The organism is Dyadobacter sp. SG02 (assembly GCF_900109045.1).
GTDB lineage: Bacteria > Bacteroidota > Bacteroidia > Cytophagales > Spirosomataceae > Dyadobacter.
The window spans coordinates 807400-857198 of the sequence record NZ_FNYL01000002.1 but is presented as its reverse complement, the minus strand read 5'-3'; the positions used below and the strand labels follow the sequence as shown (position 1 = coordinate 857198).

The 49799-nt window shown below is 53.6% G+C and carries 23 protein-coding genes (1 of these 23 running past the window's edge); 7 read left to right on the top strand and 16 right to left on the bottom strand.

Translation table 11 applies throughout. From position 1 onward, the window contains the following. Positions 1-123 precede the first annotated feature (123 nt). Positions 124-3681 (top strand): VCBS repeat-containing protein, encoded by a 3558-nt coding sequence (locus tag BMW93_RS06960; protein WP_177194034.1) that lies wholly within the window; start codon positions 124-126, stop codon positions 3679-3681. Positions 3682-3844: 163 nt separating this feature from the next. Here the strand turns inward: BMW93_RS06960 and BMW93_RS06955 are convergent, their stop codons facing one another. From BMW93_RS06955 to BMW93_RS06880, 16 genes are all read right to left on the bottom strand, one after another. Then, entirely contained in the window at positions 3845-6730 is a 2886-nt protein-coding gene (locus BMW93_RS06955; RefSeq protein WP_229240234.1) for a PQQ-dependent sugar dehydrogenase, read from the bottom strand. A 101-nt stretch (positions 6731-6831) separates the two neighbouring features. Further along, positions 6832-7179 (bottom strand): RNA polymerase sigma factor, encoded by a 348-nt coding sequence (locus tag BMW93_RS06950; protein WP_090374456.1) that lies wholly within the window; start codon positions 7177-7179, stop codon positions 6832-6834. A gap of 219 nt (positions 7180-7398) precedes the next feature. Further along, positions 7399-8001, bottom strand: coding sequence for a DinB family protein (locus BMW93_RS06945; RefSeq protein ID WP_090374455.1), 603 nt, complete (start codon positions 7999-8001; stop codon positions 7399-7401). A gap of 105 nt (positions 8002-8106) precedes the next feature. Then, positions 8107-9417 (bottom strand): hypothetical protein, encoded by a 1311-nt coding sequence (locus tag BMW93_RS06940; RefSeq protein ID WP_090374454.1) that lies wholly within the window; start codon positions 9415-9417, stop codon positions 8107-8109. 52 nt (positions 9418-9469) lie between these two features. Then, positions 9470-11413, bottom strand: coding sequence for a T9SS type A sorting domain-containing protein (locus BMW93_RS06935; protein ID WP_090374453.1), 1944 nt, complete (start codon positions 11411-11413; stop codon positions 9470-9472). Between the two features lie 214 nt (positions 11414-11627). Continuing rightward, entirely contained in the window at positions 11628-14840 is a 3213-nt protein-coding gene (locus BMW93_RS06930) for an FG-GAP-like repeat-containing protein (RefSeq protein ID WP_090374452.1), read from the bottom strand. Positions 14841-14953: 113 nt separating this feature from the next. Next, entirely contained in the window at positions 14954-16516 is a 1563-nt protein-coding gene (locus BMW93_RS06925) for a glycoside hydrolase family 30 protein (protein WP_090374535.1), read from the bottom strand. Between the two features lie 69 nt (positions 16517-16585). Then, positions 16586-18265 (bottom strand): RagB/SusD family nutrient uptake outer membrane protein, encoded by a 1680-nt coding sequence (locus BMW93_RS06920; protein ID WP_177194032.1) that lies wholly within the window; start codon positions 18263-18265, stop codon positions 16586-16588. Positions 18266-18282: 17 nt separating this feature from the next. Next, a complete protein-coding gene (locus tag BMW93_RS06915) occupies positions 18283-21477 on the bottom strand; it encodes a TonB-dependent receptor (protein ID WP_090374450.1) in 3195 nt (1064 codons plus the stop codon). Between the two features lie 247 nt (positions 21478-21724). After that, the gene (locus BMW93_RS06910; RefSeq protein WP_229240232.1) at positions 21725-25942 is read right to left on the bottom strand and encodes a two-component regulator propeller domain-containing protein; all 4218 of its coding nucleotides are present in this window, start codon (positions 25940-25942) and stop codon (positions 21725-21727) included. 164 nt (positions 25943-26106) lie between these two features. Further along, positions 26107-28632 carry a glycosyl hydrolase family 95 catalytic domain-containing protein gene (locus tag BMW93_RS06905; RefSeq protein WP_090374448.1) on the bottom strand — a complete coding sequence of 842 codons (2526 nt, stop codon included), beginning with the start codon at positions 28630-28632 and terminating at the stop codon, positions 26107-26109. A gap of 12 nt (positions 28633-28644) precedes the next feature. Then, complete coding sequence (locus tag BMW93_RS06900) at positions 28645-30951, bottom strand: PDZ domain-containing protein (protein ID WP_090374447.1); 2307 nt, start codon at positions 30949-30951, stop codon at positions 28645-28647. A 113-nt stretch (positions 30952-31064) separates the two neighbouring features. Next, positions 31065-34193, bottom strand: coding sequence for a PVC-type heme-binding CxxCH protein (locus tag BMW93_RS06895; RefSeq protein WP_090374446.1), 3129 nt, complete (start codon positions 34191-34193; stop codon positions 31065-31067). Positions 34194-34819: 626 nt separating this feature from the next. Beyond that, positions 34820-36580 carry an FAD-dependent oxidoreductase gene (locus tag BMW93_RS06890; protein ID WP_090374445.1) on the bottom strand — a complete coding sequence of 587 codons (1761 nt, stop codon included), beginning with the start codon at positions 36578-36580 and terminating at the stop codon, positions 34820-34822. Positions 36581-36591: 11 nt separating this feature from the next. Continuing rightward, complete coding sequence (locus BMW93_RS06885) at positions 36592-37788, bottom strand: FAD-dependent oxidoreductase (RefSeq protein WP_090374444.1); 1197 nt, start codon at positions 37786-37788, stop codon at positions 36592-36594. A 34-nt stretch (positions 37789-37822) separates the two neighbouring features. After that, positions 37823-38668 carry a heme-binding protein gene (locus tag BMW93_RS06880; protein WP_229240230.1) on the bottom strand — a complete coding sequence of 282 codons (846 nt, stop codon included), beginning with the start codon at positions 38666-38668 and terminating at the stop codon, positions 37823-37825. A 404-nt stretch (positions 38669-39072) separates the two neighbouring features. Here BMW93_RS06880 and BMW93_RS06875 point away from each other — a divergent pair, with 404 nt between their 5' ends. The 6 genes from BMW93_RS06875 to BMW93_RS06850 form a co-directional block, all read left to right on the top strand. After that, on the top strand, positions 39073-39771 hold the full coding sequence (locus tag BMW93_RS06875; RefSeq protein ID WP_090374442.1) for a FadR/GntR family transcriptional regulator: 699 nt from the start codon (positions 39073-39075) through the stop codon (positions 39769-39771). A gap of 774 nt (positions 39772-40545) precedes the next feature. Further along, positions 40546-43890 (top strand): SusC/RagA family TonB-linked outer membrane protein, encoded by a 3345-nt coding sequence (locus tag BMW93_RS06870; RefSeq protein WP_090374441.1) that lies wholly within the window; start codon positions 40546-40548, stop codon positions 43888-43890. A gap of 11 nt (positions 43891-43901) precedes the next feature. After that, complete coding sequence (locus BMW93_RS06865) at positions 43902-45374, top strand: RagB/SusD family nutrient uptake outer membrane protein (RefSeq protein WP_090374440.1); 1473 nt, start codon at positions 43902-43904, stop codon at positions 45372-45374. A 22-nt stretch (positions 45375-45396) separates the two neighbouring features. After that, positions 45397-46548: an exo-alpha-sialidase gene (locus BMW93_RS06860; protein WP_090374439.1), complete on the top strand. Its 1152-nt coding sequence runs from the start codon at positions 45397-45399 to the stop codon at positions 46546-46548. 25 nt (positions 46549-46573) lie between these two features. Next, positions 46574-47521, top strand: a complete 948-nt coding sequence (locus BMW93_RS06855; RefSeq protein ID WP_090374438.1) for a dihydrodipicolinate synthase family protein — start codon at positions 46574-46576, stop codon at positions 47519-47521. A gap of 96 nt (positions 47522-47617) precedes the next feature. Further along, a protein-coding gene (locus BMW93_RS06850) for a sodium:solute symporter family transporter (protein WP_090374437.1) crosses the window boundary here: on the top strand, positions 47618-49799 show its 5' portion. It continues 338 nt past the right edge of the window; only the first 2182 of its 2520 coding nucleotides appear in the window; the start codon lies at positions 47618-47620; its stop codon lies off the right edge, out of view.

The following is a 49799-nucleotide window of genomic DNA, read 5'->3' as shown; positions in this document are numbered from 1 at the left end:
AGATTTGTAGGTGCAGAGCACCGCGAGATTTGTAGGTGCAGAGCACCGTAAGATATGTAGGTGCAGAGCACCGCAAGATTTGTAGTGCGGCGCACCGCAAGATTTTTAAAACCAATGCGAAATATGCGTTTAATTCTGTTCCCTGCCGCAATGCTAATGTTGTCGCTCTGCGGTTGCGACGATCATGGCCCGGCATTGTTCAAAAAACTATCGCCGGGCCGCACGGGCATTCATTTCAACAATACCATCACCGAAAACGACTCGGTGAACATTCTTAGCTATTACTATTGCTACAATGGCGGCGGGGTTGGTGCGGCGGATTTTAACAATGACGGGTTGCAGGATGTGTTTTTTACGGGGAATATGGTTTCGTCCAAATTGTACCTCAACAAGGGCGGTATGCAGTTCGAGGACATTACCGAGAAAGCCGGGGTTACGACCAAAGACTGGATTATGGGCGTGTCCGTCGTGGATATTAACCACGACGGCTTCATGGATATTTACCTTAATGTAGCCGGGCCCGAATTGGGAGCCAAACACCATAACCTCCTCTTTATCAACCAGAAAAACCTAACATTCCGCGAAGAAGCCGCAGCGTACGGCCTGAACGACAGCGCCTATTGCGTGCAATCGGCCTTCCTGGATTACGACCGCGACGGCGACCTGGATATGTACCTGCTCACGAATGACGTCGATAATGTGGAGAAAACGTTTATCCAGCCCGCTACCTACCCGATCACGCGTGGCCGGACGGCCGATAAGTTGTACGAAAATGTCGGCGATACGCTCGGGCATCCCTATTACCGGGACGTGTCGGCAGCCGCGGGCATTGCACAGGAAGGTTACGGTCTCGGGCTCGCGGTAGACGACCTTAACGGCGACGGTTGGCCGGATATTTACGCTGCCAACGATTTCATGCCCAATGACCAGCTGCTGATCAACCAGCGGAATAAAACTTTCCGCGAAGCCGCGCACGAAAGCATGCCACATCAGACTTACAACGGAATGGGCGTCGATATTGCCGACATTAACAACGACGCCCGGCCCGACATCATGGTGATGGACATGCTACCCGAAACCTATGAACGCCGCAAAACGATGATCGCCAAGGCCGATTATGAAAAGCATTTCCTGCGCCAGCGTGCAGGTTACGTGGACGAGTTTATGCGTAATACCCTGCAACTCAACCAGGGAACTGATCGGGCGGGCACCACGCATTTCTCCGATATCGCCCAGCTTACCGGTATGCATGCTACCGATTGGAGCTGGGGCGTACTGCTGGCGGATTACGACAACGACGGCCTCCGCGATGCTTACATTACCAATGGTTTTGTGAAAAACATCACCAACCTCGATTTCCTGGCCTACAATACCGACGCCAACATGTTCGGCACCGATGCCGTACGTGCCAACCGTACCAAAGACCTGCTAGCCGTGCTGAAAGGTGTAAAACTGTCCAATTATATGTACCGGAACAGTGGTAACCTGGCATTCGAAAACATCACCCGGAACTGGGGCCTGGAACACAATTCATACTCGAATGGCGCTGCCTACGCGGACCTGGACAACGACGGCGACCTCGACCTGGTAGTGAACAATATCAATGAGGAAGCATTTGTATTTGAAAACACTTCCCATGCCGCCAAAATGCGTAACAATCATTTGCAGGTCATTTTGAAAGGAAATGGCCGCAACCCGAACGGCATCGGCGCTGCGGTAACGACCTATTGCGGGAAGAAGCAGATTTACAACTATTGCTCGCCTGTGAAGGGCTACCTGTCGAGCATGAGCGGGCCGCTGCATATCGGATTGGGGCAATGCGGAACTGTTGATTCGCTGATTATCAGGTGGCCGGACGGTAAAACGCAAACTTTGAAAAATGTAAAACCCAACCAGAAACTGGTGTTGGACTATGCCAAAGCAATAACCGGTCCGCCACAAGCACCGCGGCTTGTCGAAGCCCTTTTTCAGTCTGCCAATAAGGCCCGCAACATCCGTTGGAAGCACGCGGAAAACGATTTCAACGACTTTATCGACGAACCGCTGCTGCTGAATATGTATTCGAGAAAAGGCCCGGGCATTGCCGTGGGCGACGCCGATGGTCGGAACGGCTCCGATTTCTTCCTGGGCGGCGCTGCGGGCTATCCGGGGACATTATTTAGCCAAACATCCAAAGGAACTTTCGAACCGCAATCCATTAATGCTGAGGACAATCGGTTCGAGGACACGGGCGCATTGTTCCTGGATGCGGACGGAGACGGCGATCAGGACCTGTACGTAGTGAGCGGCGGCAGCGATTTCAAGCAGGATAGCACCGGTTATGCCGACCGATTGTATTTCAATGATGGAAAGGGCCATTTCAAAAAGCAAGCGGAGGCATTACCACTTACTACTTCCAGCGGGAGCTGTGTAGTCGCCGCCGATTTCGACCGGGATGGCGACCTCGACATTTTCCGCGCCGGGGCCGTCGTACCGGGCAATTTCCCCGCTTCGCCGAAGAGTTATTTGTTCAGGAATGATGGTGGCAGGTTTACGGATGTGACGAAAGAAATCGCACCCGGGCTCGCCTCGGCGGGCATGATCAATGCTGCAACGTGGTCGGATTTCGATAAGGACGGCTGGCCTGACCTGATTCTTACCGGTGAATGGATACCGCCTGTTTTCTTCCAAAACGGAAACGGCAAGCTTGTCAACATTACTTCCAGCACAGGTTTACAAAATATGAACGGCTGGTGGAGCAGCATTTACCCCGCGGACCTGGACAGCGACGGCGATACCGATTACATCCTCGGTAACATGGGCGATAATGTTGATTACCGGCCTTCCAAAACGCAGCCACTGGAACTCTATCATGGCGATTTCGTAGGTAATGGCCGTCAAAAGCCACTTGCTACCCAGTATGTCCTGGATGAATCGGGTGAGAAAAAGGCTTATCCAATGGCCTACCGCGACGACTTGTTCCGCTCGATGCCGGTGCTGAAAAAGCGATTCAATACCTACGAACCTTTCAGCCGCGCCAAAATGGGCGACCTTTTTGAAAGCAAGCTCATCAGCAATGCCAGACACCTCACCACCGAAACTTTCCGGAGCTGTATTCTGGAAAACAAAGGCAATGGCCGGTTTGCCGTGCGCGACCTGCCCGTGGAAGCACAGTTCTCGTGCGTGTACGGCATTCTGGTAACGGATGCCGACGGCGACGGGCATGCGGATATTTTGCTGACGGGTAATTCTTTTTCCAACGAAGTAGTGTTCGGTTCGATGGACGCCTCGCTAGGATTACTCCTCAAAGGCGATGGCAAGCTGCATTTCAGCGCATTACCTGCCAATCGGAGCGGCCTGTTCCTCACGGGCGCGACCCGCGGCCTGGGAATGCTCTACGATGCTCAAAACCATCCGCTCGTTATAGCTCCGACAAATTCAGGTGATTTAAGAATGCTTAACCCGCAACGCCAGCCAACCCGCATTATCCGTGCATTACCCAATGAAGTTTACGCGGAAATCACATTCCAAAACGGCAGTATCGCCCGGAAGGAGTTCCAATATGGTGCCGGGTACTTGTCGCAGCAGGAAAATGTAGTGGAAATGGGTGACGGTATCCGCGAGGTAAGGCTGTTTGATATACACCAAAAAAGCACACGCCTGATCCGGAATGACGCCCTGCTTACCATCAATGGCAAGTAGGGCGCTTCGGAAAGACGTATGCTTTTGAATCCTGGTCTGGACCGTCAGGCCAGGATTTTTTGCAGGTTTTTATAACAAGTCTCCACGGTTTCGATGCCCGGCGCGAGGTCGTATTCTACAAAAAAGTATTTCAACCCGGCGATTTGCGCCGCTTCGAAATGGATTAAGGTTTGTTTTTAAACTTGATTCTCGAAAACGACATCAGCGGCTCGATGGGCTTGGCTTCCGCGTTCCGGAATACGAGGTAAATATCCTGCTTGCCGCTGGTCGGTTGCAAGCCAATGCGGACCGGAGGCTGGACGAAACGGGTTCTGGGTGCCGGGGCTGGCTTAGGCGCTTGTGCTGCCGGCGCGGCCGCAGCTCCGGCTGCGCCTGAACCTTCTTTCTTTGCGCCATTCTCCAATTCGGCCATCATTTTGGCCACATCCACCGGTTTGGCGACGGCCAATTTCTGCTGGCCGATCAGGGTGCCGGTCGGTGAGCCGAGGCGGATTTCGATGGTACCTCCCACGCTGCCTTCCCGTTGCTGGGCGGCGGCATTGAGTTCGAGGGAATCGATGCCGGTGAGGTCGATGGACGGGAATGCGATGTAGCTGTTTTCAAATGCGACCACGGCAAATCCCTGCCCGGCCACACCCAATGCTTTTGTTTCGACACCCTTGGTTACGGGCGCTTCCGCTGCATTCAGCTCGGGGCTGCGGAGAACGATCATTTCCTCGGTAGTTTGGGCCGGAACTGCTTTCGTGGTGCCCACAGGACGGTCGGTGTAGGCGGCGCGGATGATGACCGAGCCTTTGCCATTGTCGGCCTTCGGGATTTGCGGGGTATACTTCCCTTCCAGCGGCAATGTCGACAGCGTTTTTTCGGTGCTGTTCAGAATGTATTTCACAATAACCTCCGCATCGGCCACGGGTAATGCCGGGTGCGCGGCCATCGCTACTTCGCCCCACACGCCGGAGCCGCCTTCGAGTACCTTTTTCACGAGCTTGTCCAATGCGCCCGGATCGGCTTTGTATTTGTTCGAAACATCGGCAAATGAAGGCCCTACCGACTTGGTATCGGGCTGGTGACATACTTTACAATCGCTTTTGCCCATCAATGTCTGCGCTACCGCGAACTGCGTTGTCGCATCGACGCTGCGTTGGCTTTGAGCAACTTCGGCGTAGTCGAAGCCCTCGGCCGTGTAATCGATGCTCACAGCCACCTGATTGGCCTTGATCTTACCATCGGCAGTGCTGCCATCCTCCTTATCCGAAATGGTTACGTCATAACCAATCGTTTTTTTGGGAAAGAAAAATGTGCTGTTACCGTCCAGCCTGATCGCCACTTTCGGCGGCTCATTGCCTGCGATAATGCGCACGGACTGGCTGTTGCTCGCACCTTTGGCGTCGGTTACCGTCAGCGTGGCGGTGTAAACGCCCGCTTTATCGAACTTCACCGAAGGGTTTTCAGTACCAAATACCTTTGGCACCACGCCGGGGCTGGTTACTTTCCAGCTGTATTTCAATGCGTCGTTATCGAAATCCTTCGTTCCTTTGGAAGACAAAATCGTTTCAAATGGCACTGTACCGCCCTTTTTCTCAGCACTCGCCGCTACCACCGGCTTGCGGTTGCCGCCATTGTACTCGATGCGCACGAGGCGTGAATTATCGCTTTTGCGGAACCAATTGCTACCGTATTCGAGAATGTACAGATCACCGTCCGGTCCGAATTTGATATCGATCGGCTGCACAGGGTGATAACCGGGCAGTACGCGCTCCATCGATTCGTAATCGCCGTTTGCATTCATGGTGATGGCCATGATCCAACCGCGGGAGAAATCGGCGGCGATCCATTTGTTTTCGTAGTAAGCGGGCCACGGTCTTTTGGGTGCCTTGAAATCGGTACGGTGGTAAATGGGGCCGCCCGTCGCGCTGCGCGAGCCTGAACCTACGGCCGGGAATTTTTCGGAAACGCCGTAAGGATAGTAAATGAAGCTCGGCGCCGTCGGGAACAACTCTTTCAAACCGGTATTGTTCGGCGAAGTATTGACCAGGTTTTTGGGATCTTTTTTCTCTCCCGGCTTATTGTTGCCATAGTCAAAAACCGGAAATGCCTGATCATTACCCACAAACCAAGGCCAGCCGAAATTACCAGGCTTGCGCGCCTGGTTCAACTCGTCATAACCTCTTGGCCCGATCTCGGAATCCTCGTTGGCATCCGGCCCCACCTCACCCCAGTAAATGTAGCCGGTCTTGCTATCGACGGAAATGCGCCACGGGTTGCGGTGGCCCATCGAGTAAATTTCGGGGCGGGTTTTGGCGGTGCCTTTGGGATAGAGATTACCCTCGGGAATCGTGTACGAGCCATCCGGCTCGGGATGAATGCGCAGGATTTTACCTCTCAAATCGTTGGTATTACCCGCATGGCCCTGGTCGTCCCAGCTTTCCCGGCCGGGGCGTTCGTCCGTCTGCGCGGCGCGGTCGTTGCCGGTATTGTTGCCGACGGTCAGGAACAGGTTACCGTTTTTGTCCCAGGTCATGCCGCCGCCGGTGTGGCAGCATACTTCGCGCTGGGTAGTCACTTCGAGGACGACTTTCTTCGAAGTTTCGACCAACTGGTCGTCCACCATATCCCAGCGTGCAAGAATGTGTTTTTTCTCGGTCGGGTGGGCGTAATAGAGGTAAATCCAATGGTTTTTGGCAAAATTCGGATCAAGGGTCATGCCCATTAAGCCTTCCTCCGCCTCGCGCGATACGCCTTCCTTGCTTACATACTTGGTGTTAACAGGAATCGTCGCGATCAGCTCGGTCGTTTTGGTCGACGGGTTGTATTTCTTCAAAGCACCCTTGCGCTCGACGATGTAGGAACTACCATCCGGCAACACTTCGAATGCCATCGGTTCATCGAGGTTATCGGCGAGGACTACCGGTGTGAAACGGCTTTCATCGGGCTTCGTGACGGTGTCCTGCATGGTAAATGCGGCCAGGGCGGCCACCGTGATCAGTTTGGCGGACCAGCGGAAGGATGAGACGAGGCTTTTGCGCGGAATCGGAAAAGGTTTAAGCATAGATATGTACATCAAAGTGAACCATTTAATATATGACTTTCATCGAATGCGCATCCAAAGCGGAAAGCAGGGTACTCCCTGCCTCCTTTCATCCATCAGTATTAAAACTCGTAAGACAACGAGAGCCAGAAACTCCTCGGGAGAATCGTGCGTCCGACAGCCGGCCGTGAAATTCCCATGACCTGGGCAATGGCCTCATTATCCATACTTTCGAAAAAACGGGGGTATATGATCTCCTGCGGGCGGCGGGTGAGTTGGTTGATCTGCTGATTGAGCGTTTCCTGGATGCAATCTTTGACAAACTCGCGATCACGCGAAAACTTGCTTCCGTAGCTGAAAAGGCTTTTGTAGTAATGCCTTGCGATTTGCCCGAACGCCTCATCATCCCCCGTACGAAACGACTTCCACAAGTCGGCGTCATCAGGGTTGTGTTCGGGATGGGATTGCATTCAGGAGAGGTACGTCAGTGTATCGGGAATGCAATCCTACGGGTTTTTATATAATTAAACAATTTTTATTTTGGGAGAAAGGAAGAAGATGCGCGGCTGATTGCGGTTTGGGGGACAATTTGGGTGGCGACGATAGACCATCGACCATATTTCGCACTTTCGTGGTCGATATGGTCGATGGTCCATGGTCAGATAAAGAGAGCAGTCGGCCGTCCCCGGTCATTTCGGGTACGACTCGTGGCTCTTCACTTTCAGTATTTGCCGCAAATGGCGGTCCGTATGCCCCCACACGTAGATGAGCACCTGGTGCATGTTGCGGGGGTCGGGTGTGGCGGTGAGTTCGAAAATGGCCCGCATATCGGCTTCGCTGTTGCGTACAAAATTGAGGTTTTGCTCTCTGCCACGGAGAAAGAACGTCAGATTGTCTTTTCCTTTGATAAACCCTGTCGGTGCGGAGATATCTGCGGCTTTGTGAGGATTGGGCTCCATGATGAATTCGTGGTAGTAGCTGTCCGGCCGGGTGGTTTTGAGCAATTCAGGCTGCGGCTTGTTGCGGGTGCCGATGCTGAGCTCCCTCGACCAGACGATTTCCCAAAGCGCGAGGTGCTCCACAATCTGCCCGATCGACCAGCGGTCGGGCGACTCGCGGAAGGCCCATTGCTCGGGTGTGAGGTTTTCTGTTTCCTTCACCACCGCGTCGCGGGTGCGGATCAGATTGTCGATGGTGTACTGCTTGTCGGCCGCCGTCCAGAGTTTCTCCTGGCTGAAGCATTGCGTGGCTGCGCAGAGGCAAACCAAAGTAAAAAGTGTCGTGATTTTCATAGCTTTTGTTTAATTAGGCCGCAAGTCTACCCCTTTTTACATGGTTGAGCAATTATCGTTATCCTACGTGTTTTTCTGTTATTTAACGGCGTGCACGCAGAAATGCTAGCGGCTTAGGTACGGCGGCAGAATGGGCCGGAGCGTCGGGTTATCGAGCAGGCTTCGCAGGCGAACGGAGTCCGGAAAAGGTATTTCAAACAGGGGCTGTACCAATGCCGACGGGTCGCCGGTTTTCAGGTATTTACGCACATTCATCTCTTGTTTTTTCGACAAATCATAAGTACGGTAAACGGCACGCATATCGCGGTTGCGACGGGTAATGTGCGCCAGGGTGAAAACAACGAAAAAGACGGCGCCGAGCCAGACCAGGCGCCAGTTTTTGTTGGTGAGCTCGATAAAGCGAACCGCAAACCACGCATTGCCGATCAATCCGAGCGTGAACAGCTCGGTATAGCGCGAAGAAACATTGTCCATCGACTGTCCGCGCCCGTACGCGATCGCGAGCGTCTGTGCGAGCGACCACATGACGCACCCGGCCATGAACAGGTCCGCGCGGGTGAGCGAGCGGCCACGCAGAAGCCAGGGAACCATTCCGAGGGCAGGGCTCCACAACGCAATCGCCGCAGGCCAGCTTTTCGAAACCGGCCACGCCAGAATGTACCGCAATGCGCCGAACAGTTCCGAAATGTTGCGGGCACGTAAAGTTTGGTTGCCTTCGATCTGCGGCATCAGGGAATATCCGGCTGCCGAAACACCTGCAAGCACAAGCCCGAAAGCCATATGCTTCCAATTGACCTCCCGGTTTCGGAATCCATGCAGCGCATATACACCGACCGCCGTGAGCGGCGTAAGGATGCCCGAAGCCATCGTCAGCACACTAAGCCAAGAGAGGATCAGTACACCGGCCATCGCCACGAGGCTATCCGGGTAAACCGAGGCCAAAATAATGGTTAAAAGCGTGAAAATGATCAGAAAATAGAACTGGCTCTGGAAGCCGACCAGCAGGTTTTCGAACGAGAATGGTAGTGCAAACTGGGCGATAATCACAATCAATATGAGCCAGCGAAGGCCGTACAATGCCTTTTGACGCATTAGAAATAGCAGGATAATGGCCGGAATGCAGGCTGCCACAAGGATATTCACCCGCGCCTCGACGAGGTTGTCCCACACGCCCGTAAAGCTAAAAATCAGCAGCGACAACAGCCGCGTAGGCAAAATGCGGTGCTCGTTGTGTGGCTGCCAGAGATGCTCAAAACGCAGGCGCCCTTCCAGCAACGGCCGCAGCAGGTAGTCGCCCTCGGCATCCCACTGGTCCCAGAACGGCAGCGGGATGGCGAAGGTCTCGACGAAATATAAACGGGCTGCGGCGATCACCAGCAGCGTTGCAAGCAGTGCAAGGATATTTCTTGTAGGCATAAATGGTTTGTGGACTGTCTGCGATACCGGAAAATCCGTGCCAGCCAGCCGCTTATCTGCTAATAGTTATCTTCCTGGTAACCAATGTCCCATTGGTGTTCCGGATTTGAACAATGTAATTCCCCGGTGCAAATTTGTCTGTCGCAATGCCCTCACCGTCCATTTTGGCGGTTTCGAACACCAGCAAGCCGGTAGTATTACGGATTTCGACGGATTCAATTTGGTTGGAATCGGTCGCTTTGATAAAAATCCGGTCGGTTGCCGGGTTCGGAAAGGCGACGAGCTCTGCCCCATTCTCCCCCAACAAGTTACGGATGCTACTGTACGCAAAAGTACCATCCTGATCCACCATTTTAAGCCTGTAATAAATGTTGCCCGCCGTCAGTTGGTTATCCCAATGCGTATAATCGATCAGCGCTTTACTTTCCTTCGCCGCCTCACACGTCCCGATTGCCGTCCAGTCTTTTGCATTCAGGCTCTTTTGTATTTCAAAATGAGAAGTATTGGTTTCAGCCGAAGTAGTCCATTGCAGAAATGCCTGGTTTTCGACTCTGGAGACGTTGAAATTCGCGAGGGTTACGGGTAGTGGGTCGTCTTGCCGGAAGACGTAGACAGCGCCGGGATTCGTAGCCGAGGTGTTGTCCGCAGGTTCCAGATAGCGACCCATAGAGGTGCCGAACAGGTATCTCCCGTTTATTGCCACCGCCGTGCCAAACTGATCTTGTGAGACTCTTACAGGTGGAACGAATTTCGCTAATTGTGCCCAGTTGCCCGTGCCCCCGTTGTTTTCTTCAAACAAAAATACAGCGCCCGCCTCGTATGTCTGATTTGCGCCGTTTGCGTCCCGCTCATCTCTTCTGCTTCCCACAGCCGCAAAATTGCCCGAAATTGCAACGCGTTGACCGAAATAGGCTTCAAACTGGCGCTGACTTGCGGTAATTTTCTTCGCGAGGCCCCAGTTCTCATTTCCTCCCGAATCCCGCGAAAAGATGTATGCCGAACCGGCATAGCCAAGGGTATTAAGCTCGTTTGCATCCTCATCTTCGAAAGGCGCACCAGCAATGATGTTGTTGCCGGAAATATCAACCTGATTACCAAAATTGTCATCGGCCGCACGCACAGGCGCCGTGAGTTTCTTCACCTGCCCCCAATTGTTGCTGCCGCCGTAATCTTTTCGGAAAACATAAGCTGCCCCGGCATATCCCAGGGGGTTCAATTCGGCTGCGTCGCGTCTCTCGCCTCCCGCGCCTACGACTATCTGATCGGCATCGATCGCAATCGAGGTCCCGAAGTTATGATCGGCCCTTCTGACGGAAGCGGTGATTTTTTTCACCAACCCCCAGTTATCGGCCCCACCCAAGTTCTTCTCGTAAATAAACGCGGCACCGGCGTCACTCAAAGCGTTTTGGTCATTCGCATCAAGGTCATACCAATGGCTCGAAACGACGATATGATCGCCGCTGATGTCTACGGCCCATCCGAAGTTGTCGCCCGTATTGCGTACATTGGCCTGAATTCGTTTCAGCAATCCCCAGTTCCCCGCGCCCCCCTGGTCTTTCTTGAAGATATACACGGAGCCTTTCGCAGAACCATCGAGTCTCTCGCCGGGTTCTCCGATCACGATGTAATCCCCGTCTATGGAAACCGAAGTCCCGAATTGCGCAGACTGGCTCCGCACAGGTGCTACGAGCTTTTTCACAGGCTTCCAAACTCCGCCGTCGTTGTACAAAATGAACGCGCTTCCGGCCCATTGCATCGAATTAAGTCCCGAAGCATCGTAATAATCTGAATTCGCGCCTATCACAGCGAAGTTGCCCGAGATACTTATGGCATATCCATAACTCATGGAAGAACTCGCCGCCGAATTACCGTTGGGATATTTGGCCATCAACTTGGTCACATGCTCCCAGTCCTGCGCCAGGGATATTAAAGGCAATGCAAAAAAAATTGCGCAGGCGAGCAGGCCTGAACGCAGAGAATGTAAAAAATCAATCATAGTACGAAAACTGAATAGAGTTGGTGAGCGTAAAATCAAAATTAGTTTGTAACTATTACATTACAAAAGGCTATACAAATGAAAGCGGGCCGGTCCCAAAGAACCGGCCCGCAAAGAACAAATTGATAACTTCTGACTATAACTTGACAACTATCCGACCATACGCAGCAACTACCTGACCACAAACTGACCACTACCTGACTACGTCCAACCACTACCTGACAATCACAAACCTCCTGACCTCCTCCTGCCCATCGATTCCCTGCACGCGCAACTGATATACGCCCGCAGGCAGACTCTGCACATTCATGCGACCATGATCCAGGTTGCCACGCAAGCGCAGTCGGCCCGCAGCGTCCCAGACTTCCGCCGACGAGCCGGATTTTCCTTTGATATACAACTCATTCTGAACCGGATTAGGGTATAACACCAACTGCTCCTTCGCGCCAAATGCGGCTTCACGAATGCGGCTGTATGCAAAGGTTTCGTCAAAATCGACCATTTTGAGGCGGTAGTAATTCATGCCGGCGGCCGGTTCGGCGTCGTCAAAGCGGTAATCGACGACCTGCTTGCTTTCGCCGCTGGCTGCTACCCTGCCGAGCGTCACCCAGTTTTTTCCGTCGTTGCTGCGGTTAATTTCAAAATGACTGCTGTTGCTTTCCTCTGAAGTGCTCCAAACGAGTTTGACGGCTCCGCTTTCTTTCACCGCTTCAAAATGCACGAGCGTTACCGGCATGGGATCGTTAACAACTTTCAATTTCAATGTTCCGTTGCTCGCATCGTAGGTCGTTTCCCAGATCTTGGGCGCCACGGATGGCAGGTTGATCGTCGGGAAAGTTCCTGAAAGTGCGCCGGCATCGATGATCGTGAATTCATCCCCTAATGCCGGCGCAAAACCGTTGATCAGCGATACGTTGATCGTCCCGCCGGCCGTTAAAGTGCCGGTTACGAATAGTTGGTCGTAACCTGTTATCGTCGCTGTGCCGCCTAATTCGATATTAATGGCACCTGTATTCGAAAAGTCGCCGGTAAAGGTCAGTATACCCGGCGAGTTGCCCGGAGATACGGTCCCGGTGTTTGTGAAATTGGCGTAAAGAATATTGCCATTTCCTTTCACCTCACCATTGCCGGTAAATGTACCGGTCGTGAAAAGCAAGCCGGTGCCGGTATCCAGTATCCCGGCGTTATTCACGTTGTTCGCGCTGGTGATCCCGCCCGGCAGGGTGACGGTAGCACCCGCAGCGATTTTCGTTTCAGTCGCGCCGCTTCCCGGGGCACTGGTAGCATCAATCCAGAACGAGTTATCCTGCGATGACTGCCATCCCGATGCCACATGCCAGTCTGTGGAAGCATTTTTGTTGCGGTAATAATCCGATGGCTGGCTTAGTTTATACACCGTGTAGGACTCCGCGGTCGTAAATGCCGCCTCCGCATTGGGTGTAACGCCTGCCGGCGAGGTGAAATCGAGCCGAACCGCGCCATTGCCGCTACCCGTATTGACTGTCACAATGTAAGTCGTGCCCGAGCCGGAAATGGCGCTCACAGCTGCCCCCGTAATCCCGCCGGTCACTAATGTGAAGCTAGTAGCATTCACTCCCGTCACAGCCTGGGCGAAAACCACCTCATATTGCACGGTAGCCGCATTTGTAGGGCTCGATACCTGTCTGGTAATGGACGTGACATTTGTTTTGGTATAAAAATCCACCTCATTACCGTAAGAAGTCCCTTTTGGATTGATCGCGTATGCACGTACATATATGTGCGTGCCCGCCGGCAGGCTGGTAATATTTTGTGAAAAAGAGCCTGTACCCGATCCTATGCCTACCTTGTTGCTCAATACGGTGGGCGTAGGCGACGTGCTCCATACGATTCCGCGATCCGATACACCCGCACCGCCATCGGAAATTACAGAACCACCCAGTACGGCCGAAGTCAATGCGTAGTTGGTCACCGCATTGGTGGTGACGGTAGGCGCCACAGCCACCGCGCCGGTGGTAAACGCCAGTTGGTTGCTGGCATTAATGCCGCCATAAGCACGTCCTTGCCCATCTTTGAATGCACCCTCGTCGATGACAATGTAATAGCCGGTCGTTCCGTCGAGATCGGACGATGGATCGATGGTAATGGTCGATGTACCGCCGCCCTGCACGTTCGTCGCAGCGATGGTGGCAAATGTAGCGTTGTTACCAGTACGTTTGATCGTAATATTTTTCCCCGAAACCGGTGTGACCACTGCGCTGAAATTCAGTACAATATTACCGTCTACCGCGAAGCCCGTAGCGCCATTGGCCGGCGTAGAGCTTTGCAGTTTCGGCGCCGATCCGCTCTGGACATAGAGCAGGTTCTGCCCCTCGGCAGTACGATTACTCGTAAAAACGTCGTCGTCGCCGTCATTGTCCCAGTCCGCCACGTGCGCGTAGGTGGCACTATTGAAGAACGTGGCCTTGCCGGCCAGGTTTTCGAACGGGTTCGTATTCAGGTTGGTAACATTGGCAAACGTGCCGCTGCCATTGTTCAGCCAGGTCTGGATGGGGTTGGACATATCCCACGTTTGAAGGTCGATGTCGCCGTCGGAATCGAAATCGCCATAGGTGAACTGAGTCTCCTGGGCGATGCTCATTGCGGAAAAAGGGCTTGCCGCACCGGTAACCAGCACAAACTTGCCGTTGTCGTTACGGCAAAAAACCTTGTCGCCGTTAGCCTGACGCCGCACCACGAACACATCGTCGTCACCGTCGTTGTCCCAGTCGGCCACGTAGGCGTCCTGAGCCTTTAGATAAAAAGCCGCTTTATCGGGCAGGTTGTCGAAAGGGTTGGCAGTGCCGGTAACGTTCGTGAAAGTGCCGTTTCCATTGTTACTCCAAAAATCATTTACGGCTGCATTGGTCACATACGTGTGCAGGTCGATGTCCCCATCGCTGTCGAAGTCACCATAAATCAGCTGAGTTTCATTGGCAATCGTAATTCCGTTGAACGGACTTGCCGCGCCTTCCAGTTCCTGGAAAACCCCGCTGTTGTTTTTGTAAAAAATATTCTTCCTCGGGTTGTTTTCCCCCCTTCCGGTTACGAGGATATCGTCGTCGCCATCGTTATCCCAGTCGGCCACGAAAGCATATTGGGCGTTGTCGAAAGCGGCTTTCGCAGGAAGGTTGTTGAAAGGATTTTGGGAACCGGTAACCTTGGAAAAATTGCCGCTGCCGTCGTTTCTGAAAAAGTCGTTTTCCAGGGCATCTTTCTTGTAAGCGTGGATGTCCACGTCGCCGTCGGAATCAAAATCGCCGTAGATAAATTCGGTATCTCCTGAAATGGACAGGCCTGGAAACCTTCCGGAGACCTCCTGGAATTTGGGCACAATGTCTACAAAAATGGCTGAACCAAGGGTGAAGAAACAGAGAGCAGTGAGGATGAGAATAGAGCTTTTCTTCATAAGTAGGGATAGATGGATAAAAACTGATCGCGGGTAGTGTGGCAATAATTAACCAAAAGTATACTAGCTATCATGTTTCTACTCATCTATCCCTGCATCAGGCCATCATCCGGTTACATTTTGCTATTAAGCGTTACGATACTGCGGGCTTTAATTAACATTTTCGTAGAATCAGGCACATTAATGGGCATCAAATCGCCCTGTGCCGACGTTTCGTAAGCCCTTACCGCAACCGGGGCTTTGCCCGATGCCAGCGTAAGGCTAACCTGCCGGTCCTGGCTATCGCTGTTGACGATCACCGTCACCAGTTCGTTGTTGGTATTTAAATAAGAAGAAACCAGCAATCCATCGGTACCGAGGCTGTGCGAGGCCTCTACCCGCTTTGCGCCCGGACGCACGAACCGGCTGAAATTGCCCAGCGCCCAGAGCATTTTGGAAGACTGGAAACTGCCGTCGGTTTTGTTTTTATCAATATAAACCAAACCATCCTTGTAGTCGTAAGGCGAAACGGAAATCCACCAATGCCAGGCCGAAGCATTCGCATTCACGAGGTCGTTGTGGATCACCCTGGCAATGTACAAGCCGGAATTAATGCCCAAATCGCGGCCCTCGCCTTTAATCTCGCCTTCATTATCGCCCAATATGCAATACTCCGACTGCCAGTATTCCAGCCCGGGCACCGTCGCCACTGCATTCGCAAGCTGCTTCCGCTTCTCAACGGCGGTTTTATAAGGGGATGTGGTAAAATAGCTGTGGCCGGAAATCGCCGGGAACACATTGGGCAGGTTACCAATATAGTCCGTACCGTTTTTATCAAAAAAACCGGAAATCTGGCTGGCCCGACCCGGGCGGTTATGCTCCGAATAGAGGTACTCGATCTGCCCCGCTTCCGCGACATTGATCTGGGTCGCAAGGTTTTTCTTCAAAAGCGCCGCACTCAGCGAGCGGGTAATGGCCGCAACCTGGTTGTTGAAATAGGGCGTCCCCTCCTGCCCTCCGTCGCTCCAATCCCACTGCGGCTCGTTCACCGGGCTTACGTATTGAAATGTAATGCCCGTTTTCTTGCGCACACCGTCGATCACATCGGCCAGGTAACCGGCGAACTTGTCGAACTGCTGCGCGGGCAGGTTCGGCTGACCATTGGACGCATATCCTTTTCCATTAGTCGTGAACTGCACCGGCGGGGTATTGGGAAAGATCAGGAACTCTTTCACGCCCCGTTCTTTGGCCGCATTCAAAAACCACATTTGCCCGGCTTGCTTGTTCCAGTCGTAGCCGCCGTCGGCTGCGAAAAAAGATTCGGCACGGCGCCATTCGTCGCGGATACCGCTGGCGTCGCCCTGCTCGGCGGTGCCTCCGCCCGCATTAAACCGCCAAAGCGATAGCCCGATGCCTTTCAGGCGGCCGTCGGCGAGGGTATCTGTGCTGAAAAGCAGGTCGGCGATACCGTTTTTCTTGGCCAGCGGCCAGTTGCCGGCAAACTGGCAGGCCCAGGCATCGGACCCGCCGAAGTTTCGGATCGTCTGGTAGGTTTTGGATGGGTCGATGCGGATCGTAACGGTCTGGTCGGTGGCAGGGCCGATGGTTTCGGTAGCGGGCTCGCTGCCGTGGCAGTTCATGGACGTAGCCATAACGAGCCCGAGGAACAGCGTTCCCAGGTTTTGAGCAATTGGCATGAAAAAGTCTGTCAGGGAATGGATAAAAAGAACTCCCGGCGACGGATGCACCGGGAGTGAAGATTTGCATTAATAGCCCGGGTTTTGTTCGAGCTTATTGTTGGAAGCCTGAATTTCGGTGCGTGGGATCGGCAGCCAGTATTGCTTGTCGGCAAAACTGCGGCCGGTAAGCGCCTCCTTCCGGGTGTAGGTAAACGCGCTACCGCTCTTGCCGATTTCAATACCATAAGCAGGTACATTCTCGGTCGTGGTCGCGATTTTCCAGCGGCGCACGTCATAGAACCGGTGCTCCTCGAATGCCAGCTCAACCCTGCGCTCGTTGCGGATACGCTCGCGCATCTGCGCCTGTGTGAGGCCCGCAGGCAATGCGGGCATACCCACGCCCGTGCGCTGGCGGATCGCATTCACGGCCGCGTACACGCTCGCATCCGGACCGGAAGCTTCGTTTTGCGCTTCGGCATAGTTCAGCAATATTTCAGCATAGCGGAAGTAAATCCAGGTTTGCGTACCAGCCACATCCCATGGGTTGTCGATGGGCAGGTTATCATTCATGAATTTTTTGAGATAATAACCCGTCTTCGATGTATTCCAGTTGGAAGGACCGTCTTTGCTATCCTTGCCGCCCGGCGTGAACGTCTCCACGGTACTGCCACGGTAGGCTGCGCCATTGTAAAGAATGGTGGCGTAAAAACGTGGATCGCGGTTTTTGTACGGGTTCTTCGCGTCGTAGCTGGTGTTGGTATCGGTAATGCGCGTACCGTCCATCATTTCGTAATCGTCCACGAGGTTTTGCGTCGGCACGTTACCGCCCCATGCATTGTAGCCGTTCGGGCCGTTCGAAATTTCCAGGCACACGTGGCGGGCGCCTACCGCGTACAGGCGGCCGAAAATGATCTCCTGGTTGTCGGTAGTAGTGAAAAGGCTGCCGTAACCGCCGGTGTAGAGGTTGTATTTATTCAAATCCATCACCGCTTTCGCAGCCGCCGCGGCTTGCTGCCAGGTGCCAGCATTGTAAAGCGGACTGGCCGCGTACAATGCCAGGCGTGACTTCAATGCCAATGCAGCACCCTTGGTAGCACGGCCGAGTTTCCAGGTATTATTGTCATTTGAAGCCGGCAGCAATGTAGCCGCTTCGTCCAATTGCGCGATTGCGTAGTCGAGACCTGCTTTGATTTCGGCCCGCTGGAAAAGTTCGGGGCTTGTCAGATCATCGCTTACTTCATAAACTTTATCACCCAGCAACACCACTTTACCATAGTTACGCAGCAAATCATGGTAGCGGAATGCGCGGATGAACTGCAATTCTCCTTTCAAGCGGCTGCGGCGGCCGGCGCTCATCGGCACGGCGTCGATATTGGCCAATGCATAATTGATCTCGCGAATGCTCCGGTAGCTCCGGCCCCAGAATGTACCCGCGATACCGGTATTCTCCGGTGCGATTTGCCCCCGCTGGATCAGCCAAGTATTATCATCGTTGTTGTAAATGGATTCATCGGTAACCGACGACCACAATGCATATTCGAAACCACGGCCAAAGCCCGGCAATGTGCCCTCCGCTTCCTTGTCGGTCAGGCGTACGCCCATGTAGCGGTTGGTAACATATGCTTCGAAAAGTACGGAATCGGAGAGGATGGAAGCATCGGATACCCGGTCGGTGGGAACGACGTCCAGGAGGTCCTGGTCGCAGGCAGACAGCGAAAGCATCATTGCCGCGGCCAGGGCTGGTAATGTGAAGCTCTTTATTTTCATGTTAATCATGATTTCCATTAAAATTTGATATTGAGGCCCAGGTTCAGAATGCGCTGCTGCGGATAGAACTGGCCGCTGGTGCTGTTACCTTCCGGATCGTAATCCTTCACGCCGGTAATGGTAAACAGGTTGAATGCGCTTGCGTAAATGCGGAGCGACGAAATTTTCAGCCTCGTCAATGCGTCCTTAGGCAGCGTGTAACCCAGCTCCACGTTTTTCAAACGAACGAACGACGAGTTGTTCAACCAGAAATTATTGGCATACAAACCACCGTTGATCGAAGAGGAAGCACGGGTATCCACACGCGGGAACGAACCATCGGTATTGCCCGGGCTCCAACGGTTGTCGGCCCAGCTGCTGTAAAAGTTACCCACCTGGCCCGATTCAGGCAGTACATACTGGCTCACCATGCCTTGTCCGGAGAACACCAATGCCAGATCGAATGCATCGTAACCCGCATTGAATGTCAGACCGTAGGTCAGCAAAGGCACATTGCCATATTTGCTCCTTACCTGGTCGTCGGCGGTGATCTTGCCGTCCTTGTTATAATCTTCGAGGATCAGGTCGCCCGGCTGCGCGCCTTGTACGTGCGGGTACGCGTCCAGATCCGCCTGCGAGCGGAAAATCCCGAGCGTGTTGTACAAGAGGTTGGTATACAACGGCCCGCCGGTCTGGCGCTGGTAATCCAACGCTCCCGGTGCTTCGTCGATGAAAATCACCTTGCTTTTGGCATAGGTAATGTTTCCTGAAATGTTGTAACGGAACTTGCCATTGTGGTTGTAGCCCAATGTCGCTTCCACCCCGGTGTTGTTCACTTTTCCAAGGTTTTCGTCCGGTACCAACGGAGTGTTGTCATTAGTTTTGTAAGGGTTCACGATACCGGAAGTATTTGGAATAGAAGCATTTCTCGAAGCAAGGATATCCGATCTTTTCTGATTGAAATAGATCACTTCGATATTGAAGTTTTTCAGGAATACCGCATTCAAACCGATATCCAGTTTCTTGGAAGTTTCCCAGGTAATGTTCGGGTTGGCGAGCTTGGTAAGGTCGATGCCGGACGATATCACGTTGTTGCCCAGCACATACTGGTTCACGAACGAATAGTTGTTGTAGAACTGGAATTGACCTACATTATCATTACCCAATGTTCCATAGGAAGCTCTGAATTTCAGGTCGTCGATGAAATTGACGCTGTTTTTAAACCACTCTTCCTCCGAAATACGGTAACCTGCTGAAACCGAGGGGAAGAAGCCGTATTGCTTGCCTTTCGGGAACACCGACGAACCGTCCACACGCGCCTGTACTTCGGCGAGGTATTTCTCATTGTAGTTGTATGCCAAACGGCCGATGTAGCTCCGGCGGGTGAAATTATAGCTGCTACCCGAGTTGTTCTTGTCGGTCGCCGCCGCGCCGCCCTGCGAAAGTTCCGGTGTGGAAGTAGTCGGGAAATTGATCCGTGATGCACCGAAAGTGGCCTCGTTACGCTTGTTCTGCTCGTAGGCAACGAATGCATTCACATTGTGTTTGCCAAACGTTTTGAGGTAGTTCAGACGAAGGTTTTGCGTGATATTGGTGATATTCACCTGCGATTGGTTCAGCGAAGCCGCACCAGCCGAACCACCTGTCACTACGCCTGTATACGCACCGGAATTCTTGTCGTAATTGTAAAGCGTGTAAGGCGTGCTGAACGACTTCGAGAAGTTGAACGATTTATCCACCGAATAGAACCCATCTACCGAAAGGCCATCCACAAACGGCAGATTGTAGCTCGCGCGCAGGATTCCGTTGAATACCGACGTCGGGTTACTGGTTGTTCCGCCCATGTTCGTGCCTAGCACCACCGGGTTCTGGTTCTCTACGCCGGTCGAATAGTAGCCGTTCGGATATTGCGCGATCACCGTTGGATAAGCCCGGTAAATCGAACGGAAGGTATTTCCTGCCGACGAAATAGGGAACGCGCGGTTCTCCTGGCGGCCCGAAAGTCCCAGGCTCACTTTGAAATCCTTCGTCACATTGGCGTCGATATTAGAGCGGAAATTGTACTGCTTGTATTTCGTAGCGCCGTTTTTGTACAACCCATCCTGGTAAATCGTCCCCAGCGACACGTAATATTTAACATTATCCGTACCGCCGTTGATCGCCAGGTTATGCTGGTTCTGCAATGCGAAATTTTTGAGGGTTTCCTTTTGCCAATTGGTGTTCGGGTAGTTCAATGGGTCGGAACCGTTGCGGAACTTCTCGATTTCTTCCGCCGAATAATGCTGGTTCATCCCGCCCGACGGATTGTTATAATAATCGATCTCGTTCATGATCGTCGCATACGTAGGCGCATCGGCGAGCTTGGGCAGGCGTGTAGGCGACGAAAACCCCTGGTTGAAGCTGTAAGAAATGACCGGCTTGCCCGTGGTACCGCGTTTGGTCGTCACGAGGATCACCCCGTTTGCTGCCCGGCTTCCGTAAACCGCCGCCGAAGCGTCTTTCAGGATCGAAATGCTCTCGATATCGTTCGGGTCGAGGCGGTCGAGGCCCCCTACCTGGCCGGGAATACCGTCCACGACGATCAGCACGTCGTTGTTACCGGTCGTGGCGAAGCCGCGCACCGTGTAGCTCGAACCGTCGTAACCCGGCTCACCGCCCCGGTTGTTGGCCACGAAGCCCGAAAAACGGCCTGCGAGCGAGTTGGAGAGGTTAGGCTGCGGACTTTTCACAATGTCGGCACCTTTCACTTCCGAAACCGAGCCGGTCAACGTGGCCTTTTTCTGCGTACCATAACCCACAACTACGATTTCGTCCAGCGTTTTATCGTTCGGAGCCAGCTTCACGTCCAGTTGAGAACGGTTACCGATCACGATTTCCTGGTTCACATAACCGATGTAGGTAAACACCAGCGTCCCGCTGCCGTCCGGCAGATTCAACGAATACTTGCCGTCCACGTCGGTCGTCGTACCGGTGGAAGTACCTTTCAGGATCACGCTCGCGCCGGGGAGGCCTTCGCCCGTTTCGGCAGTGACGGTTCCTTTTACGTTAAAAGAGGTTTGTGCGAACGCTGAAAGCGCGGTCAGTACAATGAGCAACGCCATACAGGTCGTGCGCAAAGTCGCCCGGAGTGCCATGCCAAGATGTGCGCCGGTAGCCAGGCTAACAGTTTGCATGGCCGCCCGGAGAGCTGGCCTATTGGTCGGCCGGGCGTCCTGGTAAAAAGTTTTTTTCATACAGCAGTAAAAGTTGAATAATTGGATGCGGATCAGTTCACGGGAGCGGCCGGCAGATAATCTTGATTTAATCATAAACCCAAGAACCCGGCGCCGCTTTTATAAATTGATCAATCAAAAGTAGGACTATTTCAACCCGGCCATAGGGGGACATTTTCGCATTAAAGAGGGGGTGAATTCACAAAAAATGCCCGATTCTGTTGGAATCAGGCATGAAAAGCTGGGGATACTCCAATAAACCGGCGGGTTACACGGATTTTTTGCGGAAAAGGTCCTTGTCGATCGTGCGCTGCTCGTGGAAGGGCTTTCTGAATTTCTTCACATAATCCGAAGGCTTCATGCCGAACAGTTTCTGGAAATGCTCGCGGAAATAGCGGATGTCGTTAATGCCGACACTGAATGCCGTTTCGCTGATCGTGATGTCGGTCGTGATGAGCAACTGGGCCGCCTTGCGCAGACGGATGAACCGCACAAAGCTCGTCGCCGACTGCCCCGAAATGGATTTGATGCGGTTGTAAAGCGTAGAATGGCTCATGCCGATCTCCGAAGCCAGTACTTTGACATTGAAACCGGGATCGGTAATGTGGTTTTCGACAATGCGGATACATTCCGTGAGAAACTCCTTGTATTCGGCCGAAATCTTGAAATCGCTCGTTTGGAGGGTGATTTCGTTGTAGAAATACCGCTGCAAATCGTTTCGGTTACGGAGGATCGATGCTACCCGCGCCACGAGAATGTCTTTATCGAACGGCTTGCCGATATAATCGTCGGCCCCGCCCTCGATCCCTTTCAGGCGCACATCCTGCGAGGTACTCGCCGTCAGCAGGATCACCGGAATGTGGCTGAGTGCCATATCGAGCTTCATTTGGCGGCACAATTCGATGCCGGAAGTACCGCCCATCATCACATCGCTGACCACAATGTCGGGCAAATGCTTCCGCACCAGTTCCAGCCCCTCCTCCCCGCTTCCGGCTTCGAACATTTTGTACTTTCCCGCGAAAATAGTCCCGAGATAATGCCTGATCTCCGGATCATCGTCCACCACCAGCATGGTATGGCTCTCGGTCGAAGGCTCCTTCATATCCAGCAGCTCGCTCTGCCAATCAGGCAATGCGGGGGCTTTCATAGGCATTGCCCCGTCCGATAGCTCTTCCAGCAGTACCGAATCACGCATTTCACCACTGCGCACATGGGAAACAAGTTCAGGGTGGCTTTTCCAAAGCCGGATATGAAATGAGGTCCCACGGTCCAGCTCGGATTCGTACCGCAACTGCCCGAAATGGTTTTCTACAAATGTTTTGGTTAAATACAGGCCAATTCCAAAGCCGCCTTTGGCCGCAAACCGGCGGTCGGCATACTGGTGGAAGACCTTGAAAATATCGTCACCCGCGTCAGCCGGAATGCCCGGCCCGGTATCACGCACCACAATCTCCACCTGCTCACCGAAATCAGCCACCCGCACATTTACAGTACCATGCTCGGGGGTGAATTTTAATGCATTGGAGATGAGGTTAAAAATCGCTATTTCAATCTTTTCCCAATCACAAACCACTTCCAGCTCGGTTTCGGGAAGTTTTAGCTCGTAGTGAATATGTTTCTGCTCGGCCTGATGCAGGAAGCATTGGAATACCTCGGTAACCAATTGCGGGAGGTTATGAGCAGCCGGTTTGAGCTGGTCGGTCTGCTGGTCGGCCTTGCGGAAGAGGAGCAGCTGGTCGACGAGGCTCAGGAGGCGCTTGGCATTGCGGTAGATGATATGCATGCTCGCCACAGCTGCTGGGGCCGTCGTCCCGACGGCGCTTCCCGATGTAGCCAATGTCTCGTTGGCACCTTGCATCATCTCTCTTATCGGATTGATAATCAGCGTAAGCGGCGTGCGGAACTCGTGGGAAACGTTCGTAAAAAACGACAGCTTCTTCTCGTTCAGCTCCATTTGCTGGCGCGTCTCCATGTGCGCGAGCTGCACCTCGTACTTCATCTTTTCCCGCCCCAGCTTGTATTGCTGGTAATAATAGAGGACCAGCCCGATGGTCAGAATGTACAGGAAGTAAGCCCACCAGCTCTGGTACCAGGGCGGCATCACGCGAATCGGCAGCGAGGCATAATCCTCAAACCAGATACCGTCCTGGTTCGCGACTTTCACCTTAAACTCATAATTTCCCGACGGAAGGTAACGGTAAGTAGCCGAACGTTCATTCTCGACATAGTTCCAGTCCTTATCCAGCCCTTCGAGCATATACGCGTAGCGCGTGAGTTCCGGGTACGCATAGTTCAATGCGGTGTAATCGATCGAAAAAACCGGCTGGTCGGGCCGGATGGAAAACCGCCGGGCCTTGCCGAGGTATTCGAAAAGCGAAATCGCCTCATTTTCCTTGTCTTTGCCAAATATCCGGAGGCCGCTGATCATCACTTTGGGCTGGTACCGCGACGCCTCCACCTGTTTCGGATCGAAGAGGTTCCAGCCCTCGGTGCCTCCAAAGCTCATCAGGCCGCTTTTGGCATTGAACAAGGTAGAACCGGGATTAAATTGCCCTCCTTGCAGCCCCTGGCTAATGTCAAAATTTTCGATCGAGCCCGTCTTCCCATCGATCCGCGACAGACCTTTATTGGTACTGATCCAAACTTTGTCCAGGCTCTCCGGCTGGATCGCATTGATCACATTACTGGCCAAACCGCGTTTTTCATCAAAAAAGCGCACTTTTTTCGCCCGGGTATCGAACAACAACAACCCATTACCTTCCGACCCTATCCAGAGCCGGTCGAGGCTATCCATATATAGCGAGAAAACAATCCTGTTCGACAAATAGGGCTCCCTACCCGCTGCGTTGAACCAGGAAACAAACCGCAACGTGCGGGTATTGAGGTAGTTGAGCCCACCGCCGTAGGTGCCGATCCAGAGATTACCATATTTATCTTCCGTAATCGCGCGGACGTCGTTGGCATTGATGGTGCTGTTGGAAGGGATGAAGTTGCGGAACCGGCCCGTCTTTTCGTCGAGCAGGCTCAACCCTCCCCCGTTGGTCCCGACCCAGATATTACGGCGGCGATCCTGGTAAATGACGCGCACATCGTTCCTGCCCAGCGAATGCGGGTCGTCGGGGTCATGTCCGAAGCGTTTGAAACTATCCGTAGCCGGATCGTACCGCACCAGGCCTTTGGAATAGGTCCCAAACCACAGGCCGTCCTGCCGGTCGCGGTGAGCGGCGATGACGGCGCCGTCGGGCAACCGACCGGGCAGGCTGGAAGCGGCGTAATGCTTCAACACTTCGCCCGACGCAGTGGTTTTGTAAATACCGTCGCCATCCGTACCGATCCAGAGGTTACCGTCCTTGTCGGCACACATGCCGTAGTAGCGCAAATAGCTTTCTGCGCGGGAATCGATGCTTTTCTGTTCAAACTTTCTGAATTTCTCGGGAATAGCGCTGATCAGGTAGGTCCCCTCGCCATACGTCCCCAGCCACACATTGCGGTCCTTATCGATGTAAAGCGACTGCACCGAGCGCTGCGTAATGCCCTTGTTGTCCTTGTCGCGCACCTGCTCGAAAACAAATGCATCCGGCCGCTTTGCTGCAATTTGCGACAATGCCAGCCGGTAAACGCCGCCGTCCTGCACGCCGATCAACAGGTTTTGCTGGTGGTCTTCGATCAGGGAAAGATAGATGTCGCTATGATGGAACGTATCGATATGGAGATCATAAAACCGGTTTTCGCTTCTTTTAAAAAGGATCAATCCTCTCGACGAAGCGATCCATACATTGCGCAAATGGTCTTCATATATAGCGTTAATGCGCGCCTGGGGCATATTCTTCCGATCCATCTCCACTTTCACCAGCTTTCCGGAACGGTCATTTTTCCAAACCTCGATCCCGCTGTCACGCGAGCCGAACCAGAGCATTCCCTGCGAATCTTCGAAGATATTCAGAATGGAATTGGTGAATAAACCCGGCAATGTTTGCTGGCTGTAATGGGTGAATTGATGGGTTTTGATATGGAATGAGGCAAACCCCGACCCGTTCAGCGCGAGCCAGAGCCGGTCGCCCTGTCCCTGGCTGATGTCGCTCACATCGTTCCCGGCGCCACTTTTGTTTTGAAATGGCTTGTACCGGTTGAAGCGCTGGCTGGCAGGCACGAACTCGCCGATCCCGTCGCGCGAGGAAACCCAGATTGTGCCGTTTTTATCGCGAAGAATGGATTTGACATAATTACCCGGCAAACTCTGCGGGTCGTTGCGGTCGTATTTGAAGTTTTTGAATGCCGTACCGTCGAACCGGCTCACGCCATCGCCGGTCGCAAACCACATCAGGCCGTCGTTATCCTGCACAATGCTGTTAACGACACCAAACGACAATCCTTCGCGGATCGAGTAGCGAAGCACCCGCCCGGCAGCATCGTCGGGATGACCGGTAGATGCGCCAGCGGCCAGGGCGCCAACAGCTAACGTCCTCCCGATTACACAGCATAGCAAGGCTGTTAACAAATTTGAAAATATGCGTTTCATCACCCGCATAACCCACTTTTCTGACATATTTCCGAAACGAAGTAATTCTTAACCACCTGCTTTCGCGAAAGCGGAACTTCAAAGATAAATCAAAAAAATCCGGGAACCGGAATCACTTGGGCAACATGCCGTCAGCGGGCCGTCAGCACATATTCTTTTCCCGCCTCGGTCGCCAGGTCAAATGCAAGCCTGCCGCTTACCAGGGCTGCGCCCGCCGCAGAATAGGCACGCTTGTAAAATGGATTCGGATTGTCATGGGCCGCCTGGCTGATACTAAACTTGCCCGCCGGCTTCATGTTGTTAGGAATGCCTATGCGGCAGTTTCCACCTGCGGCCGAACGGATTCTCAGAGTTGTTACCTGACCTTTCACCCAGGTAATGTCCACCTCGAAACCACCTCTGGCCCGCAAACCTTTCACTTCGCCGCTCATCCATTCAGCCGGAATAGCGGGCAGGATGTTCAGCAAGCCATCGTGACTTTGCACGAGCATTTCCGTAATGCCCGACGTCCCTCCGAAATTCCCGTCGATCTGGAATGGCGGGTGGGCGTCCAGCAAATTGGGATAAGTACCGCCCCCGTTGGCATAGTTCGTTCCTTCCACACCGGTCAGTTTCAGCTGTTCGCGGATCAGTTTGTAAGCGTGGTCACCATCGAGCAGCCGCGCCCATACGTTGATCTTCCATCCCTTGCTCCATCCGGTACCGCCGTCCCCCCGCAGCTCCATCGTCTTGCGCGCTGCCTCCGCATACACGGGTGTGTATACGGGCGAGATCTGCCGTCCCGGGAACAACCCGAACAAATGTGAAATGTGGCGGTGCTCGGGTTCGGCCTCGGCCCAATCCTTGTACCACTCTTGCAGGTTACCTTTTTTGCCTACCTGCATGGGGAATAGTTTTTCGCGTTTTCTGAGAAGCAAGTTGCGGAATTCGGCGTCGGTACCCAGGCGCTCCGATGCCTGGATGAGGTTTGTGAAAAGGTCCCAGATAATGGCCATGTCCATGGTAGTAGCCACCGAAACCGAACCTTTGTAGCCTTTTTCATCAATAAATATATTCTCCGGCGTGGTCGACGGGGCAGTTACGAGCCTGCCCTGCTTGTCCTCCACCAGCCAGTCGAGGCAGAACATCGCCGCCGATTTCATCAATGGATAGGCTGTTTTATCCAAAAATTCCTTGTTACCGGTAAACTGGTAATGCTCCCACAAATGCTGGCAGAGCCACGCGCCACCCATTGGCCAGTTGGCCCAGGACGGGCTTCCGCTGACGGGATTAGCTGTTGCCCAGATATCGGAATTGTGGTGCACCACCCAACCTTTGGCGTGATAGTAATTTCGCGCGGCTTCGGTGCCTGTCACCGCCATCCGGCCAATCAGGTCCAGAAGCGGGGTATGGAGCTCCGACAGATTTGCCGTTTCCACCATCCAGTAATTCATCTGGGTGTTGATATTAGTAGTAAAATTGCAGCTCCAAGGCGGCCTCACCTGGTGGTTCCATATTCCCTGAAGGTTGGCGGGAATGCCGCCCGGTCTCGAACTGGAAATGAGCAGGTAACGGCCAAACTGAAAATACAATGCTTCCAGCGCCGGGTCTTTTGCCCCCTCCGCGTAATTTTTCAATCGCTCGTCCAGGGGCTTGTCCGGCACCGGATTACCATTGATTACCAGACTTGTGCGGTTAAAAAGTTGATAATAATCAGCCAAATGCGCGCTTTTCAGCTCATCGAATCGCCTGGTTTGAGATTTTGCAAGATATGCTGCCGCAAGCGCCCGCTCGTCTTTGCCTTCCTTGTCGGGGCATTTGTCGTAGCCATTAAAACTCGTCGCGGCAGAGAGCAGCAACACCGCTTCCGTCGCATTGCGTATATGAATGCCCGTGCTATCGGTCGTAACCTGCCCGTCGGTATTGCTTACCTTCAACCGCACATCAAAACGCATTCCCTTGCATCGCGAAGGGTCATTGTAAACCACCGGGATCTCCATCGTTTGCATATAGCTTGGGTCGGTATGCGACGGCGCTTGTCCGTGCATAGCCAGCTCATCCTTCGCCAGTGCCTCGTTGCGGTAAACCAGCGGGCTGCTCATTCCGGCGGTAAAATTCAACGCGCCGTTCTTGCCCGCTTTCAATTTCAACACCATTACCTGGTCGGGAACGGAAACGAATACCTCCCGCGTGAACGCCACACCATCGACTGTAAACGAGGTCGTGGAAACCGCATCGGAGATATCGAGTTCGCGGCGATAGGCCGAAACCGTGCCCGGTATTTCCTGCCTGATCACCAGATCGCCCAGTGGTTCGTACGATTCGGTGAACGGCCCCTGTATCTTTTTTGTCAGTTCCTCCGCCAGCTTGTAGTCCTCATTTTCCAGCGCCTTTCTTACGTCTGCGAGGTATTGGAATGCATTCGGATTGGCATTATTGTTCACCGGCCCGCCCGACCACAATGTTTCCTCGTTCAACTGGATCAGTTCCTCATTCACTCTCCCGAACACCATCGCCCCGATTCTCCCGTTCCCAACCGGCAAGGCCTCGTTCCAGTTGCGGGCGGGTTGCTTGTACCAGAGTTTAAGCCCCTGCTGGGCTGCGGTTTCGGCGGGTTTACAGATTAATGAAAGCAACACAAAGCCGCCCAGCGCGGTAATGCGGAATAATCGGACCATAAAGCGTTGTTTCTATTTAAAAGATACATTGAGTTTCTGCATTGACTGGTTGCGCATGAACTCTACTTCGCCATGGCCCATCCAGTTGATTTCCTGAAAAACATCCGTCAGTTCGGCAATATTACCAATTTCGCGCTGATTAAGCACCCGGATCACGTCGCCCGGCTTCATGCCTGCATGTGCGAGAATGCTGTTTTCGGGCGCCGCTTCTACTACCACACCCTTTTCATCGGGCAATCCGTAAGCCGAGCGATCGCCCAGGCCATTCACATTCCGTAGCTTGCCACCGAGCCAGGCCATTTCGGCCACAGCCTTCCCGTCAGCCGCTTTTTTGATTACCGGAAGCGGTATCGGCGCTGCCTTGCTTTTCAATTCAGGTGAAACGACGCCGAACTGATCCATCGGGAAATTCACAAACCCCATTTCCAACGCAGGACTGCCCGGTTTCACCCGGTAATCGCCCTTGGCGGCATTCTCGAACATCGGGTCGCCGGCGAGGCTATGCGCGTCCGTACCATTCTGGCGGGCCTTTTCTAGCGACTGCTGATCGGGGAAAAGGTTATAATCCACTTCCCTGCCCCACTCATTCACGCGAATGGGTGCATAAGGCTTGGTGACAATGTTTTTCCGGAACACATCCCCGCTTTTCGCGAACCATACGTGCGGGTGAAAAGAGTTGTTGACCATGATATTATTTTCAACAATACGCTGAAAACCCTCCCGCAGCTTCAAACCTCCATTCAGACATAAATTATTATAAATGTGATAGTTGGAACTACCGTCATCGAGATCGATGTCCCAACCGTGGTCGCAGCGGAAACGGTTATTGCGGATGACGACCGTCTTGCCCGCGTCGAGGAGGATCAACTCGGGGTGTGCGGCGGCGAGGCTGTCCATTCGCTCGCGCACCGGATGCCAAAACCGGTCGCGGCCCCAGGAATTGAGCGAGCCGTGATCGCCCGTTTCGAGCACCGTGTCAAATACATCGTTGAATTCGATTACATGGCCTCCCCACGTACCCTCGCTCACATTAACGCCCGCGCGGGGAATATTGTAAATGGTGTTGTGGCTCACGGTAATATCCATACTCATCGAAATCTCCACGCCGGCAATCTGCTTCTCCACGCGCCCGAGGCCGTGCATGAGGTTATCGTACACCCTGCATTGGGCCGGGTAATCGTCGGTTTTCGGGCCGGGCACCTTATCCATTTGATCATAAGCCACCGACTGATTGTATTCAAAGCTTGGCGAACGCACCGCGCCGGGGTCGCCTACAAAGCATACCGCACTGGCACCGGTTTCCTCGAAATGGCAACCGGATACCTCACCGCCCCGGTTATAATTACTGAAAAACACCCCGTTTCCGCCGACCGCGTTGAAATGGCATTTCCGGATGGCACAATGCTCCGTGCCTTCGAGCAATACGGCGCCACCCCGGTAAATAGCCCAGTCGCTGCGGAGCAACGGTTCTTTGGTTTCCATGAAAGTGCGCAGGGTATGGGCCAGTTCGAAGCCTTCGATATGAATGTTACGAACGGGCTTTTGAGCAGAGCCGCGGAATTCGAACAAATGCCTGATTTGCGGCGTCAGCACCTCGCGGGCATCCCCTGGCGCATACACGTAAAGCGTGCGCGAACCGGCATCGTAATACCATTCGTCCGGTGCATCCAGCTCTTCAGGCAGGTTTTCAATGAATCGGTATTTGTCGTGCATACCCATCTGGCGGTTGTTCTGGTAACCGCCTTCGAGAGCGAGCGTGGTGTCGCTGGTTTTGCCGGTAACGCGGTAGTGGTAATCGCCCCATTCGTGCTTGTGCATCGCGTGGATGAATGCGCCGTCGGGCTTTTTCCAGGATTTGATTTTAGCGGCAGAAAGCACATCGGCCGAGTAACCTCCGAAATGGCTCGCATTCGGGTCGAAATTCGGATAACGGGCCATGTGCAGCTTTTTGCCCCCCACAAAAAGCTGATCGAAAATATATTCGCCGTTAATAGCGGCCTTTTTAACATTCCCTTTGTATTCCAGCCACTTAACCGGAATAATTGCTGCCCCGCTGACGGTTACTTTTTCGCCCGGATAGGGTTTGTAGGTCAATACCTGCCCCTCCCCGCGCGAATCCTCCGGCCCGAAAATGACCGGTTTGGAAAGGTAATAAGTACCTCCCCGCAGCAATACGGTCACTGCACCCCGCATTCCTCTCACCTTATTACGGGCCGCTTCGAGGGTCGCCAGCGGTTTTTCCCTGGAACCGGGGTTTCGGTCATTACCTTTTGGCGAAATGTAAATATCAGCCGCAGTCAATGAGTTTGTAAACGCCATGCAAACAGCGCATAATACAATCGTTATCAGCCCTTTAATTTTTTTATTCATAACTAAAAAACACCGAAACTGTCAGTACCGGCCAATACTTCCTTCTGAATTAATATAAATTGCTATTTCAATGTACGGATATAGGACAACAAATCGGCCACCTGCCGGTCAGAGTAAGTATCTATAAGTCCTTTGATCATAAATGACCGGCCACCAAGTGCGCCCTGACTTTTGATCTGGTCTGAGGGAATAAAGGTCTTTGCCCCGCCCATGAAAGCGAGCGTGGTACCGCGCTTGTCCTGGCTCACGAGGTAGCCTTCAAAATTCGTCCCGTCCTTTTGAGTCACGCGGTACACCGTGTAGCCGCTTTCGACGGCCGCATCGGGATCGAGAATGGCCGTCAGCAATGCTTCGGTCTCCCGGTTCGCCGAGCCATCGAGCGACGGCGCGATGTTCTGTCCCTTGCCTCCTACCTGATGGCAGTTCAGGCAGGTTTGGAATAACGCCCTTCCCGCTTCCTGGTCGCCTTTTTGCTGTGCGGCCACGGTCATGTATTTGTGTAACCTCGTTTTAAATGCTTTTTTCTTCTCCGTTTCCACGGATTTTGCTCTACTCAGCAGGCCCGTCGTTTCCGGGTTCCGCCGAACGGCTACCAGCCTTTCGGCAGTCGGCACGTCCAGGGAGCTTCCGTTGAGTTGTTTATTTTTAATGAGGTACATCAAAAGATCGGCGCCAGCTGGTGAGGACGGCAGCATTTTTACTAACTCGCCTTTTTCAACGACATCCAGCCCGGGTACCCACTTTTCCGCAGCCAGTCGCGCTGCCGTTGGCTCGGCCTTTGCCAGCGCCAGCAATGCCGTCGTCCGTACATCAAACCCGTAGCTGGCATTATTCACTGTTTTAACCAATGCATTCTTTCCTAAAACCGGGTCCGCATCGATCGCACGCAACGCCAGTTTCACGGAAGCCGCCGGCATATCGCGGTCCAGGACGGCCAGCACCTGCCCCACCGAATTACGCATCCCAAACCTGCCCACCGCATCCAGACCAAGATCGATCTCCGCCTGATCATCGCTCTTCAAAAGCCGCGATACCGGCGCAGTCAGCAGGCGATTTAACTCGGTCGACTGCACTTGCGCCTGGTTCCGGATCGCGAAACGAACATATTCCGTCGCCTGTGGTGTCTCAAAAGCCGGCTTCATCATCGCTGCGATATTTTTATTGGACAGCATCGCGGCCATGCTGATAAAGGTAGGCTCATCGAGTTTTTCGATGTGTGCTTCGGGCCAGAAACGAATGAACGCCGCATCGCGATCGTTTTTGGGCAATGCCTGTGTCGCCCATAGCAGGTTTTCGACGGGTACTCCGGCCACATCCGGCCCGGAAATGAAACGGTTCAATGCCATCGAATGCTTTTCCAGGGCCATTCGTGCGAGAAACCTTTCAAAACGCCGCTCATAAGGCCCGCCCAGCATATCACCCGGTAGCTCGGGCTTGCAGGCAGCGACCAGCAGGGCAATACCGTTGACGTCCAGTTCCGCCGCCTCACCCAGCGTGCGCAATACCTGCGAACGCACCTGATGGTCCGGGTCACCTGCCGAAACCTTCACAAGCGTTGCGATTTGGGTACCATTCAATTTAAAACCGGTTAATGACCGAACAGCCTCGCGCCGGACATTATCGTGCGGGTCGGCCAGCATGCTGCTTATCAATGCCGCATCGTAATACTGCAAACTTTCGAGGCACCAGAGTGCGTGTATCCTGGTCGCATCGTCGGCAGCGCGGTCGGCTGCAATGGCGGTAATGCCCGAAATGAGCGCGGTCGTTTCCGCTTTTGGCCGGTCGGCGATCTGGTGCCAGGCGGCCCGCTTCGCCCAAAGCGACGGTGAGCGCAGGTATTCCGGCAACCGGGAAACCTGCATTCTGTAAAAATCGGGAATGTCCCTCGGTTGCTGACTCACGTGACGTATCCGCCAAATGCGGCCGCGGGTCTTGTCACGGTCGGGGTGCGTGGTGGGCAGCTCGTTATGCGAGACGATCTTGTTGTACCAATCCGCGATATACAGGCAGCCGTCCGGCCCGAACTCCATATTCACCGGCCTGAACCAGTCGTCGTCGGAGGTAAGCAAATCGGGCAAATGCGTGGCAGAAACGGTACCATCGCCATTCCTGACAATTTTCACGGCATTAATGGTGCTCGTAATCGGGTTCGCAAGAAACGCGACATCCCGAAACGCCTCCGGAAACGAGCCCGAGGCGTCATCCGCAAACGCCGTCCCCGAAATACCCGTACCACCCACCCGGAATGAATGCAAAGCGGGCATAAACGGCTGGTAAGACCTCAATTTTTCATTTCCTGGGCCGGGAAATGCCGTCCCTGGTTCCATCGGCACCACGGAATAGCCGAGGTCATTCGCTTCCGAACCGTACCATTGCCCGTTCCCCCGCAGCTGAAAGCCCCAGATGTTGTTCAACCCCGCATTTACCAGCTCCATTTTCCGGCCGTCGGGCGTGAAACGGGCTATTTTACTAAAATCGATTTTCAAACTATCCCCGCTCACCAGCGACCTCACGCGCCCCTTGTTTAACGCGCCGTGGCTGAAATGGATCCAGTTCCCCGGCGCCCGCACGAGCACGTGCGCCATCGTGTGCGAGTCGGTGAACCCGAAACCCGTGAAAAGCGGCACGCGCCGGTCGGCCTTGCCATCGTAGTCGGTGTCATCCATAAAAAACAGCTCCGATCCCTGGGCGATATACGCGCCGTTGCGGTACGGCAGGACGCTCATCGGGATCGTCAGGCCATCGGCCCAAACGGTAGGCTTCACTTTTCCATTTCCGTAAATATTCGAAAGGACGATAACCTTGTCGGTACCCCTGGTTTCGCCTTTGTAAAGCCGCAGGACCCGTTTGAAATTGGGATGGTTACGCTGGGCCTTTTCATCGTCCATGAGTTTGAGGAGATCTTCCCATTGAATGTCCGAAATCGGGTCGAGCGGGTACATTCTGGCCGTCTGCGTCCAAAGCCTGCCCGCATCATCGAAAGTAATATCAATGGGCTTGAAAACGCTATCCCGCTCACTGGCAACCAGTTCGACCACAAACCCTTCCGGCACATGAAACCCGGCCAATTCCTGCTCGGGCGTATTGGCGCCGGTGCGCACGGAATGCGTTTTATCCTGCGCTAAGGCGGGTGCAATACTCGTAGCAACAACAATGCAAAGCACAACAAAGGAATGTCTGACAGCGATCATAAAGAGCGGGGTTTGATGATCCGGGTTTTCCGTGACTTAGATTTATCAAAGCAAACTATGCGCTGTTATCTACCGTAAACGGCAACTCATTGGTACCAGCCGATCAATAAATGAGTAAATAAGGATTCCCGCCAGCAGCCTTATACCAGTTACACGTCGATTAAAAAAAGTAGTTACCCTTCAAAACTATCATCAACCGGTATTATGAACGAAACCCTAATCTTCTTAGAGCAGCGAGTCTTCTGCCAATCATTCATGGGCAGGCGAAAAATCCGACTACGCGCTCTGGTTTATCACCACAGACGACATTTCGACCATGCTTAATGACAATGAGCATTATATCGTTGAACTAAGATTGGTATGCAAGCATGAACTTACTGGTTTGGGCAGTGTATTTGTCAGAACATACTCAAAACATGATATCAAGGAAGGTATTTTCAAATCGGGGAATACGTTTGAAATTGTGGACTAAAATCTGTAACATTACGTAACTTTTAGACCACCACGGTAAAACGAAAGCAGCTATGAAACCTGACATTATTGTAATGTAAGCCATTAAGGCAAGAAAAAGGCATCTCATTCGGGATGCCTTTTTCTTGCCTGTCTTTCGTACACTACTACGCTGATTACCAGCCCATGTAGTACGTATTGCTTAGCCAATCCGGCCGCAGGAGGTGGAAATGCGATTCCAGCATTTTTTCGGCCTCGCAAAATGCCCCTTCCACCCAACCTTGCTGATCGGAATAGGCCTCTCCAACGACATAAATGTTCTCGTCCCCATCCGGCTTACGCATGTAGGGCATCACATTCCAAACCGCCACGCCGGCTTTCCAGGCATGGTACCCGGCGCCGAACGGGTCGTCGGACCAGTCGCGGAAATAGGTCACGTATGGTTCCGGGATTTCCACTTCGGCGCCATGCAGTTCGCGCAATTGGTTCATGATTTCATTCACCATCAACTGCGTCGCCTGCTCTCTTTCAAGCGCTTTCAGCTCCGCAAGCGAGGCCGATTCCGCCGCGCTCACTTTGAAAAGTACTGTATCATCCGAAAGCGCTTTCCAGAATGTTTCGGTTTCCATATCGCCGTAGCTACCGAGGAGCATCGAGTTATCATTGCTCGGATCGGTGCCGAAATAGTAGCATTGGCGCATCGGCAGGTCGGTAATGGAGTGCCCGGAGTCGATGCCCAGCTTTTTCCACCATGGCTCGCGGAAGCCCATCAGGATTTTGAATGCAGGCTCCATGATCACCGAGCGGATGTTGCGGTCGAGAACGGTGTTTTCGTTGGAATTGAAAAAGAAATTCTGCTGATCGAGCAGTTCGAGCGACTTCCGCGGCATACCGAGGATAATGTGGTTGGCATAGGCATGCCAGATCTGATTGGTCGGGATATTCAGGAACGTGAGCTCGTAGCGGTATTGGTCGCGCTGGTCGTGGCCTTTCGAGAAGGTCAGCAGCTTGTTTTCCGACCAGATACACGCGCCCGGAATGCCCATATACTGGTTCGCGAGCGCGTACGCAATGCTGTCGTAACCTTCCTCTATCGTTTTGTACGTCACATCCGCCGAGAAATCGCCTACCATGTAAGGAAATGCTTCCGCCGCATTCCAGTTGATCGTGTTGGAATAATAACCACCCGCATTCGCCACAAAATTGTAACCTTCCTGCGAAACCTGATCCTTAATAAGGTTCCAGAAACCGAGGTCGTTCACCTTGCGACCGTCGTAAGGCGATCCGGGGAAATGGTAAGTAAGCCCGGGTTTCACCTGGTCCCAATCTTCGCTGGTCAGTTTGAATTCGTAGTCATAATCCCCGTTCTTGATGGCCAGGCCAGGGAAGTTGCTTACGTACCAGGGATCGGCCACGAGCACGTCGTAAATGATCTTGTTGAAAAGCTGGTCGGAGCTGAAACCAATGTCGTCGTCGTTGAGATAGTAGCGGGTTACCAGTTTTTCGCCATTGTCCTGTGCCACATTCCAGGCATTTTGCTTGAAACGTTCCTTGCGCAGGTAAAAAAGCAGGTCGGCCGGGTTACCCATCGGGAATGGAATGGGTGTCATGTGGTCTTTGAGCACGGGGGTACGCTTGCTGAGGTCCTTTTCGGTAAGCGGGTAACCTTCGATGAGCGTGGTCACGATCTCCTGCGACGTGAGATAGCGCATACCGCCCAGTTCGCCCCAGAAATCCATCCCTGGCAGAATCACCGATTCGAGGCGGCCGCCGAGGCGCTCGCTCATATCGAAGATCTGCACCTGATCGCCGGTGTATTTGCCGACGTCGGTAAGGCGGTAGGCACTGTACAGGCCCGATGTTCCGGCACCGATGATCGCAACTTCTGTCCCGAGTCCGGGCTTCATCCCATTGTTTAGTGGCGTGTTTTTGTTCATGTTGATGGTTTTTAAATTGCTTTGAAATAATTGTAACCCAGCTTGAATGGCGAGATATCGAAAGTAGAATGGCCGTCTAGCGCCATTTCAGTCAGTATTTTGCCTAAAAACGGCGTAAACTTGGCGGCCCAGCCGGTGGCGTACACGACGATATTTTCATGATTGGGCACATAAGGCGGCGCAAAATCGATCAGCAGCTCCTTGTTCGCGATCTTGCTGAGCGCAATGAGGCAGGTAGACGTAAAATAGGGCGTCGGGTCGAGGCCTGTCATGTGGTCGCGTACCCATTCGGACGTATACGCGAGCTCCTGCGGGTTGGGCACGAGCGTGCGCTGCTCGGGGCTATCAAGCGGGTCGATCACAAAGTCCGGTGCCACGCGAATGTACTCCGGATGGTCCCATACCACGCCCGGAAAGCCATAAAACTGGTTCCCGTTCGAGCCGATCGCGTTCTGGAACACGAACCAGGTTGGGTACTGAATCGAAGGATCGGTCTTTTTGAAATAACACGAAGACATATTCCAATAAGTAGCCGCGACCTTAAACCCGAGCAGATTGATCACGCTGTCCACGTACGGCCCCGGTACCAGCACCAGTTTTTCAGTGGTAAAAACCCCTTTCGGAGTAGTTACATTGAACAACTTGCCGTCCTGCGCAATGTCCGTCACCGGCGATTCTTCGTGCAGGGTCGTGTACGGGTCGCGCTCGCAGGCCTGATAGAGCGTTTCGATGGTTGCGCGGAAATCGATACTCGCGCCGTCGGCCTGGAAAAGGCCGGTGTAGGTGTCTGGTAAATTGCGGAAATGATACTTCGCTTCGATTTCCTTGGCCGTCAGGCTTGTGTAAGGCACATTCAACGCTTTGAGCGCCTGCTCCGCCTCGGCGATATTGCCTTCGGTGGAATGCACGGCCGGGTCACCGAACCACAGCGTACCCACTTTATCGAGCAATGTCTTGGGCGTCAGGGTTTGCAGCTCGTCCCAGTACGGCTGCGCGTCCAGCGCCATTTGCACCATATATTCCTCGGGGTACGGAATGCGGTACTGCCGCGAAACGCCCGCCGAGCTGCCGAGCTGGTTTTTGAAGTTGAATTGCTCCAAAACCAGCGTTTTTGCTTTTCTTTTTCCCAGATGGTAGCCGGTGGAGAGGCCGATCGCCCCTCCCCCAACCACGATCACATCGAAATGATGATCTGCCGGTTGCGCCATAATATCTTATTTATCGTGAAGGTTTTAAAATTGCTTATTGTTTCACCAGGGTATTGATATTCACGTGCGGCCATTGAATGAGCTTCGCGGGATCGTGGAACTGCGGAATGAATTCAATGATTGAAGTCTGCGAATATTGCAGTTGCAGGAACGAGCCGCCCGTGTTGGGGTTCTTCACAGTTTCGATCCAGAAAGTCGCCTCGAAGCTGGTCGTATTGGCGTTCTGAACGATGAACGGGATGTTGGTGATACCACCTTTATTGGCCGTGCTGACCGAAATGTTGGTCGAAGAAGTGATGGTCTGTCCCGCAATCGCGTCCCTCAGCGTGGCATTCGGGTTCACTTTGTTGAAACCATCCATGGGCGTAAGATACGGGTCCGTATAGCCCAGCGGCTTGGAACCGGGACCGGTAATCGGTAATGTACTGATGTCCGGGATGTTAGGCGCACCCGGCGTCACCGACGACCCACCCAATGCCAGCAGCGAATCCCCGTGCGGCACCGAAGCCTGGCGTGCAATGCTGAACTCGTCCGGGCAATCCTGCAACAGCAGCCAGGTACCGTTTTCGGCGTGGAGCAAGCTGCCGTCGATATTGCTGTGAATGGAAAGGTGGTACAGCAAAGTAGGCACCTGCTGAACGGTGTGCGTTCCGCGGTTGGGCGTGGGCGTACTCAATGGCGTCACCGTGAATGTTTCAGTGTAGGGCTGCACCAGCAGCTGGAAACCGCCCTTCTGGTTGGGCACCGCCACGAGGTTCCATCCTTTTCGGCCGACCCAGGTACCGATCAGGTCGGTCAGCGGACCGAACATCGATACGGTTTCATCCGGCGAACCGCCTAAGCGAGTGGTTTGGGGGGCATTGCTAGTAACTTTTAACATGGTGATATGATTGTTTAAGTGAAAAAAGAGAATGAGTACCGGGTACACACGGCCTGCCAATCCGATCGTTACCAACCTGCCACACCGCCCCCGATCCGGATCTCACCATGTCGTTTTATAGAACTAGTTTTATATTTTTGACAAACTAGGTCAAATAAGTTGTAACCAAACCAATACTACTTTTGAACTTATTTAACGGTCGAAGATTTTTTTGCGTGGGCGATCCAGCGATCTGCAATCTGTGGTCAGGGGTTGTCAGATATGGTCAGGAGTAGTTAAGGGTGGTGAGGTGTTGGCATTTCGGCGGTCCACGAAAATTCCCCACCTTACATTATGTCCTACAAAAGGAATTATTAGCTTTGCATTCAAATCCCTTTGAGGCCGGGACCTTCCGGCCATTGTATATGAGTGACCTGAAAAACGATATCCAGCCTTTGGAGGCTTCCACGATGACCGACATGGTCGAATTGCGACTGCGCGAGTATTTGAAGCGGAAATCTTTCGTACCCGGAGACGCATTGCCCAAGGAACAGGAACTGGCCGATGCGCTGGGCGTGAGCCGCAATGTCGTACGCGAGGCGCTCAGCCGCTTACGCATGCTCGGGATGATCGAATCGCGCAAAAAACGCGGGATGGTGCTCACCCAGCCGGATATCCTCGGCTCGCTCGAACGCGTGCTCGACCCGCTGATCCTTGGCAAAAACACATTGAGGGACATTTTCGAACTTCGACTGGTGCTGGAAATGGGCCTGGCCGACCTCATCTACCTCCGTAAAACCCCGGAAGACATTGCCGCGCTGGAAACGATTGTTGCCCAGGAGGTCAACAAGCATCAGAAACCCTTCCGTGTGGAGCACGAAATCGCCTTCCACGGCAAGCTCTATCAGATGACCGGCAACGATACCTACATGCGTTTCCAGAAAATGCTGCTGCCGGTATTCGAATACGTGCTCGATTATGAAATCCAGGTCAACGGCCAGGCCGAGGTCGGGAAAGTGACCCATCACGACCTGGTTGAAATACTGAAAACCGGCGACGCCGAAGATTTCCGCCGCGGTATGAAAGCCCATTTAAAACCCCATTTCGACCGGTTGAAAGCCTGAACCGTTCGCCCGTGGCCCCGCGCAACCGTTTTGGGTGATGCGTTAGAATTGTTGTCACATGCCTAAGGGCATTTTGCTACCAATATTACATCGCTAACGCGATTTGGCGGTAGTGCGTGTTGATGTTATAGAAACCAAAATATTGCTATGCGATTTTAATGAGGACTTACGATCGTCGATATTTGTTAAAAACCGCAAATGCCGTCAGGCATGTAACATTGGTAGAAACCAATGACCACCCGCCGCTTCGGAAATGCCCTTGGGCATGTAACGACAATGCATTGTTTGCCAATGTTGTTACATCCCTGACGGGATTCTTAAAATTGATGCATTGCCGAGATTGCTACCGATGTTACATCGCTGACGCGATTTGGCGAAAGCGCGTATCATCGTCATAGACGCCAAATATTGCGATGCGATTTAAATGAGGACTTACCTGACCATCGATATTTGATTGAAACTGCAAATGCCGTCAGGCATGTAGTATTGGTAGCAAAAATGGCCGCCAGAACAACCCGGGAAATCCCGTCAGGGATGGAACAACAATTGAATAGCGCCACTGGTTAACCGCCTGTCAACAGATTGCAGAGAACGATCCGGGAAACTCCGCTAAGATGGTGCAACAATGTAAAACGCACACCATGAGCCACTTTTTTGCATTATTTTTTGAATAAATATTTGGATGTTCAGTATTAATGCATTTACATTTGTTAATATGTAGTACATAACTACTAAAAAACATATCAAATTCCTGACTCTTTAAAATTCGATACTATGAAGAAAGTTTACGCGGTGGTCCTGCTGGGCTGGGCGTTGTGGCTGCTGGGAGAGGTGGCGATGGCGCAACAGATGACCGTAACCGGGACCGTCAGATCAGCCGGGACGGGCGAAAGCCTGCCGGGGGTAAGCATTATTCTCGGTGGCACCTCCTCGGGCTCCACTACCGATGCCGATGGAAAGTATACGATCCAGACGCTTCCTAATGGTCGCCTGATATTCTCCTACGTGGGTTTCGAGCCGCAGGAAGTTGCTATTGAAAACCGTTCGAAAATTGATATTACCCTCATAGAAAGCGAGAAAGCACTTAGCGAGGTCGTTGTGGTGGGTTATACGAGTCAATCCAAAGCGAAAACTACGGCGGCGGTATCGAAACTGGCCCCCGAAGAACTTAAAAACACTTCCAACCCAAACCCCGTGCAAGCCATGCAGGGCAAGATGGCGGGCGTTTCGGTGCCCCTCAATTCCGGGCAGCCGGGCGCGGGTGCGACGAACATCATCATCCGCGGCGGCACGAAGCTTAACGTTTATGGCACAGGGTTAGGGAATAGCGGCGGCAATTCGCTGGGAACTTCGGAGTCGAGCGGGCCGCTGGTGATTGTCGATGGGGTATTCAGGTCGTTGAATGATATTAACCCGGATAATATCGAGTCGTTTCAGGTGATGAAAGACGCCGCCGCGACGGCCATTTACGGCGCACGCGGTGCTAATGGGGTCATTGTAGTGAAGACCAAAGGGGGAAAATTCAATACCAAAGCCAATATCACCCTCAACCACCGCACCACCTGGGAAACCAATGCACGCGACTACAAATACCTGAATGCCAGGGATTACCTCGCATTGGCCAGAAAAACGGTGCAAAACACTTTCGACCCGATCGATAAAAACAATCTGCTCAACAACGGCGGCTTCTCAGCCGGAACACGCATTTATACTCAGCCCGGGCAATACGGCAACAATATCAACCTCACCGCATTGTACGACAATATCGTAGCCGTGGAAGGCCAGCCATACGTCGACCGACTCCTCGCCAACGGCTGGGAAACAATGGACGACCCCATTAACCCCGGCACGAAGCTGCTCTTTGCCGACAACCATTACCAGGACATGCTCTGGAACACCGGCGTAACGCAAAACCACAACCTGTCCATCGACGGCGGCAGCGAAAGGGCCGGTTACAATGTATCGGCAGGCTATACCAACCAGGCCGGGACATTCGCGGGCACACGGTACAAACGGTACGATGTCCTGGGTAATTTCGGTTTCAAAGCGGCCGACAATTTCCGCATCGATGCCATGGTGAATTACCAGAATGTGCTTCCCAATTACGTAGAAGCATTCCAGAACGAGCTCACGCGCGGCACGCGCCTGACCCCGCTCATACGCATATACAAGGACGACGGCAATCCCACGCCCGGCGAAAACTACGCCACCCGCAACCGTTTCCACACATTAAAATACGACGACGTGCGGTCGTCCACCGAGCGGATCATTTCGCGGGTCGCGGGGGACCTGGTAATAGCCAAAGGACTGAGTTACAAGCCGGCGATCTCCTATTTAATGCAGGATTTCCGCTATATGCTCATGCGCAAAGGCACGCCCGCTTCTGAAATACAGCCTGCCACCCAGCGCCAGAAGAACGAGGATACCAACAATTTCAGGCAACTGATGATCGACCAGATCCTGCAATACGATCTCAGTCTCCGCGACGCCCACAATTTCACCTTCCTGGCGGGTTTCAATTTTACCAAATCCACCAACAGCATCATCAACATCGGCTCCCAGCGTGCCACGAGCGACTACATTTACACGATCAACGAACCTACGACGTCGGTCATCAATGGGGTGATCAATACCAATGTCACGGATTTCAGGACGACGCTTACCGAAAGCCGCTCTGCCAGCTATTTCGGGCAGCTCAACTACGATTACGACGGCAAATACCTCCTCAGCGGCGCGCTGCGCTACGACGGCTTCTCCAATTTTGCCCCTCAAAACAAATACGCATTGTTTCCCTCCGCGTCGCTGGGCTGGAACATCCACCGCGAAAAGTTCTGGAATGTAGCGCCGGTAAACATGCTCAAACTCCGGGCCAGCTGGGGCCAGGCCGGATCGAGCGACCTCAGCCTGACCGATACTTACGGCGGCTACTCGGCAGCGACCTATGCATTGGGTTCGGGTATTTTAAGGGCTAATCTCTCTAACCCGAATCTCAAATGGGAACTGACCGAAACCACCGATCTCGCCCTCGACGCCTCTCTCTTCGGCGACCGGGTTACATTGTCCGTTGATTTTTACAACAAACTCACCAAAAATAGGTTAGAGTCCAAGCCGCTGCCTTCCGAAGCACCATTTCCTTCTATTACTTACAACAACGGGACCTTGCAAAACAAAGGCGTGGAAATAGAGGTCGGCGCGACGGTGATCAAAACCGGTGCATTTACCTGGCGCTCCAACTTTTCGTTTGCCCTCAACCGTACGACCATCCAAAAGCTCCCCGACAACGGCCGGGCTAAAAACCGGCAAGGCGGCGATCTCGTGTACGACCGTGCCGCCGGGAAAAACGTCGAAGCCGGCGGGCTGGCCGAAGGCGAACGGCCATTTGGCTTGTACGCCTACCAGGTCCTCGGCGTGTTCTCCACGGAGGAAGAAGCCAAAGCCTGGAATGCCACCAAAAAGGACAACCTCGCCTCTCCTTCCGGCATTGCCACGGGCAAGCACGCAGGTGATTTCATCTTCGACGACATCAATAACGACGGCGTGATCGACACCAAAGATCAGGTTTTCATTGGCTACCGTAACCCCGACAAGATCGGCGGCATGCAGAACACATTCACCTACAAATCGTTATCCCTCCGCTTCGCGGTCGATTACGCACTCGGGCATATGATCAGCGACGGCGCATTGGCCCGTTCGCTCGGTACCGGCCGGGCATTTAACGAAGGGGCTCCTTCGCAGGCATTAGGGCCGGATATCTGGCAGAAACCGGGCGATACCGGCAAGAAATACGCCCGATTCTCCTTCGCGGACGCCGATTTTGGTCAGCGGAACTACCTGCGCTCCGCCACATTGGGCAACAACAACGGCTACGGCTCGGACGTGTCGGCGATGATCGAAAAAGGCAATTTCCTGGCTCTGCGAGAGATTTCACTCGCTTATGATCTCCCTAAAAATATCCTCAAAAAGATCCGTTCAACCGGAATGAATGTATTCGTAAGCGTGTACAACCTCGGCTATCTGACTAAATACAAGGGCATTAACCCGGAAACCTATACCGGGTTCGATGCAGTCGGCTACCCGCGCCCGCGACAGTTTTCGATAGGAACGACGCTCAGATTTTAACGAAAAGACTTATGCAACAAAGAATTAAATTCCTCATCCTAACCGCTTTTGCCCTCGTAGGCCTCAGCGCTTGCGACAATTTGCTGGATGTGAAACCGCAGTCGAGTATCACCGAAGCGGTCTATTTTCAGAATGAAGGCGATTTTGAACCTTACCTGACCGGGATTTACACCTATATGCGGACTTTTGCCAACAATGTAACCTACGGTACCGAGCGCGGCGAAGAGCTGATCGCCGGCTCCAACTCGCGTTTCGGAGTGGCCTGGTCGCAGATCATTACGCCTACTTCCGGCGCCATTAACTATAATGACTGGTATAAGGCCATCGGCCATTGCAACCTGCTGCTCGCGAAGATCGAAAGCTTTCCATTCACCGGCAATCCCGATCTGCGGAAGCGTATTCTGGCCGAAACATACAGTTTGCGCGCCTATTTCTACTTCCATTTGACCCGCATTATCGGCGATGCACCGCTGATGCTGCAAGCCGTGACGGATGAGAATGTGCCGCTCCTGGCGCGTTCACCGGCTATCGATGTAATGAAGCAGGTCCAGGCGGACCTCGACGAGGCGATCGGCCTGTACAAATCGATCGGAAACTTCTCTGCCGGCTCCTACCCGAGCAAATACCGCTTCGCGTACGGCTCCACGCAGGCGCTCAAAGCGGAAGCGAGCCTGTGGAGCGCCAAGGTACTGGGCGGCGGCGATGCGGATTTCAATGCGGCTATCGCGGCCATTTCGGAGGTGGAGGCTTCGGGCGTTTCGCTGAATGCGGATTTCAAAAATGTAACCGGGCTCCGTGCGCCGAACAACCAGGAGGTGATCCTCTCTGCATTTTTCAGCCGGGACGAAACGGGCGGAAACTACGGCGTAAATGCATTACCCTTCCTGACCATCGTGCAGGGGGCCATCAACCTCGACAGCCTGCCTTACACCCAGACCTCGACTACCGGTCAGGGCGCTTATCAGATCAGTCAGCCGTCGCGGGCATTGTTTAGCAAAAGCACCACCGACAAGCGCATACCATACACCTGGGTTACCGAACGGCAAACCTCAGGCCCGAAAATTTCCTGGATCACCAAGTACCCCGGTACCAAATATTCCGACGACCGGATTTCCGACAACGAGGTCATCATTTTCCGCCTCGCCGACATTTACCTGATGAAAGCCGAAGCCTACGCAGGCCTTGGCAAGCTGGAAGAAGCCATTGCTTACCTCGACAAAGTACGCGCACGGGCCGGGACAGGCGCCTACGCGGGCGCGAAAACCCAAACGGCCATCGAGCGCGAAATCCTCGACGAACGCGGCCGCGAGCTGTATTTCGAAAACAAGCGCTGGTACGATCTCGTGCGGTTCCATAAGGGCGGCACCATCGATGTATATCAGTTCGTGCCCAATCTGATCGGCAAAAAAACGCCGCTTTTCTGGCCGCTGAATACGACGGTACTGGCCAATAACAACCAGCTAGTGCAAACCGAAGGCTATTGAGCATAATTTTTAATATTTTGATATGATAAAAAAGACATTGCTGATTTTGATCGTCCTGGGCGCCACTGGGGCGTTTGCGCAAGAGATTCCCGAGACCCGTGCATTGTTCAGCGCGGGCGAGGGCGGCTACAAAAGTTACCGCATACCATCGCTGATCAAAGCCAAAAACGGCGCGTTGATCGCGTTTTGCGAAGGCCGGAAGGATGGCGCGGGCGATGCGGGCGATATCGATCTGCTTATGAAGCGGTCAACCGACAATGGCAAGACCTGGGGCACACAGACGGTCGTTTGGGACGACGGCACGAATACCTGCGGCAATCCGTGTCCGGTACTCGACGAGCAAACCGGAGAAATCCTCCTGCTGCTGACGCAAAACCGTGGCGATGTGCCTGAAAAAGACATTATCACCAAGAAATCCGAGTCGACCCGGACGGTATGGCTCTCCCGCAGCGCCGACAACGGTGCTACCTGGGCCAAACCGGTTGAAATAACCCAAACCACCAAGAAACCCGAATGGGGCTGGTACGCTACCGGCCCGGGCATTGGCATACAAATCAAAAACGGCCCGCGCAAAGGCCGCCTCGTGATCCCCTGCGATTTCAGCTACGACGACCCGAACGGCAAAGTCCGCAACGGCCCGTTCGAATACGGCGCCCACGCCATTTACAGCGACGACCACGGCAAAACGTGGCAGCTCGGCGGCACGATCACACCCAAAATGAATGAATGCCAGGTGGTGGAAGTCGCGGACGGAAACGGCACACTACTCATGAACATGCGCTCCTACTTCGGTCGCGGGCGGCGCGCGCAATCCATAAGTTATGACGGTGGCGCAAGCTGGACGGCGCCGGAGGACATTCCCGAGCTCGTGGAGCCTGTGTGCCAGGCGTCCATCATTCGCTACCAGCGCCCGAAAGGAGTTAGCGCAATGCTTTTCCTCAACCCGGCCAGCACCACCAAACGCCATAACCTGACGTTACGTGCCAGTTTCGACGAGGGAAAAACCTGGCCGGTGATCCGGACCATTTTCCCAGGCCCATCGGCCTATTCGAGCATGGCCGCATTGCCCGACGGTAATATCCTATGCCTTTACGAGGCGGGGAAAACCGGTGCCTATGAGCAGATCGTGCTCCAAACCATCACCCCGCAATGGCTGTTCGGGGATCGCAAATAGCTGAATTTCAAGTTTATCAATCCATATGCATACCATCCAACACACCGACGGCCTCATTGCCGCACTTTTCACTCCCCTACACCCCGACGGCTCCGTGCATTACGAGCTGCTGCCCGCATTGGTCGAACATTTGATCAGCACCGGAATTTCGGGCATATTCATTTGCGGTAGCAACGGCGAGGGACCCAACCTTACGCTCGAAGAACGCATGCGGGTTTCCGAAACGGTGATAAAAGCCGGCAAAGGTCGCCTGCGCAACATCGTACACGTAGGCCACGCGAGCATCGCGGAGGCGCGCAAGCTGGCGCGTCACGCGCAGGAAGCAGGCGCCGACGCCATTTCTTCGGTCGCTGCGTTTTATTTCAAACCCACCTCGGTACAAAACCTCGCCGACTGCATGACCGACATTGCCACAGGCGCACCGGAATTGCCATTCTATTATTACCACATCCCTTCACTTACCGGCTTTTCCGTGGATGTGCTTGATTTTATGCGCATTGCCGAAAAGCAGATCCCGAACTTTGCCGGTGTTAAATACACTGCCTCAACGCTCTGGGAATACCAGGAATGCCTCAACTACGAGGGTGGCAAATATGATGTGTTATATGGTTTTGATGAAAACCACCTGCCCGCATTGTCGATGGGCGCCAGGGGATGTATTGGCAGTACGTTCAACTTCGCGGCGCCATTCTATTTAAAAGTGAGGGAGTATTTCGAAGCAGGCGATATCGAAAAGGCACGAAAACAAATGCTTTTCTGCGTCGAAATGGTGCGGATCGTCGTGCAATACGCCCCTATCCCCGCCCAGAAAGCCGTCATGAAAATGCTCGGTTTCGATATGGGCCCCTGCCGCCTCCCGCTCGTTACCCTGCCCGACGATCAGTACCAGGCGTTGCATCGACAGCTGAGCGATATAGGCTTTTTCAAAAAACTAAACACAGGCGAAGCCACCACAACTCCTGACCACTCCTGACAACGCCTGACCACACCTGACCACTCCTGACAATTTCCTGACAACTCCTGACCACTCCTGACCACTCCTGACAATTTCCTGACAACGCCTGACTCAATGACCCGCTTCCTTTTCTTCCTGACCATTTTCCTGAAAACTATGATTTCCAATGCCCAGCCGCCGGGGCCTTCGCCTCTGCAATGGAAAAGCCTGCCACCGCTTCCCGATGCCGTGGGGTTTGCCGGCTCCTATGCCGGCGTGAGCAACAATGCGCTGATCGTCGCGGGCGGGGCCAACTTTCCGGGTAATGCCGGGCCCTGGGGTACCGCGCCGAAGACGTGGTATGATGACATTTTCGTGCTGGAAAATCCGTCGGGGAGCTGGAAGAAAGTGGGCAAACTGCCGCATGCAATGGGCTATGGTGTGTCTCTCACGACTCCCCAAGGCATTTTTTGCCTCGGAGGCGCCGACGGTACGCGGCATTACAACCAGGCATTTTATCTGAACTGGAAAGACGGCCGCATTTCCACCACGAACCTCCCCGCTTTGCCGCTACCGCTTGCTTACGCCTCCGGCGCATTGCTCGGCGATAAGGCATATATCGCCGGCGGCACCAGCGCGCCGTCCGATACCAATGCCCTGAACCGTTTCTGGGAATTTGATTTACTTAAAAAACAATGGAACGAACTCCCGCCTGTACCCGGCAATGGCCGCATGCTGGCCGTGGCCGGTGCCCAGGATGGCCGTTTCTTTCTGTTCAGCGGGGTTGAACTGCATCATAATGCTGCCACCGGCACGACCCAACGCACCTATTTAAAAGAATGCCTTGCCTATAACCCCGTTTCCAAAACCTGGAAACGCATTGCCGACCTCCCCAATGCGGTGGCAGCCGCGCCCTCGCCTGCGTATGCTGCCGGGCAATCGCACCTGCTCGTTGTGGGCGGCGACGACGGGACCAATGCGCAACGGGTGATGGAGCTGCGGGAAAAGCATCCGGGTTTCCGCAACGAAATCATGGCTTACCACAGCATTACCGACACCTGGGCGCCGTTAGGGACTTTCACGGGAGGACAAGCGGCGGTTACCGCCCCACTCGTGAACTGGGAAGGGCGACTCGTAATCCCTTCCGGCGAGATTCAACCCGGCATTCGCACACCACGCGTGGTAACAGGCACCCCGGTAGTGAACACGGGCACATTCAACGGCATAGACTGGGGCGTGGTGTCGGTTTACTTCCTGCTTGTATTGGGCATCAGCATTTATGTATCGCGCAAAATGGGCGCCAGTACCGACGATTTTTTCCTGGGCGGACAGAACATCCCCTGGTGGGCAGCCGGACTGAGCATTTTCGGGAGCAAACTGAGCGCGCTCACATTCATCGCCATTCCTGCGAAAACCTACGCCACCGACTGGGTTTACATTTTCGCCAATGCGATGATCGTCGTAGTGGCACCGATCGTGATCTGGTTTTTCCTGCCCTATTTCCGGAAACTGAAAATCACCAGCGTTTACGAATACCTCGCATTCCGGTTTAACAAAACGGTGAAACTCGTCGGCAGCTTTACTTTCGTGGTTTTTCAGGTAGGGAGATTGGGGATCGTGATTTACCTTCCTGCATTGGTACTCAGTACGGTGACCGGTATGAACCTCATGCTTTGCATTATACTGACCAGCCTCATTACCACCGCATACACGATTTCCGGCGGGATTGAAGCCGTGGTATGGACAGAAGTAATGCAGGTCGGCGTGCTGCTGGGCGGGGCGTTTGTGAGTTTGTTTTTCATTGCCAATGCCTCCGGCGGCTTCGATTCATTGTTCCGGCAAGCGGGCGATGCAGGTAAGTTTCATATGGTCAACAACGGCTGGGCCATTACCGAGCCGGTCCTATGGGTAGTTTTGGTGGGTAATTTCCTGACGCAGATCGTGACCTATACATCGGATCAGGTGGTGGTGCAGCGTTACCTTACCACGCCTACCGAGGCGGAGGCCCGTCGGTCTATCTGGACCAATGCGTTCCTCGTCATCCCGGCGACCTTGATCTTCTTCCTCGTCGGCACGGCATTATGGGTGTATTTCAAACAGGCCCCGCAACTCCTGAACCCGATGGCCCGTACCGACGATATTTTCCCGTGGTTCATCTCGACGCAGTTGCCCGCCGGTTTGCGCGGGTTGGTCATAGCGGGCCTGTTCGCCGCTACCATGTCGACCATCAGTTCTTCCATGAATTCCATCGCCACCGTGGTCACCACCGATTTTTTCCAGCATTTTGTTCCAAAATCCACCGACCTGCAACGCTTCC

Excerpts from the sequence above, each read along its gene's own strand:
- BMW93_RS06885 (WP_090374444.1), bottom strand. The coding sequence starts at position 37,788 with ATGGCGCAACCGGCAGATCATCATTTCGATGTGATCGTGGTTGGGGGA.
- BMW93_RS06865 (WP_090374440.1), top strand. The coding sequence starts at position 43,902 with ATGCAACAAAGAATTAAATTCCTCATCCTAACCGCTTTTGCCCTCGTA.
- BMW93_RS06940 (WP_090374454.1), bottom strand. The coding sequence starts at position 9,417 with ATGCCTACAAGAAATATCCTTGCACTGCTTGCAACGCTGCTGGTGATC.
- BMW93_RS06935 (WP_090374453.1), bottom strand. The coding sequence starts at position 11,413 with ATGATTGATTTTTTACATTCTCTGCGTTCAGGCCTGCTCGCCTGCGCA.
- BMW93_RS06905 (WP_090374448.1), bottom strand. The coding sequence starts at position 28,632 with ATGGTCCGATTATTCCGCATTACCGCGCTGGGCGGCTTTGTGTTGCTT.
- BMW93_RS06920 (WP_177194032.1), bottom strand. The coding sequence starts at position 18,265 with ATGAAAATAAAGAGCTTCACATTACCAGCCCTGGCCGCGGCAATGATG.
- BMW93_RS06855 (WP_090374438.1), top strand. The coding sequence starts at position 46,574 with ATGCATACCATCCAACACACCGACGGCCTCATTGCCGCACTTTTCACT.
- BMW93_RS06930 (WP_090374452.1), bottom strand. The coding sequence starts at position 14,840 with ATGAAGAAAAGCTCTATTCTCATCCTCACTGCTCTCTGTTTCTTCACC.
- BMW93_RS06880 (WP_229240230.1), bottom strand. The coding sequence starts at position 38,668 with ATGTTAAAAGTTACTAGCAATGCCCCCCAAACCACTCGCTTAGGCGGT.
- BMW93_RS06895 (WP_090374446.1), bottom strand. The coding sequence starts at position 34,193 with ATGATCGCTGTCAGACATTCCTTTGTTGTGCTTTGCATTGTTGTTGCT.
- BMW93_RS06925 (WP_090374535.1), bottom strand. The coding sequence starts at position 16,516 with ATGCCAATTGCTCAAAACCTGGGAACGCTGTTCCTCGGGCTCGTTATG.
- BMW93_RS06890 (WP_090374445.1), bottom strand. The coding sequence starts at position 36,580 with ATGAACAAAAACACGCCACTAAACAATGGGATGAAGCCCGGACTCGGG.
- BMW93_RS06915 (WP_090374450.1), bottom strand. The coding sequence starts at position 21,477 with ATGAAAAAAACTTTTTACCAGGACGCCCGGCCGACCAATAGGCCAGCT.
- BMW93_RS06945 (WP_090374455.1), bottom strand. The coding sequence starts at position 8,001 with ATGAAAATCACGACACTTTTTACTTTGGTTTGCCTCTGCGCAGCCACG.
- BMW93_RS06955 (WP_229240234.1), bottom strand. The coding sequence starts at position 6,730 with ATGCTTAAACCTTTTCCGATTCCGCGCAAAAGCCTCGTCTCATCCTTC.
- BMW93_RS06900 (WP_090374447.1), bottom strand. The coding sequence starts at position 30,951 with ATGGCGTTTACAAACTCATTGACTGCGGCTGATATTTACATTTCGCCA.
- BMW93_RS06950 (WP_090374456.1), bottom strand. The coding sequence starts at position 7,179 with ATGCAATCCCATCCCGAACACAACCCTGATGACGCCGACTTGTGGAAG.
- BMW93_RS06875 (WP_090374442.1), top strand. The coding sequence starts at position 39,073 with ATGAGTGACCTGAAAAACGATATCCAGCCTTTGGAGGCTTCCACGATG.
- BMW93_RS06960 (WP_177194034.1), top strand. The coding sequence starts at position 124 with ATGCGTTTAATTCTGTTCCCTGCCGCAATGCTAATGTTGTCGCTCTGC.
- BMW93_RS06870 (WP_090374441.1), top strand. The coding sequence starts at position 40,546 with ATGAAGAAAGTTTACGCGGTGGTCCTGCTGGGCTGGGCGTTGTGGCTG.
- BMW93_RS06860 (WP_090374439.1), top strand. The coding sequence starts at position 45,397 with ATGATAAAAAAGACATTGCTGATTTTGATCGTCCTGGGCGCCACTGGG.